The following is a 56,827-nucleotide window of genomic DNA, read 5'->3' on the forward strand; positions in this document are numbered from 1 at the left end:
GGCGAGACCGAGCCCACATCCACCATCACGGGCACGAGGCGATCGACCACCTCGTCGAGATCGACCTCCTCGTCGACCGAGATGGAGAGCATCTCGTGGACCAGGGCGATGGAGGCGATGCGGCGAACCGACTCGCTGAGCGCCTCACGGGCCTCCTCGTTACCCGTGCGGCGCGATTGCATTCTCAGCAGCGCGGCCACCGTCTGCAGGTTGTTCTTCACTCGGTGGTGAATCTCGCGGATCGTCGCATCCTTGCTCATCAGCGCTCGATCGCGGCGCTTGACCTCGGTGACGTCGCGCACCAACACCATCGCGCCGATCGACGAACCACCGGGCCGAAGCGGCACCGTCCGCAGCAGCACGGTCGCCCCGCGGGCATCGCACTCCATCCGATGGCCCCCGATCTCGGTGAGCGCGGCGCGAATGTGGTTGGCAACGTCCTGCGAATCGAAGGGGTCCGTCACCAGACTCCGCGTGATCGAGGCGAGATCGTGATCGGAGAGATCGGTGTTCAACCCCATGCGGTGATACGCGGACACCGCATTGGGGCTGGCGTAGGCCACGATGCCGGAGGTGTCGAGTCGAACGAAGCCGTCGCCGACGCGAGGGCTGGAGTTGACGTCGGTCGCCTCGTCCGGGGACGGGAACGTGCCCTCGGCGATCATCTCCGCCAGCGCGTCGGCGCACTCGCCGTAGGCCAATTCCAGAGCACTGGCCGCGCGCACATCGGTGGAGCCGGTGTCGCGAGTCAACACCGCCACCACATGCTCGCCGACGCGCACGGGCACCGCGTCCCGGCCGACCGTGCCCTCGCGCGCGGGGACGATCCGCTTGGCCCGCAGGCACTCGAGGACATGCGGGTGCTCACCGTCGGAGACGGTGACACCGACCATGTCCACCGGCATCGACGTGGGCGCCGTCGTCGGACGAACCTGGGCCACACACAACACCGGAACGTCCGCGGCGGAATCGATATCGTCGACACCGACCCATAGCAGAAGATCGGCAAAGGAGAGATCGGCGAGCAGTTGCCACTCCCCGACCACTCGCTGCAGATGGTCGACGGCCTCCCCGGGCAGATCGGTGTGCTCGGCGAGCAATTCGCTCAGCGTCGACACGTCTCACCTGCTCTCGAGCACCCGGCTGTGTCGACCACCCAACCACACGTGGGAGACTGTGGCGACGCATCGAAGGAGGAACACCGAACATGGGTAAGCGAGGACGCAAGAAGCGCAGCCGCAAGGGCAACAAGGCGAATCACGGCAAGAGGCCGAACAGCTGAGCCGACCGGCGCAGGATGCTGACGTCTCGAGACGGCGAGGGCCGGACACCGGTGGTGTCCGGCCCTCGCCGTTCGTCGTCTCCGGGAGCATCCCGGTGCGATCACTCCTCGAGGGTGACGATGCTGATCGATGTGCGCAGTTCCACCATCAGGCGTTCGCGCAGACCGTCCGGTGCCTTGTCACCGCCGCACTTACGACTGACCAGCGACTTCACCTTCTCCTCGATGCCGTAGTGCGCCAGGCACGACGAGCAGGAATCGAGGTGGCGTTGCACCCGCGCGCGGGAGGCCTCGTCGCATTCGTTGTCGAGCAACGTCCACACATCGGCGATCACCGCCGAACAGTCGAGGTTCTCGAACGGATCGAGTTCCTGGTCCGACTCGTGCAGATGACCGTCCTCTCGCTCGCGACCACTGTCGTCGGTCACGGCGCCACCTCCTCGTGCATGTGTCCGCTCGTCTCGCCGCGCGCGAAGCCGCGCTCGCGGGCCACTCCCGCCAGCTCCGCGCGCAACTGCTTGCGACCGCGATGCAGACGGGACATGACGGTCCCGATCGGCGTTCCCATGATCTCCGCGATCTCCTTGTAGGGGAAACCCTCGACGTCCGCGTAGTACACGGCCATCCGGAACTCCTCCGGAAGGGCCTGCAGTGCCGCCTTGATGTCGTCGTCGGGCAGCGCGTCCAAAGCCTCGACCTCAGCCGATCGCAGACCTTGCGAGGTGTGCTCGGCGGTGGCTGCGAGCTGCCAGTCGGTGATCTCGTCCGTCGGGTACTGCGCAGGCTGACGCTGCTTCTTCCGGTACGAGTTGATGTAGGTGTTGGTGAGGATGCGGTACAGCCACGCCTTGAGGTTCGTGCCCTCTCGGAAGCTGCGGAAAGCCGAGAAGGCCTTGATGTAGGTCTCCTGGACCAGATCCTCGGCATCGGCCGGGTTGCGCGTCATGCGCAGGGCACCGCCGTAGAGCTGGTCGAGCAACGGTAGGGCGTCGCGCTCGAACCGCTCGGTGAGTTGCTCCGGGGTTTCGGAGTCGGTTTCATGGGTATCCATCAGGGGAAAGATTACCGCTGCCGACGTACGGCCGGATCGCCTCGGTCGTTCCAGCGTGGCGGCGGACATCGGAGTACCCCTCTGCGTGCGGTGGTGGGCTCTGCAGGGCGACCATGCCGGTGGCCCTGACGCTTTTCGTTCGCTTCAACAGCCCACCGGACCGCTGTGTTCCCGACCCCGGGATCCGGTGGTGAGAAGATGAACTCATGAGCCCCTGGACTGCGCCGACCGCGACCGTCCGCCACGACGCGGTTGTCGAACTTCCCGGATCGAAGTCCATCACCAATCGCGCGTTGGTACTGGCCGCGCTCGCCTCGGGTGCGTCCACCATCACCGGGGCCCTGCGAAGCCGCGACACCGACCTGATGATCGGTGCGCTCGAGACCCTCGGTGCAGAACTCGACGTCGACGGCACCACGATCGTCGTCACGCCGGCGCCCCTGCGCGGCGGACGAATCGACTGCGGGCTCGCCGGGACGGTCATGCGGTTCGTTCCGCCCCTCGCCGCACTTGCGACGGGACACTCCGTGTTCGACGGTGACGAGCAGGCTCGAACCCGGCCGCAGACGGTGATCCTCGACGCACTTCGGACGCTGGGAGCGGCGGTGACGGGAACGGCGCTGCCGTTCTCGATCGACGGCACAGGATCACTCGGTGGCGGCACCGTCGAGATCGACGCATCCGGCTCGTCACAGTTCGTCTCCGGCCTGCTGCTGTCCGCGGCCAGGTTCGACGCGGGGGTCACCGTGCGGCACGTCGGTGCACCGGTTCCGTCGATGCCGCACATCGAGATGACCGTCGAGATGCTGCGCGCAGCCGAGGTGGTGGTGGACGACTCGGAGCCGGCGTCGTGGACCGTGCGTCCGGGCCCGATCGCCGCACGGGACGTGGCCGTGGAGCCCGACCTGTCGAACGCGACACCGTTCCTCGCCGCAGCGGCAGTGACGGGCGGGCGAATCACCGTGCCGCACTGGCCGCGTCGGACAACCCAACCGGGCGATGCGATCCGCGGCATCCTCACCGCGATGGGCGCGCGGGTCGAACTCGAAGAGTCGACGTCCGGTGCCTGCGCTCTCACGGTGACCGGCACCGACCGACTGACGGGAATCGAACTCGATCTCCACGACATCGGCGAACTGACCCCGACGGTGGCGGCCCTGGCCGTACTGGCGGATTCGCCCTCACATCTGTTCGGGATCGCGCATCTGCGCGGACACGAAACCGATCGACTGGCCGGCTTGGTGAGCAACATCCGCGCACTCGGTGGCGACGCGACCGAGACCGCCGACGGACTCGAGATACGGCCGTCGACACTGCACGGTGGCGCGTGGTCGGCGTTCGCCGATCACCGCATGGCCACCGCCGGAGCCGTGATCGGTCTGCGGGTCCCCGCCGTCGTGGTCGACGACATCGACACCACCGCCAAGACACTGCCCGGGTTCACCGACCTGTGGGCGAGCGTGCTCGAACCGACGGCGGGCCCACGCTGACCCCGCGCCGATACGACGAGTCCGACGTCCGCATCCGGCCGGGGCGTGGGACGCGCCCGCGCACCAAGACTCGGCCCACGCACGACGACGCCGAGGACGCGATGGTGGTGACCGTGGACCGCGGCCGGTGGGGGTGTGCCCTGGGCGGCGACCCCGATCGCGTGGTGGTGGCGATGCGCGCGAGAGAACTCGGCCGCACACCGATCGTGGTGGGCGATCGTGTCGGCGTGGTCGGCGACCTCTCCGGCACGGTCGACTCCCTCGCGCGCATCGTGCGGGTGGCCGAGCGCACGTCCGTACTGCGCCGGACCGCCGACGACACCGACCCGTACGAGCGGGTGGTCGTCGCCAACGCCGATCTGTTGTTGATCGTGGTGGCGGTGGCCGATCCGCCGCCACGATCGGGATTCGTCGAACGCGCGATGATCGCCGCCTACGTGGGCGGTCTGTCCCCCGTGCTGTGCCTGACCAAGAGCGATCTGGCCGATCCCGGCGACTTCGCCGCGCGATTCGCCGATCTCGACCTCCGCGTGATCGGCGCCGGGCGAGACCAGGTTCTCGATCCGCTGCTCGAGACGATCACCGGCTCGGTCTCGGCGCTGATCGGCCACTCCGGCGTGGGGAAGTCGACTCTGGTCAACCGTATGGTCCCGGGCGCGCAGCGGGCCACGGGTGTGGTCTCGGGGGTGGGTAAGGGACGCCACACATCGACCCAGTCGGTGGCCCTTCCCCTGCCGGCCGGTGGCTGGGTAATCGACACGCCCGGCATACGCTCGTTCGGCCTGGCGCACATCTCCCCGAACGATGTGGTTGCCGCGTTCTCCGACCTCGCGGACGCCGCACAGGATTGCCCCCGCGGCTGCAGTCACCTGGGACCACCCGCAGACCCGGAATGCGAACTGGACGCGCTGACCGGTCGAGCCGGTCAACGCGTCCAGGCCGTGCGTGAGTTGATGGTGGCGTTGACCACCAACGAGAGCTTCTAGTGACGCGAGAACAGACGCGAGAGGCCTCGACGCCGTCGCTGGGCTGCTCGCAGGTCGGTCAGCAGGCCTGTACGTGCGCCGGTCGTCGGGTCCACGGTGGAGGTGGTGTGACCGGCGAATCGACGCTCGGAACTGGTCTCGGGGGCGTCGTCGGACGTGGCCGTCAGGAAACGGTCGGGCAGAGACAGCTTGGCGATGGTCCGCCAGGACTTGGCGTACTGCACGGGGAAGGACCCCGTGGTGTACGGCAGGTCGTACTTCTCACACAGCTCACGCAGGCGCACGGAGATGTCGACCAGACGGTTGCTCGGGAGATCGGGGAACACGTGGTGCTCGATCTGATAGCAGAGGTTGCCGCTCATGAAACGCAGCACCGGGCCCGCCTCGAAGTTGGCACTGCCGAGCATCTGACGCAGGTACCACTGGCCCTGCGTCTCGTTCTCGAGGTCGTCCTTGGTGAACTTCTCCGCGCCGTCGGGGAAGTGGCCGCAGAAGATCACGGCGTTGGTCCACACGTTGCGGATGATGTTCGCGCCGATGTTCGCGGTGACGGTCTTGCGGAAGCTGCCCTGCGGGGACAGCGACGTCACGGCCGGGGTGATCACGTAGTCCTTGGCCATCTGACGTCCGACCTTCTGACCGACGTCCCGAAGCTTCTCGCGGAACTCGGCCTTGTCCGCCTTACCGGCGACAACCTTGCCGAGCTCGAGGTGCTGAACCGCCACGCCGTACTCGAAGAGCAGCATCAGGAGCGTGTTGTAGACGAGGTTGCCGGCATTGAACGGGGTCCAGCGACGATCACGTGTGACGCGGATGAGGCCGTACCCGATGTCGTCGTCCATGCCGAGCACGTTGGTGTACTTGTGGTGAATGTAGTTGTGGGTCTGCTTCCAGTGTTCGGCTGGACCGGTGTTGTCCCACTCCCAGGACGTGGAGTGGATCTCCGGATCGTTCATCCAGTCCCACTGGCCGTGCATGACGTTGTGGCCGATCTCCATGTTCTCGATGATCTTCGACAGCCCGAGCAGGGCGGTGCCCGCCAACCAGGCCGGGCGCTTCTTGCCTGCGAGCAGGATGGTGCGACCGGCGATCTCGAGGGAGCGCTGCAGTCGGATCGTGTTGCGGATGTAGCGCGCATCGCGCTCCCCGCGTGAGCTCTCGATCTCACGTCGGATGGAATCGAGCTCATGGCCGAGAGCCTCGACATCGGCCTCGGTCAGGTGGGCATATTCCTTGACATCGGAAATGGCCATCGTCGCGCTCCTCGGACTGTGGGTCGCCACCATTGACGGTGCCGAGCTTCAGACCAACGATAGCGTAAGTTACGCGGCCGTAGGTTACGTTTCCGTAAGTGTGATCCGCCTAACCGCGCGCAAGGTGCGCACGGCTCTTCGCGGAGTCGTACACGTGACGAGCCTCGAGCCGCGCCTCCCGCAGTGCCGAGCGCAGCCCACGCTTGCGCCCGGTCACCGGGTCGAATCGAAGACGATCCACCATCGCCTGGCCGGCAGAATGGAACCTGCGCTCCGAGCTGGTTTCCGGGGCGTTGTCGGACGTCGACCGCAGGAACCTGTCCGGCAACGAGAGCTTGTAGATGGTGCGCAGCGCCAACCAGTACTGACCGGTGATGTGCCCGGTGGTGTACGGCAGGTCGTACTTGTCGCACAACTCGCGCACGCGGACAGCCACCTCGGCGTAGCGGTTGCTCGGTAGATCGGGGAAGAGGTGGTGCTCGATCTGGAAGCACAGGTTGCCGCTCATGAACGCCATGGCCCGACCGGCGGAGAAGTTCGCACTGCCCAGCATTTGGCGCAGGTACCACTCCTCGTGCGTCTCGTTGTCGAACTGGCCCATGGTGAACTTCTCGGCCCCATCGGGGAAGTGACCGCAGAAGATGACCGCGTAGGCCCACAGATTCCGGATCAGGTTCGCGTTGGCGTTGGCCAGCAGCGCGCGCCCCGCATACGGTCCGGACAGCGCCGGGAAGATCACGAAGTCCTTGGCGACCTGTCGCACGATCTTGCGAACGAACTCGCGGTTGGGACCGGTGGTCAGCGAATAGCGGGGGCCACCCTCGGCATCCTTGGCCGCGGACAGATCGTGCAGCGCGATGCCCCACTCGAAGGTCATCGCCAAGAGCACGTTCGCCAGCGGCTGCAGGGCGTTGATCGGGCGCCACTTCTCGTCGCGAGTCATTCGGAGAATGCCGAAGCCCACGTCGTCGTCCATCCCGACGATGTTGGTGTAGAGGTGGTGCGAATAGTTGTGGGCGCGCTTCCAGTGCGCCGACGGGCCGGTCATGTCCCACTCCCACGTCGTGGAATGGATTTCCGGATCGTTCATCCAGTCCCACTGACCGTGGCTGATGTTGTGGCCGAGTTCCATGTTCTCGACGATCTTGGCAACGGCGAGGACACCGGAGCCGAGTGCGGCCGAACACTTGGACTTCGACCCCAGGATCAGCAGGCGACCCGCAGCCTCGAGAATCCGCTGCGCGGCGATGGTGCGACGGATGTAGCGAGCATCGGACGCTCCACGCGACTCTTCGACATCGCGCCGAATGGCGTCGAGTTCACGGCCGAGGGCCTCGATGTCGGAGTCGGTCAGATGAGCGAATTCCTTGATGTCCGTGATGGCCACGGTGGGTCCCCCGCTAGGTGTTCGGAGCCGAAGTGTACGAGCGAGGTGGTCCGCTCGGACGGCAGGTGCCGTCCTCTGCCGAGGATAGCCGACAACATGCGCGATCGGACATCTCGGACGTCACGTCAGAGATCGAGCGTGCAGTCCCCTGCCGCGGCGGACACACACGTCTGGATCCGATCGCCGGCAGCATGTTCACGCCCCGAGCGCAGATCGCGGACGTGGCCGGCGGTGACCGCCACCACGCAGGTCTGGCAGATACCCATCCGGCATCCGAACGGCATCGCGACGCCGAGCTTCTCCCCCGCTTCGAGCAGGGTGGTGGCGCCGTCGAGCTCGACCGTGCGACCGGAGCGACCGAACGTCACGGTGCCCCCTTCCCCGACCGCACCCGCCCGCGCGATCTCGAACCGCTCGGTGTGCAGCTGGTCGCGGATCTCCGCCGACTCGTACAGCGATTCGATCTCGTCGAGCATCGCCACCGGGCCACACGCCCACGCCTGCCGCTCCCGCCAGTCCGGGAACACCTCGTCGAGCGAGGAGAGGTCGAACTTGCCGTCCGAGCGGGTCAGCTGCACGTGGGAGACGAAACTCGGGTGACGGGCATCGAGCTCGGCGAGTTCGCGCCCGAACATCACCTCCTCGGCAACCGGAGCCGAGTGCACGTGAACCACGTCGGTCATCTCGCCGCGGCGATCGAGGCTGCGCAGCATTCCGATGATCGGAGTGATCCCGCTGCCTGCGGTGATGAACAGCACCTTGGCCGGCGGAGGGTCGGGCAGAGCGAAGTCACCCTTGGGCGCGGCGAGCCGCACGATGGTGCCTTCCGGAATCCCGCCCACCAGGTGACTCGAGAGAAATCCCTCGGGCATCGCCTTCACGGCGATGGAGATCTCCTTGTCGTGCCAGTCCGGCAGCGAGGTCAGCGAGTACGAACGCCAGTGCCATCGGCCATCTATGTGCAGTCCGATACCGATGTACTGGCCGGGTCGGTAGTTGAAGTCGAAGCCCCATCCCGGCTTGATCACGATGGTCGCCGAGGTCTCGGTCTCCTTCTCCACCCGCACCACCCGCCCACGCAACTCGCGTGCGGACCACAGCGGATTGGCCAGGTGCAGATAGTCGTCCGGCAACAGCGGGGTGGTCAGCCGCGTCACGGCACCGCGAATCATGTTCGCCACGGGGCGTTGCGGGGACGAGACGTCGGCCGCCGGTCTGGTCAGCCAGTCCTTGAGACCCATTGCAGTGATACACCTTTCAGAGCGAACCGGACGAGTGCACCGGCCTTCAGAGAAGTTCGAGCAGGAACGGGAGCTCCTGCGGCGCGTACCACGCCAACTGATGATCCTCCGCGTCTCCGACCACGAACTCGGCGTCGGGATCGCCCAGATCTGCAGCATCGACCACCTCGACCGCGGCCTGGACGGCCGGTTCGGCCTCGGCGAGATCGACGTGCACACTGGCCACGTCGGCCATGGTCAGCAGCTGTGGCAACCGTACGACGGCGTCGTCCAGATCGGGACGAAGCGTGACATTGTCGACATCGGCGGCAATCACGGCTCGACGGTACCGAACCACCGGCTCCGCGTCGGAGGCGCCGTCCGCGTCGGAGACCTCGGTGGCCAGCAACCGCAGCGATGCTCGCGCGGCCTCGTTCATCGCCACCTCGGCGAGCTCGTCGTCGTCGCCGGAGGAGTAGGCCTCGCGCAGCGCCGGGGTGACACCGAACGCCGTGCGGCTGACCGGGCTGATCTGTCGATCCTCGACCAACGTGTGCAGTACCGCGATGGTGGCCGGCACGAAGATTCTCATCCGAGACCCCTCACGTCTGCGCGATCGTCCCGACCGCGACCCCCGTCGGGGCGGGGCACGGCGCCCGCGCGGCCGATCACGGTTGACCGTCGCCCACGGCGTCGAGAAGCTCCTCGAGAGCCTCGTGGAGCAGAGCGGTGATGACCTCGACGTCGGGCATGGCCGCCCGATCGGCGTTGACACCGTAGTAGACACTGCCGTCGTAGGAAGTCAGTCCGATGCTCAGTGCCTGATTCTTCAACAGCGGCGGTACCGGGTACATCTCCAGCATGCGCGCACCACCGACGTAGAGCGGGAACTGCGGACCGGGCGCGTTGGTCACCACCAGATTGAACACACGCTGCGAGATGCTGCTCCCCACCCGGGCTCCCACTGCATGCAACGTGGCAGGAGCGAAACCCGACAGCCGCATCAGGGTGCCCGCGGTGACGCCGGCGCGGTGACCGAGCTGAACCTCGAGGGCGTGGGACAGGTGCGACAGGCGCACCACGGCGTTGGGCTCCCCGACGGGCAGGTCCACCACCAACGAGGACACCTCGCTCGACGGCTCACCGCTCACCTGCTCGGCGACCGAGCCGTCGTCGGCCTCGGACTCCTCGTCGGCGACGTAGACCGACATCGGGACCAGCGCACGGACCGTGGTCGACTCCGAGATCGGTTCACCGCGCGAGAGCAGCCAGTTCCGCAGCGCACCCGAGACCACCGCCAGCACCACGTCGTTGATGTTGCCGCCGAACTTCGCGCGCACACGCCGATAGTCGTCGAGATCGGTGCGCGCCACCGAGAAGCGTCGATTGCGCGAGATGGGGACGTTGAGCGGGCTGTCGGAGGTCGACGCCGCGGCGGTCCGGACGACGGCCATGAGGTTGCCCAGGTCGCGCAGCGCTGTGGTGGCCACACTCGCGGCATCCGACACCGCGTGTCGGACCGCCTCGACACCCTCACCGGGCCGAGTGACGGTGTCCGCCAACGCGAGCAGCATCAGTTCCGCACCCGACGGCTCGGGGTTGGGCATCCACAACTCCTCCGCGGCCGGCGGTGGGGTCTTGCTCGCGTCGAGGATCACCTGGCTGATCTCGAGGGCGGACTTGCCGTCGACCAGAGCCGAGTGCGACTTGGTGAAGATGGCGAACCTGTTGCGGCTCAACCCCTCCACGAGATACATCTCCCACAGGGGCCGGGTGCGGTCGAGCGGACGGGAGGTCAGGCGGGCGACGAGATCGTGGAGTTGGTCCTCCGATCCCGGCTTGGGCAGTGCGGAACGGCGAATGTGGTAGGAGATGTCGAAGTCCGTGTCGTCCACCCACACCGGGCGGGCCAGACCACCGGCGACCTCGCGTACCTTCTGCCGATACCGCGGCACGAGAGCCAGACGCGATTCGACCAACGTCAACAGATCCTCGTACCCGAAGCCCGAGCGCGGAACCCGGAACACCGCCAACGAACCGGCGTGCATCGGTGTGGTGCTCGCCTCGAGGAAATAGAACGACGCGTCCTGGGGGGTAAGTCTGGTGACGATCTCGTTCTCCTCCGACCTCGGCCGTAACCCACAGCGTTATCCATCCACAGCGCCATCTGTCCACAGCGCTATCTGTCCACAGTCTGGCACCATCGGGGATTGCGCACCGAATCTTCCGGTGCAATGCTGCTACTCGCCCGCTCTCCTCGGGTCCGTTGCGCACGCGTGAGACAACCGCGCGCACCGCGCACATGCCACCGCGCGCACCGCGCACATGCCACAGTTCCAGGCCCATGCCAGAGGAGAGACCATGGCCCATTCCCGTCCGATCACCGGCTACGTCAGCCGGGCACCGCGCTCGGAGCCGCCGCTCACGGGCTCGGGCGAGGCACATCGGCCGCCGCGTCGACCGAGCGCACCGCGGGTCGGACCCCACTCGGGACGCTCGCGGTCACCGCGCGCGGACTCCGATCGGGCGAACAATGCCGCCCGGCTGCGCCACGCGCAGGCCCTGCGAGCGGCGGAGCTGGGTGTACGCGCGATCCTCGAGGTGATCGACGGCCGACGCGCGGCCAGCCGGTTGGGCCCGATGGTTGCGCCCGGTGTGACGTCGATGGTCGCCTCGCTGACCACCGCCACCATCCCCGGCCGCAGGCTGGGTGTCGCTCGCCCCGGACGTATGCACGTACAGCTCGTGGCCCCGGACGTCGCCGAGGTGGTGTGCACGTACAGCCGCGGTGACCGCGTCTTCGCCTTCGCCGGCCGTCTCGACCGAGGTCGGACCGACGGCCGGTGGACGGTCACCGCGGTGCGACTGTCCTGAGAGCAGTCGACCGTCAGCGCACCCTGTCAGCGACGCTTCTTGGACTTCGGCGGGCGCTTGGTGGTGCGTGCGCCGGCGCGGGCGGCCTCACGGCGTTCCCGCCGCGTTCCCTCCGGCGTCGCGGGGGCGTCACGCCGCACCGTGGGCTCGGCATCCTCGTTCGGCCCCGAGTAGGACATTGCTGCCGGTGCGGGTGTCGGTGCCGCCGCCGCGACGGGAGAGCGCAGACCGGCGCCGACCTGCAGGCCCGCCGACGCGGCCACACTCGGCGCCTCCTGCGGTGCCGCCTCGACCTGAAGGTTGAACAGGAATCCGACGGATTCCTCCTTCATGCCGTCGAGCATGCCGGTGAACATGTCGTAGCCTTCGCGCTGGTACTCGACGAGTGGATCGCGCTGGGCCATCGCCCGCAGGCCGATGCCCTCCTTGAGGTAGTCCATCTCGTACAGGTGCTCGCGCCACTTGCGGTCGAGAACCGACAGCAGGACGCGGCGCTCGAGTTCCCGCATACCGCCCTCACCGGCGATCGCGTCGATCTCCGCCTCCCGGCGCGCGTAGGCCGCGCGGGCGTCCTCGAGCAGCGCCTCGAGCAGGTCGTCGCGCGACAGATCACCCTTCTCGCCGAACTCGTCCTCACCGGTGAGGTCCTTGTGCGAGATCCCGATCGGGTACAGCGTCTTCAGGGCCGTCCACAGCTGATCGAGGTCCCAGTCCTCGACGTACCCCTCCGCGGTCGCGCCGTCCACGTAGGCGGTGAGCACGTCGGTGATCATGGCCTCGATCTGGCCCTCCATGTCCTCCCCGCGCAGGATGCGCCGACGCTCGTCGTAGATGACGGTGCGCTGCTGGTTCATCACCTCGTCGTACTTGAGGACGTTCTTGCGGATCTCGAAGTTCTGCTGCTCGACCTGGGTCTGCGCGCTCTTGATGGCCTTGGAGACCATCTTCGCCTCGATGGGCACGTCGTCGGGCAGGTTCAGGCGCGTCATGATCGACTCGAGCGCCGCGCCGTTGAATCGACGCATCAACTCGTCACCGAGCGAGAGGTAGAACCGCGACTCCCCCGGGTCACCCTGGCGACCCGAGCGGCCACGCAGCTGGTTGTCGATGCGACGCGAATCGTGCCGCTCGGTGCCCAGAACGTAGAGACCACCCGCCTCGCGAACCTTCTCGGCGTCCGCCTTGACCTCGGCCTTGACCTTCTCGAGCGTCGGCTCCCACGCCGCCTCGTAGTCCTCGGGCGTCTCGGTCGGATCCAGACCCTGCTTGCGCAGAACCAGGTCGGCGAGAATGTCGGGGTTGCCGCCGAGCACCACGTCGGTACCGCGACCGGCCATGTTCGTGGCCACGGTGACCGCCCCCGAGCGACCGGCCTCGGCGATGATGGTGGCTTCCTGCTCGTGGAACTTGGCGTTTAGCACGCTGTGCACCACACCGCGCTTGGTGAACTGCTTGGACAGGTATTCCGAGCGCTCGACGCTGGTGGTGCCGATCAGGACCGGCTGACCCTTCTCGTGCCGCTCGACCACATCGTCGACGACCGCGGTGAACTTGGCCTCCTCGGTCTTGTAGATCAGATCACCGTTGTCGGTGCGGATCATGGGCCGATTGGTGGGGATCGGGATGACGCCCAACGAGTAGATCTGGTGCAGCTCGGCTGCCTCGGTCTCGGCCGTACCGGTCATCCCGGACAGCTTGTCGTAGAGGCGGAAGTAGTTCTGCAGCGTGATCGTGGCCAGCGTCTGGTTCTCGGCCTTGATCTCCACCCGCTCCTTGGCCTCGATCGCCTGATGCATGCCCTCGTTGTAGCGGCGGCCGACCAGCACACGACCGGTGAACTCGTCGACGATGATCACCTCGCCGTCACGGACGATGTAATCCTTGTCCCTGGTGTAGAGCTCCTTGGCCTTGATCGCGTTGTTGAGGTAACTCACCAGCGGGGAGTTGGCAGCCTCGTAGAGGTTGTCGATGCCGAGCTGATCCTCGACCAGCTCCACCCCGGCTTCGTGGACGCCGACGGTCCGCTTCTTGATATCCACCTCGTAGTGCACGTCCGGCTTCAGCAGCGGCGCGATGCGCGCGAACTCGGCGTACCACTTGCTCGAGGCGTCGGCAGGGCCCGAGATGATGAGCGGCGTGCGAGCCTCGTCGATCAGAATCGAATCGACCTCGTCGACGATGGCGAAGTTGTGCCCGCGCTGGACCAGCTCCTCGAGGGAATGGGTCATGTTGTCGCGCAGGTAGTCGAAACCGAACTCGTTGTTGGTGCCGTAGGTGATGTCGGCGGCATACGCCTCGCGGCGCTCGGCCGGTGACATGCCCGACAGGATCACGTCGACCGACAGACCGAGGAAGCGGTGCACGCGGCCCATCCACTCGGAGTCGCGCTTGGCGAGGTAGTCGTTGACGGTCACCACGTGCACACCGTCACCGGAGATGGCATTGAGGTACGCGGGAAGAACGCAGGTCAGGGTCTTGCCCTCACCGGTCTTCATTTCGGCGATGTTGCCGAAGTGCAGCGCCGCGCCACCCATCACCTGCACGTCGAAGTGGCGCTGCGAGAGAACCCGCCACGACGCCTCCCTGGCCACTGCGAATGCCTCGGGCAGCAGGTCGTCGAGCGTTTCACCGTCGCTGTACCGAGTCCTGAACTCGTCGGTCTTCGCCCGCAGCTCGGCGTCGCTGAGGGCCTCGACGTCGTCGGAGAGGGTCCCCACATGCTCGGCGATGTGCTTGAGCCGCTTGACCATGCGACCTTCACCGAAACGGAGCAACTTGGAAAAAGACAGTGCAGGCACGGTGGTTACTCGTCCTCAATCCTCGGGTGCACAGTGGCGCGCCGGTGTGCACCAGCGCGCCACCATGGTAGGCGTACCCGTCAGGTGAGTCTGATCAGGCCGTAATCGAAGGCGTGCCGACGGTAGACAACGGACGGCCTGTCGGTGGCGCTGTCATGGAACAGATAGAAGTCGTGGCCGACCAGTTCCATCTCGTACAGGGCGTCGTCGACCGACATCGGGGCCGAGGAATGTGTCTTTGTGCGCACGATGCGGCCGGGCCCGGTCGAGGAGTCGTCGACGCTCCACGGGTCGATCTCGGGTTCGGTCGCTCCGAGCGCCTCGGCGGCCAGCGACGCCGTCGCACGCGCAACGGAGGTGGGCGTCTTCTCCCCGTGGTGCACGCGACGCCGGTCCTTGGCCCGGCGCAGTCGCTCCTCGAGCTTGTCGGTGGCGGACTCGAGTGCGGCGTAGAAGCTGTCGGCGCATGCCTCCGCGCGAACGACGGCGCCCTTGCCACGGACGGTGATCTCGACCTGCTGGCAGTTCTTGGCCTGCCGACGATTGCGTTCGTGGAACAGTTCCACGTCGAAGAGATGAATGGTCGGATCGAACCGTTCGAGCCGAGCAAGTTTCTCGGACACGTAGATTCGGAAATGGTCGGGTATCTCGACGTTGCGGCCCTTGACTACGACCTCGGCGCGCATGCCGGGATTCGCAGGACGGTCGTCGTCGGCGAAAATGGTCTCGGCGGTGACGGATGTCGTGGACTGTGTGGTCATGTGAACCTCCCGATTGTGGCCGCGCCATGGCAGATCGGTTGTCCGCGTGGCATATTGCGGCGAATTGTTCGTACGCACCGGGAAGGGGATCCGCCCGGCGCCAGGATGAGTGAGCACCACCTCCTCCGGTATCGGGTATGCCCGAACCTATACCGTCGCCAACCGCTCTGCCAGCATTCACCGACAATTCACACATACGTCTCAGGGCACCGCAGCCACCACCAGAACCGCATCCACCCGAACGCCGCGGCGCGCCAGAGCGTGGACGCTCTCGGCCGAGGTGGCCCCCGTGGTCACCACATCGTCGACCAGCACCACCGACCGTGCCCGCGGATGTGTCCGAACCGCCACCCGGCCCGCGAGATTGTCCCGACGTGCCCGGGCCGACAACCCCACCGAGTCGCGAGTGCGGCGATCCAGACGCAGGCACCGCGCCACACGCGCACCCTCCGAACCCAGTGCCCGTGCGGCCCCGTCCGCCATGCGCGCCACCGGGTCGCCGCCTCGCGCTCGGGCTGCGCGGGCGCGGGACGGGGCGGGAACCAATACCAGCGAGCGCAGTTGCCAGGGGTCGAGCTCACCCTGCTCGCGCAAGGTGCGCACACCGGCGGCGAGCGCGTACCCGAGATGAGCGCCCAGGTCACGACGCCCGCGCTCCTTGGCCTCGATCACTGCGCGGCGGTGCGGGCCGCTGTAGGGGCCGAGCGCCCACACCGGGACGCCGGCGGCGACCCGCGGGTTCACCCGGACGGGCGGACCCGCCAGCGCACTCCGGCAGGCGTCACAGAAGTCGCTGCCCGGGCGGGCACACCCGCCGCACGATCGGGGCAGGACGAGGTCCATCAGGGTCCACATGTACGCCATCGTGTACCGCGGCACCGACACTGCCGACGCAGCACAACACGCATGCGGAGCGATCAGCCGGGCAGAACCGGCTCGGCGCCGCTGCCGGTCAATCCGGCCACCTCACGCCAGTAGCGGTCGTTGGACGGATCCGCGTTGTCGATCTCGAAGACCGCCCGAGAATCGGCGACGAACACCGTGGTCGCCGTCGCGTCGACCAGAACGACCGGAACGGTCAGATTCCGATTGGGCAGCGCGTCGAGCCTCGACCCGTCCACCACGACGGCGACCACAGGCACATCACTGCCGGCCCGCGCCACCACGATGGTGTCGCCCGTGCTCCAGTCCAGTGAGATCGCCGCCCCGCCGAGGCCGGTGGCCACGGCCGTCGGCGCCTGCAGCGAGAACTTGCCCGACGCGTCCCGGACCACCGTGGAGACGTACACGGCGCCGCTGATGATCAGGGCGGCCCGGGTTCCGTCGCGTGAGAGCCGCAGTTCCGCGATGCGTCCCCCTGCCGAGGACAGGGCCGACGAGTCGACGGACGCGACGGTCACCTGCCCGCTCTGGGGATCGCGCGCTGCTCGGATCACCGACACACCGTCCACGACCGCCCACACCGCGTCGCGGTCCGGACCCCAGGTCGGCCTGGTGATCGACACCCCGTCCGCCACGGGGAAGGCTCCGCCGCCGTAGGTTCCCACCACCAGGGCGTCCGGCAGCGCGGGCGAGGGGCGGCCCGTGGCGGCAACCGCGGCCACCAGCGTGCCGTCCGACGACAGCGCGACCGATCGCAGATTGTCGGCCGTGCCGAAGTACCCCTCCACCGGTTCGACGGAGTTGTTCTCCTGCACGCGAACCAGGTCACCGCTCACCAGCGCGTGCAGGCCCATCGCCGATCCGGCCACGGCGACCGGATCGAACGACGCCAGATCGGCCGTGGAGAAGCCGTTCGGCACCGCCGGATCGAGCGGGGCACCGTCCGCGTTCAGCACGTAGGGGCCGGATATGTCCGCCGACGCCAGCGTCCACACAACCTGGGCTGCCAGTTGGCGGCGAAGGTCCGGGGCCATGTCCGACAACCCGGCGAAGTCGACACGGACGCCGCCTAGTCCGACCCCGACCGCGCCCGGTCTTCCGTCGGCCTTGGTGATCGGACCGCTCAGGTTGACCGAGGCCAGGCGGGAGACCACGGCCGGTGCGAGGCTGGTCCGCGGGCCCGCCAGCAAGGTGCCCATCAGCTCGCCGGTCAGCGAGTCCTGCGACACCGACACCCAGCGCGGATCAGGAACCAGGTTGGTTCCGGTCGGGTCGAGGAAGTACACCGAACGGCGCTGGTAGCTGCCCAGGAACTGAGCGCGGTCCATGATCACTCCCCGCGGTACCGACGCCAGCCGCCATTCCCCGTCGATCTTCGTCAAGGTCACCTGGACCTCGAACGACCCGTCGTCGGTGGCGTACTGGCCACCCTGCTCGAGTCGACCGACCCGGTTGGCACGAATGGTGTACTGCGCGAACTCGTTGTCGCGGGAGTCCTCGAGCACGTCGAGTTTGTCGACGATCGTCGCGCTGGCACCGTCGTTCCACTGCCCGGCCGCGCCGGGGGTGAGGAACTGACGGGCCGCGGCATGACCGCTGGTGGGATCGGTGCTCGCCTTGACGAAATCGCGGACGATCAACTGCGGTTCACGACCCGGCACCGGCACCGGCACCGCGGGCGCCTCCGGTCCGCGGGCCACCGTCCCCAGCGACTGCGGTGACGACGACGTGGGCAGGCTCGCGCAACCGGACAGCAGGGCGCTCAACGCCACCAGCACGATCAGCACACGGCGGGTCGCGGGTGGGCGGATCACGGGTGGGGGTGTCACGGGTGGGGATGTCACGGGCGCACCCCCCGACCGGGGACGAGGGGCAGCGGGCTCTCGGCGAGTTTGCGACCGCGCTTGCGAGGAAGTGTGAGCCGGAAGCTGGCGCCCTTGCCGGGCTCGCCCCACGCGTCGAGTCGACCGTCGTGCAGGAGCGCGTCCTCCACACTGATCGCCAGGCCCAGGCCACTACCGCCGGACCGCCGAACTCGCGACGGATCCGATCGCCAGAACCGGTTGAACACCAGTTTCTCCTCACCCGGGCGCAGTCCGATGCCCTGGTCGCGCACCACGACGGCAACCGCGTCGTCGTCGGCTCGCACCCGCAACAGCACAGGTTTGCCCTCACCGTGATCGATGGCGTTGGCCAGAAGGTTGCGCAGCACCCGCTCGACCCGCCGGGGGTCGACATCGGCCACCACGGGTTCGTCGGGCAGATCGATGATCAGTTCCGTTCCCGTGTCGCGGGCCAGGTGACGCACCGTCGAGACCGCAGCCTTGACGCACAGGCGCACGTCGAGCTGCTCGGAGGCCAGCTCGGCGACACCGGCGTCGTGGCGGGAGATCTCGAGCAGATCACCGAGCAGGCTCTCGAATCGGTCGAGTTCGTTGACGAGCAGTTCCGAGGATCGGCGCATCGACGGGGGCAGGTCGTCACTGCCGTCGTGGATCAGCTCGGCCGCCATCCGCACGGTGGTCAGCGGCGTACGTAGCTCATGGGAGACGTCGGAGGTGAACTGGCGCTGCAGATTGCCGAACTCCTCGAGCTGGGTGATCTGCTTGGACAGACTCTCGGCCATCTCGTTGAAGGACATCGCCAGTCGCGCGATGTCGTCCTCGCCGCGTACGGGCATGCGCTCCTTGAGGCGACCGTCCGCGAACCGAACCGCGATCCGGGACGCAGACCGGATCGGCACCACCACCTGGCGCGTCACCAGCATCGAGATCGCGGCGAGAAGCACCAGCAGCGCCGCGCCGCCGATGAGGAGGGTGCCGCGCACCAGTTGCAGGCTCTGGTCCTCACCGCCGAGCGGGAACACCAGGTACAGCTCGAGGGTCGAGAGGTTCGACGAGGTCGGGGTGCCCACGAGCAGCGCCGGTCCGGTGTAGCCGGAGGGGTCGCGGACGGAGGTGTACTGGTAGCTGATCTGCCCGGCCTGCACGAACGCGCGCAGGGCCTCGGGGATCTGATCGGCCGGACCGGACGACGCCTGCGCTCGCGTGCCGTCGCCTGCGACGATCAGAACCGGGTCGAAGGCGCCTGCGGCACTCGTCGCGGGCCCGGAATCGGTGTCCCGGTTGGTCAGCGAGGACCGCACGGACTGCAGCCGGCTCTGCAGGACGGTGGAGTCGTCCGACCCCGCGAGGAGAGTCTCGACGGTGGTGCGTGAGCGTGCGAGCTCCTTGGTGGCAGCGTCGAGCTTGGTCTCGAGCAGACGGTCGGTGATCTGCCCGGTGAGCACCACACCGAGGATGGTGATGACGATGAGCGAGAGCGTCAGCGTCGAGACGACCACCCGCAGTTGGAGGGACCGACGCCACGTTCTAGCTGCGGATCGTCCGACCGAGCGGAGCCATCGGACAACCGGCGCGAACGTGCCGTTGATGCGCCGCCGCGATCGCCGGAGGATCACGGGCGCCGCTGCAGGGGCGATCCGGTCACGGTGGGCCGGCCTTGTAGCCGACGCCGCGCACGGTGAGCACCACCTCGGGGTTCTCCGGATCTGTTTCGACCTTCGACCGCAGACGCTGCACGTGCACGTTCACCAGCCGGGTATCGGCGGCGTGGCGGTACCCCCACACCTGTTCGAGCAGAACCTCACGGGTGAACACCTGGCGCGGCTTGCGGGCCAGGGCGACCAACAGGTCGAACTCGAGCGGTGTCAGCGAGATCGGCCGTCCCGCGCGGGTGACCTTGTGCGCAGGAACATCGACCTCGACGTCTCCGATGGTCAACAACTCGGCCGGGGCGTCGTCGGTGCGACGCAGGCGGGCACGCACGCGGGCGACGAGTTCCTTGGGCTTGAACGGCTTCATGATGTAGTCGTCGGCACCGGACTCGAGCCCGAGCACCACGTCCACGGTGTCGGTCTTGGCCGTGAGCATCACGATCGGGACGGCGGAGTCGGCTCGCAGAACGCGGCAGACATCGATCCCGTTCATCCCGGGGAGCATCAGATCCAGCAGAACCAGATCGGGACGGTTCTCACGCACAGCGGCCAGAGCCTGCGTTCCGTCCCCGACGACGAACGGCTCGAAACCCTCTCCGCGCAGGACGATGGTGAGCATCTCGGCGAGCGCCGTGTCGTCGTCCACAACCAGAATTCGTGGCTTCATGGCCCCTATGGTGTCATCCCCGACGCCGGTGCGGCGTCATTGAGAAGCAGGTCGGCGAGTTCGTCGACGGCAACGGTGTCGATCGGACTGGCGTCGAGGACGTGCCACGGGCTCACCCAGCCGAGGTCGGCAAGTTCGGCGTAGACCTGCGCGGTGCGTAGTTGTAGGCCCGAATCCCGTTCGTACGCATCCCGCGTGCGGGTGGTGTCGCCCTCCTCGCGTCGACGGGCGCGCTCGCGAGCAACCTCCACCGGTACCCCCAGCAGCAGTTGGATGTTCGGCACCGGCAGCCGAAACCGGTCGAACTCGAGCGCCCGCACCCACTCGACGACGCCGCTGCGCGCACCGACCCCGGTGCGCGCAGCCGAGAAGGCGGCATTGCTGGCCACGTACCGGTCGAGCAGCACCACGTCGGCTGTGGACGTCGCCTCCCGCAACTGCTCGGCAGCTGCAGCACGGTCGAGCGCGAACAGCAGTGCCATCGCGTTGACCGACGACGCCAGGTCACCGTGCGCGCCACCGAGAGCCTCCGAGGCGAGGTCGGCGTGCACCGACACCCCGTACCGCGGGAACGCCACGCGCACCACGGTCAGCCCCCGGGCGGTCCACGACGTTGTCAACGCTTCCGACAGGGTGTTCTTCCCAGCGCCGTCGACACCCTCGATCGCGATGAGCACGGCAGATTCAGTAGCGGTAGTGCTCGGGCTTGTAGGGACCCTCGACGTCCACGCCGATGTACTCGGCCTGCTCCTTGGTGAGCTTGGTGATGGACCCGCCGAGCGCCTCGACGTGGATGCGCGCGACCTTCTCGTCGAGGTGCTTGGGCAGGCGGTAGACCTCGTTGTCGTACTCCGACGGCTTGGTCCACAGCTCGATCTGCGCGATGACCTGGTTGGAGAAACTGTTGCTCATCACGAACGACGGGTGACCGGTGGCGTTGCCCAGGTTCAGCAGGCGTCCCTCGGACAGCACGATGATCGAGTGGCCGTCCTTGAAGACGTACTCGTCGACCTGCGGCTTGATGTTGACGCGGATGACCTCGGGCGACTTCTCGAGCCCGGCCATGTCGATCTCGTTGTCGAAGTGGCCGATGTTGCCCAGGATCGCCTGGTGCTTCATCCGACGCATGTGCTCGAAGGTGATGATCTTGAGGTTGCCGGTCGAGGTGATGATGATGTCGGCCTTGTCGACGAACTCGTCGACCGTCCGCACGTCGTAGCCGTCCATCATCGCCTGGAGCGCGTTGATCGGGTCGGCCTCGGTGACGGTGACGCGCGCGCCCTGACCCTTGAGCGCCTCGGCGCAGCCCTTGCCGACGTCTCCGTAGCCGCAGACCAGCACCGACTTGCCGCCGATGAGTACGTCGGTGCCGCGATTGATGCCGTCGATCAGGGAGTGCCGGGTGCCGTACTTGTTGTCGAACTTGCTCTTGGTCACCGAGTCGTTGACGTTGATCGCCGGGAAGGTCAGCTCACCGGCCGCGGCGAACTGGTAGAGCCGCAGCACACCCGTGGTGGTCTCCTCGGTGACCCCGCGAACGGATGCGGCGATCTCGGTCCACTTGGTCGTGGACGCCTCGAGCGATCGGCGCAGCAGGTTCAGGAACACCTGGTACTCGTCGGAATGCTGGTCCTCGTCGATCGGCGGGACCACCCCGGCCTTCTCGAACTGAGCACCACGGAGCACCAGCATGGTGGCGTCGCCGCCGTCGTCGAGGATCATGTTGACCGGGCGCGGCGTGCCGTCGGGCGCGTCGGGCCAGGTGAGCATCTGCTCGGCCGCCCACCAGTACTCCTCGAGCGACTCCTCCTTCCAGGCGAAGACAGGAGTGCCCTGCGGTGCGTCGGGTGTGCCGTGCGGTCCGACGACGACTGCGGCCGCAGCGTGGTCCTGGGTGGAGAAGATGTTGCAGGACGCCCAGCGAACCTCGGCGCCGAGCGCAACGAGGGTCTCGATCAGCACGGCCGTCTGCACAGTCATGTGCAGCGAACCGGAGATGCGCGCGCCCTTGAGCGGGGCGACGTCGGCGTACTCGCGACGCAGAGCCATCAACCCGGGCATCTCGTGCTCGGCGAGGCGAATCTCCTTGCGACCGAACTCGGCGAGCGAGAGATCGCGCACCTTGAAATCGAGGTTCCCGATGCGGTCGGCCTCGAGGCCGGCTCCCGTTGAGGTGGTCATGACAATGCTCCTGATCTGGTGTTTTCGATATCTAGGGTGTCCGGTGGTGCTGGGATGCGTCGGCCGTGTCGTCGCGCCGGTCGAGATCGGGCTCGAGGTAGATCACGCGCGCCGCGGGCACCGCGGCCCGAACACGTGCCTCGGCGCCGTTGATGGCGTCGGCAACCTCCGCCATCGACGAGCCCGGGCGAACAGCGATCTTTGCGGCGAGCAGAATCTCGTCCGGCCCGAGGTACTGGGTACGCGAATGGATGACGCGCTCGACGGACGTTCCGTCGACGAGAGCGTCCAGGATTGCAGTGTTCTCCGCCTGCGTCGCGCCCTCACCGATGAGCAGGCTGTGCATCTCGATGATCAGAATGATCGCGATCACCGCGAGAAGCACCCCGATGGCCACGGTACCCACGCCGTCCCACACCGGATCACCGGTCAACAGCGTCAACCCGACGCCACCGAGCGCGAACAGCAGGCCGATCAGCGCGCCCGTGTCCTCGAGAAGAACCACCGGTAGTTCGGGGCTGCGCGAGTTACGGATGAACCTCCACCACGACGCCGATCCCTTCAACGGTCGCGACTCGACCATGGCGGTGCGGAAACTGAAGCTCTCGAGGCCGATCGCGATCGCCAGGATCACCACCGCCACGATCGGTGCGGTCAGCGGTTCCGGGTGCATGATCTTGTGCACACCCTCGTAGATGGCGAACAGCGCACCGAGAGTGAACAGAACCAGCGCCACCACGAACGAGTAGAAGTAGCGGTTGCGGCCGTATCCGAACGGGTGCAGCTCGTCCGCGTCGCGCCGTGCGCGCCGTTGCCCGAGCAGCAACAGACCCTGGTTGGCGGTGTCGGCCACCGAGTGCACCGACTCGGCCAGCATCGACGACGACCCCGTGATCAGGTAGCCGACGAACTTCGCCAGCGCGATCCCGGCGTTGGCCGCGAGCGCGGCGAGGATCGCGCGCGTGCCCGAGTGACCGCCCCCATGGGGGGCCACGTTCTCCGACGACGTGCTCTGCGCCGACCCGGCCACGTGTTCTCCTTTCCCGGTCATGTCGTGCCCTCCCCCACCGTGCTGTCCCCCACCCCGACTTCGCCCACCGTGACCACGAAGGCCGTCGCGGACCCGCCCACGGCGGCGACGACCGGATCCGGATCGGCGGCCGGCACCCACAGCGCCGACCCGCGCGGGACACCCAGGCTGCCCCGGGCGCCACGTGCGGTCAGTTCGCCGGATGTCACCAGGACCATCATCGGCCCGGAACCCTGTGCGGTGACGGTGAACTCGGATCCCGGATCGAGGTCGAGACGAGAGATCGCGAACTCCGGCGCGGGTGTCGGGTAGCGCTGTAACGAGCCGGTTTCGCCGCCGGCCTCGATGACCGGTGCGTCCACCGATGAGAAGTCGAGCACCCGCAGCAACTCGGGGACGTCGACGTGCTTCGGGGTCAGACCACCGCGAAGGACGTTGTCGGAGTTGGCCATCACCTCCACCGCAGTGCCGCGCAGGTAGGCGTGCAGGTTGCCGGCGTCGAGGTAGAGCGCCTGGCCGGGTTCGAGGGTTACGCGGTTGAGCAGCAACGCGGCCAACACGCCGCCGTCGCCGGGATACGCCTCGCCCAATTCGAGGGTGGTCTGCAACTCCCGGGTGTGAGCGCTCTCCCCGCCGGCCAGCGCGCCGACACACGCGGTGAGGACGGCGGGAAGAATCTGGTCGAGCGCACTTTGCGGCAGCGTGATCCAGGATGTGAACACTGCCCGCAGACCATCGGAGTCCGCTTGTGCTGCAAGCATATTCGTGTACGGTGCCAATTCGGGGACGTCCAGTGAGCGCAGCAGATCGATCGTGGCGGCAGGGTCGCGGAACCCTGCGAGGGCCTCGAACCGCGTCAACGCCACGACCACCTCGGGCTTGTGGCTGGCATCGCGATAGTTGCGTACAGGCGAGTCCATCGGAACACCGGCGACGTTCTCACGTGCGAAGCCCTCCCTCGCCTGATCGAGAGACGGGTGAGCCTGCAGCGACAGCGGCTCCTCCGCGGCGAGCAGCTTCAGCAGGAAGGGCAACCGCGGACCGAACGCGTCGACGACGGCGGCGCCGAGAGCAGCGACGGGGTCGGCATCGATCACCTCCAGCAGCGACCGCGGACCCTCGGCGGTGTGCACCGTGGACGGATCGCCGGGGTGCGCCCCGAACCACAGCTCCGCCTCGGGATGAGCCGACGGCGTGGGTAGCCCGCGCAGTTCGGCGAGCGCGGTCCGTGATCCCCACGCATACGACCGCGTGGCCCCGTCGATCAGGTGCACTCAGTGCCCGCCCGTCAGTTGCAGATAGGCGGCGGCGATATCCAGGCGCGACGCCACCACCAGGGCTGCGGCCAAGCCCCGCACCGCCGCGGGATCGTTCTCGGTGTCGGCGGAGAGGACGTCGACATCCGGAAGCAGCGCCAGACGCCTGTTCAGCAGCATCCGATCGGGTTCGTTCGTCACCGCGAACACCCGCACGGGGTGAGCCGGCAGCGGCCCGTCGAGGTGCTCGTCGTGGAAGAGCGGGTCCACCACCAGGGTCGAGGGCGAGGATGCGCCGCCGAGGGAACCGAATTCGGCCACTGTGGCGACAGCCTCGGTGAGCTCGGCCGCCGCGGACACCTCGGATCCGGCCCGCAGCAACGCCTCACTGCCGTGCCTGGCCACCTCGGTGGTGACCGCGCTGTCTCCCACCAACACCACGCGTCGACCGTGCACCCGCGAGGCGATGGTCTTGGCCGGGTTGCGGAACACCTCGATCGACGGGTGATCGCGTGCGGCCTCGACGTCGAGAAGATCGGCGAGCGAATCGAGTCCGGTCGGGGCGCCGCCGACGGCGTCGACGACGGCGACGAACACCGCCACGTAGCGGGCGAGAGCGTGACGGTCCATGACGGTCATCCGCGGCGGTAGCGCGGCGGCGCGACCTTCGGCGGCCGAGCGCAACGGACCCTCGTCCGGTGCGGCCACGACCACCTCGGCGCGGCGGCGGACCGCGGCGGCGATCGACTCGGCCAGGGCGGGATCACCGGCGTCGTCACCGGCGACCACGACCACGTCCAACGGGCCCACCCACGGCGGTGTAGCAGGGGTGACCAGCACGGGAACCGAGCTGCGCGGCGCCAGCGAGGCGGCCACCAGATTCGCTGCCCGGCGCGCGCGACCCGCGGCGGCCACCAGGACCACCGAACGCGGCCGCAGTCCGTCGATGGCGCGGAGGGCACCCTCGGACACCGCGGCGGCGGTAGCGCGCACCTGGGCACCGGAGAGTGCAGCGGACTGCAGGGCACCGCGAACGTCGGCGTCCATGATCGACGCGGTGTCGTCGAGGTCGACGACGGTAGATGGCGCGGTCATGGTGTCGTCCCCCTCTCCGTGGCGTTTCGATCGGTTCCTACTCGGGTCCTCAGCCTGTCACACCGAGCGGACACCCGGCGGCTGTCCTGTATTCGACACCGGTCGCCCGCGGGCGTGGTCGGCGGTCAGTCGCCCGCGCGCACGATCGCCAGAATTTCCTCCACCAGGGCAGAGACCTTGGCCGCGTCCGCTGCCTCGACGTTCAGGCGCAGCAACGGCTCGGTGTTGGACGCTCGGAGATTGAACCAGGATCCGTCGGCAAGGCTCACGGTGACCCCGTCGAGGCGATCGACCGAATCGGTGCGGTCGGCGAACGCCTCGATCACGCGGGTGGTGGCACCCGCCGCGTCCGCCACGGTCGAGTTGATCTCACCCGAGGCCGCGTACACCTCGTACTGCGCCATGAGCTCGGAGAGCGGACGGTCCTGCGTGCCCAGCGCGGCCAGCACGTGCAGGGCCGCGATGATGCCGGAGTCGGCGCCCCAGAAGTCCCGGAAGTAGTAGTGCGCGGAGTGCTCGCCACCGAACACTGCACCCGACTCGGCCATCAGGGCCTTGATGAACGAGTGGCCGACGCGGGTTCGGACGGCGGTACCGCCGAGGCGCTCCACCAGTTCGGGCACCGCGCGGGAGGTGATCAGATTGTGGATGATCGTCGCCCCCGGCTCGCGACCGAGCTCCCGTTCGGCGACCAGGGCAGTGATGGCCGACGGGGACACCGGTTCACCTCGCTCGTCGACGACGAAGCAGCGATCGGCGTCTCCGTCGAAGGCCAGGCCGATGTCGGCGCCGGTCTCGGTGACGAACTTCTGCAGATCGACCAGGTTCGCCGGTTCGAGAGGGTTGGCCTCGTGATTGGGGAATGTGCCGTCGAGTTCGAAGTACAGCGGCCGCACGTCCACCGACACCGGCCCCAGCACCGCCGGGACGGTGTGTCCGCCCATCCCGTTGCCGGCGTCGACGGCCACCACCAGGGGCCGAATGGCGGAGGTGTCGACGAGGGTTCGCACGAACTGCGCGTAGTCGGCCAGCACATCGGTCTCGGACACCACGCCTCGGGCCCGGGCGTACACCGGAACCTCGGTGGCGACCTGTTCGCTGATGGTGGCCAGCCCGCTGTCCTGACCCACCGGCTTCGCGCCGGCGCGGCAGAGCTTGATGCCGTTGTACTTGGCGGGATTGTGGCTGGCGGTGAACATCGCGCCCGGGCAGTCGAAGGTGCCGGACGCGAAGTACAGCTGATCGGTGGAGGCGAGCCCGATGTGCACCACGTCCAGACCCTGAGCGGTGACACCGTCGGCGAACGCGGCGGCGAGCGCCGGTGACGAGTCGCGCATGTCGTGACCGATCACCACATTGACCGCTCCCTCCGAGCGCATCAGGGCGGCGAAGGCGGCACCGACGTCCCGTACGAAGTCGGCGTCGATCTGTTCGCCGACGACACCTCGCACGTCGTAGGCCTTGATGACGGCGCGGACGAGTTCGGGTGAACGGGTCACGGATACTCCTGGCGTGAGGGGCGGACAGGCGCGGGCACAGCGAAAGGCCGGTCCGACGCACGAATCGTAGTTGTGAGGAGATCAGTTCGTCGGGTCGGGAAGCACACGCAGATGACCGCGCCGGCCCGTGCGGGCGGGCGGGGATGACGGCAGCGACGCCGTGGTGGGCTCGGCCGCGCGCGAACCGCCCAGCGGGCGCACCGCCGTCTGCGCCTCGCGGACGGCTTCGGCGAGGGCGGTGAGATCGTCGTCGTCGGTGGGTGCGCTGGCGAACCCGCCCTCGTAGCGCACCATCTCCCACCCCTTGGGGGCGGTGATGCGGGAGCCGTGCACCTCGCACAGATCCCACGAGTGCGGCTCGGACACCGTGGCGAGCGGACCGACCACGGCGGTGGAATCGGAGTACACATAGGTGAGCGTGGCGACGGCAGGCCTGCTGCACCCCGGCCGACTGCATCCACGTGTCGCTCTCACACGCCACACAGTAGACCCGGACTCGGGCGCCGCCTACGCAACACGCGGCCCGGCGGATCGCTCGCGTCCGAGCTGATCGACGCCCCTCGGTACAGTTCCCCCATGCCGGACTCCCGAACCCCAGAACCGGGCCGTCGGCGACCGTCCACTGCGCGGTCGATCCAACGTCGCGGACGGGGATTGCGTGGGCGACTGTTCCCCGAGGGGGTCCCCGCGTCGCGGACGCGCGCCGAGAAGTTCGACACCGTGGTTCTCGAGGCGTTCGAGGACATCGATCGGCGGTGGCACGATCGACTGACCAAACTCGACATCGCCGTCGACGACGTACCGAAGATCCGGGCCGTCGATCCGGAGAGCATCACCTGGCCGGCGGAAGTGGTGGCCGAGGGTCCCGTGCCACTTTCGCGTCTGATTCCGGCGGGTGTCGACGCGCGAGGCGCGACCACCCGTGCGCGGGTCGTGCTGTTCCGCAGACCGCTCGAGAAGCGCGCGCACGATCGCCTCGAGCTCACCGACCTCGTGCGCGAGGTTCTGGTGGAGCAGGTGGCCACCTACCTGGGTCTGACCCCGGAGGTCATCGACCCGGACGGTACTCCCGACGACGACTGACGTTCAGTCGGGTCAGACGATGCCGCGCTTGAGGCGCCGGCGCTCCCGCTCGGACAGGCCACCCCAGATGCCGAAACGCTCGTCGTGCTCGAGCGCGTACTCGAGGCACTCGTCCTTGACCTCGCATCCCAGGCAGATGCGCTTGGCCTCGCGAGTGGAACCACCCTTCTCGGGGAAGAACGCCTCGGGGTCGGTCTGCGCGCACAGGGCGCGCTCCTGCCACTGCTCTTGACCCTCGTCCTCGGCGGTGTCGATGAGCATCGGCACCAGGCCCAGCCGGGGCACCACCATCTCGTGCAGCGGGATCTCACGATCACCATGGTCGGGTGCACTCGGCTCTGCACCGACCGAGGCATCGATGTGCGGGCGTGCGTCGGCGTTGTGGTCGAGCATCATCTCCGCCTCCTCTACGTGTGTGCGTGGCGGACGCCGATGGCGCCCGACCACATATGTGCAGTCGTTCCGTGATTCCCCGACCCTGCAAAACCCAAACAGTGCTCCAGCAACAAACAATGCTCCAGCAACAAACAGTGCTCCAGCAAGGAAAAACCCAGTGCTCCAGCAAGAACCCCGACGAGCCGACGGTGCCGCCGCGAACATCGACCGGGATTCTGCAAGCGCCCCGAACGGGTGTTCGAATACTGGCCCGTCTCAAGCGAACTCGGTGTCCGAGACAGGAATAACACTGCTGTGATTACACACGTCCGGTGTGTCGCGGTCAAGCCGATCAGGAATTTTCCAATACCATCCCGCTCCCCGTTTTCTCGCGCACCGCGCGGTCGGTGTCGCGGGCGAGTCGCGTCACCCGATCGCACACTGCCGGGCGAGTCGTACGCGCCCCGTACGACTACCCTGGGCCGTCGTGTGAGTGGAAGCGTGACGGCGACAGCATGAGGGTGACAGCGTGAAGGTGACGGTTCTGGTCGGCGGCGTCGGCGGCGCCCGGTTCCTGCAGGGCCTGCGGGCACTGCTGGGTGAGGGCGACGAGATCACGGCCGTGGTCAACGTCGGTGACGACGTGTGGATGCACGGCCTGCGCATCTGCCCGGACCTCGACACCTGCATGTACACCCTCGGCGACGGGATCGACACCGAGCGCGGGTGGGGTCGCAAGAACGAGAGCTGGAGCGCGAAAGAGGAACTGGCCGCCTACGGCGCCGATCCCACGTGGTTCGGCCTCGGCGATCGCGACATCGCCACCCACCTGATCCGTACCCGCATGCTCAACGCCGGCTACCCGCTCTCGGCTGTCACCGAAGCGCTGTGCGACCGCTGGAAGCCCGGGGTGCGCCTGCTCCCGGTCACCGACGCACGCAGCGAGACCCACGTGGTGGTCAGCGAACCCGAGTCCGGCGAACAGCGCGCAATTCATTTCCAGGAATGGTGGGTTCGGTACCGGGCGAAGATTCCCACGCACAGCTTCGCCTTCATCGGCACGGCCGACGCCACCCCGGCCGACGGTGTGCTGGAGGCGATCTCCGGTGCCGACGCAGTGCTCATCGCGCCGTCGAATCCGGTGGTCAGCGTGGGCGCCATTCTCGAGGTTCCCGGTATCCGCGGTGCACTGCGCACCACCGCCGCGAAGGTGGTGGGCATGTCACCGGTGATCGACGGAAAGCCGTTGCGCGGCATGGCGGACGAGTGTCTGACGGTGATCGGGGTGGACACCACCGCCGAGGCGATCGGCCGGTTGTACGGCGCCCGCTCGGCCACCGGGATCCTCGACGCCTGGCTGATCCACACCGGCGACACCGCCGACGTACCCGGCGTGGACGTGCGCGCGGTCCCGCTCCTGATGACCGACCCCGCCACCACCACCGCCGAGATGGCCAGGGCCGCACTGGCTGCGGCGGGTGTGTCCGTGGACCGACCGTGATCACCGACCACTCCCCCGGCGGATCGCTCGAGATCATCCCCGTGCACGGTCTGCCGGAGTTCCGCCCCGGTGACGATCTGGCGGACACCCTCGCCGCGGCGGCCCCCTGGCTGGCCACCGGCGACGTGCTGGTGGTCACCAGCAAGGTCTTCTCCAAGATCGAAGGACGCCTGGTGCCGGCCCCCGTCGACGCCGAGGAGCGGGATGCACTGCGTCGCAGGCTCGTCGAGCAGGAAGCGGTTCGCGTGGTTGCGCGGCGGGGGCGAACCCTGATCACCGAGAATCGGCTCGGCATCGTTCAGGCCGCGTCGGGAGTGGACGGGTCCAACGTCGAATCCGACGAACTGGCGCTGCTCCCGGTGGACCCCGACAAGTCCGCCGCCACACTGCGTGAGGCCATCCGTGAGCGGCTCGGGGTGGAGGTGGCCGTGGTGGTCACCGACACCATGGGCCGCGCCTGGCGGGTGGGCCAGACCGACGCGGCCATCGGCGCTGCCGGCCTGGCGGTGCTGCATCCGTACGCCGGGGGTGAGGACGGTCAGGGAAATCCGTTGCTGGTCACCGAAATTGCGGTGGCCGACGAGATCGCCGCCGCCGCGGACCTGGTCAAGGGCAAGCTCGGATCGGTCCCGGTGGCCGTGGTGCGGGGTCTGACGCCGGTCGACGACGGGTCCACCGCCGCCGCGCTGGTGCGACCCGGTCAGGATGATCTGTTCTGGTTGGGCACCGAGGAGGCGCTGGCCCGCGGACGTCGCGAGGCGGTGCCCCGTCGCCGCACGGTTCGCCACTTCACCGACGAGGCGGTCGATCCCGCCGATATCCGCGACGCCCTCGCCGACGCCCTCACCGCACCCGCCCCGCATCACACCCGCCCGGTGCGGTTCGTCTGGGTGCGCACACCGGACGTCCGCACACGACTGCTCGATGCGATGGCCCAGCGCTGGCGCGAGGACCTGCGCGGCGACGGACGACCCGAGGCGGAGGTCTCGGCGCGGGTGGCGCGCGGCGAACTGCTCTACACCGCACCGGAAGTGGTCCTCCCCTTCCTGGTGACCGACGGCGCGCACACCTACCCCGACGCCGCCCGCTCCGCTGCGGAGCAGGTGATGTTCACCGTCGCCGGGGGCGCGGCGGTGCAGGCTCTGCTGGTGGCCCTCGCGGCGCGGGATCTCGGTAGCTGCTGGGTCGGGTCCACCATCTTCGCCGCCGACGTCGTGCGAGCCGAGTTGGACCTTCCCGAGACGTGGGCGCCGCTCGGTGCCGTCGCGATCGGACGGCCCGCGCAGTCCCCTGCGCCCCGCGAGGTCCGCGACCTCGGCGACCAGGTGGTTCAGCGATGACGGGCCTACACCGGTCGGCGGTGTCGGCGCTCACCGACTTCCGCGCGTACACCGATGCCGAGGACTCGCTCCGGCACACCATGCTGGCGTTTCTCGACAGTGCGCCGGACGGGTGTCTGCGCGCCAATGTCGCGGGGCACATCACCGCGTCGTCGCTGGTGCTCGATCACGATGGCTGCCACGTGCTGCTGACGCTGCATCCGCGGATCGGGCGGTGGGTGCAACTCGGGGGTCACTGCGAGCCGAGCGACGAGACCGTGGTCGATGCGGCGTTCCGCGAGGCCACCGAGGAATCCGGGATCGACGGGCTGACCATCGACCCGAACCTGCTGACCCTGCACACCCACCCGATCACGTGCTCACTGGGCGTACCCACCCGGCACCTGGACCTGCGCTACCTCGTGCGGGCACCGCGGAACGCGCGCCCGGTGCGCAGCAGCGAATCCACCGACCTGCGGTGGTGGCCCGTCGACGACCTACCACCGGACGCCGACGCCGAGAACGTGCGCGCCATGATCACCGCCGCGAGCCGACGCCTCTGAACGGGTTTGCCCGGCGAGACGCCGGAGAGCGGGCCTCGTCACACGTCGGTGGAGAACCGCACCCCGCCGTCGGGCAGCACGACACCCGGCCACACACGTGCCCCGCGAAGGAGCTCGCAGCGCGCACCGATGTTGGCGCCGTCGCCGATCACCGCGTCGCGCACCAGGGCACGGGGACCGATGCGCGAGCCGAAACCGAGGATCGAGCGCTCCACCACGGCACCGGCCTCCACCACCGCGCCGTCGAACACCACCGCGCCGTCGAGCCGAGCACCGGCGCCCACTTCGGCGCCGCGACCGACCACCGTGCCGCCGACCAGCACCGCACCCGGCGCGACCCCCGCCGAGGGATGCACCAGCGATTCGCCCCGCGTTCCCTCGAGCGCCGGGGAGGGCGCGATGCCACGGACGAGGTCGGCAGAGCCCCGCACGAAGTCCTCGGGGGTACCCATGTCGCGCCAGTAGGCGACGTCGACGTGACCGAAGACGTTGCGCCCCTCGGCAAGTAGTGCCGGGAAGACCTCGCGTTCGACGGAGACGGGCCGCCCCTCGGGGATGCCTTCGATGATCTCGCGGCGGAAGACGTAGCAGCCGGCGTTGATCTGATCGGTCGGCGGGTCCTGGGTCTTCTCGAGGAACGCGGTCACGCGTCCGTCGGCGTCGGTGGGCACGCAGCCGAACGCCCGCGGGTCACCCACGCGCACCAGGTGCAGCGTCACGTCGGCCTCGGTGGTGCGGTGGGTGTCGAGCACCGCACGCAGATCGGTACCCCCGAGCACGTCGCCGTTGAACACCATCACGTTCTCGGCACGCAAGCGCGGCAACACGTTTCGGATTCCGCCGCCCGTACCCAGCGGCTCGGTCTCGGTGACGTACTCGAGCTCGAGGCCGAGATCGGAACCGTCACCGAAGTACTCCTCGAACACCTCCGCCTTGAACGAGGTGCCCAGCACGACGTGGTCGATACCGGCCGACTTGATGCGCGCCAGCAGGTGCGTCAGGAACGGCAGCCCTGCGGTGGGGAGCATCGGCTTGGGCGCCGACAGGGTCAACGGCCGCAGCCGAGTTCCCTTGCCCCCCACAAGAACCACGGCATCAGTGCTCTGTTCGGTCACGCTCGTCCCCCTCGTTCGTCCGGTCCCTGCTCGTCTGTCGCAGTAGTGGTCGATCCCTGGCGTTCACGCACGGCCGAGCCCACCACCAGCCGCGAGCGCAGCGACAATCCGACACGCAACCCCAGTCGCAGCGGCGCCTGCCACCAGCGGTCGTGCCGGTCGGACTGGAAGCGGTAGGCGCTGTCGTGGTGAGCAGGCAGCATCAGTTCCGGGTGCCGCCCGGCAGCATGGCCCTTGTCATGGGTGACGACAGCGCTGGGCACGTACACGTTCTGCCATCCGGCGCGGCCGAGACGATCACCGAGATCGACGTCCTCCATGTACATGAAGTACCGGGAGTCGAATCCACCGATCGAATCGAATGCCTTGCGGCGCAGCAGAAGACACGATCCGGACAGCCAGCCCACCGCACGCTCGACGACCTCCTCGTCGAGCTGTCTGTACGCCGCGGTCCACGGGTTGCCGGGCCAGATGCTGCCGAGCACCGCGTGCCCGAGGCCGTCCGTCAAGCCGGGAACCCGGCGCGCCGACGGGTAGCGAGTGCCGTCTGGCTCGAGGATCGACGGCCCCAGCGATCCGGCGCGCGGCCAGCGCTCGGCGGCGTCCAGAAGGGCGTCGATGGCGCCGGGCGCCCATTCGATGTCCGGATTGACCACCATCACGAACTCGGCGTCGGGGTCCACCTCGGCCACCGCCCGGTTGGCGGCGGCGCCGTAGCCGATGTTGCCGCCCGAGCGCAGCAGACGCGCGAAGGGGTAGCGCTGCTCGGCGGATTCGGGGGCGCCGTCGGTGGAGCCGTTGTCGACCATGATCACCGCCACCTTCCGCCGAGTTGCGTCGGTGATGGTGGACAGGAAGCGGTCGAGGTGCTCACCCGGTGAATAGGTCACCGTCACCACCGCCAAGGTCTCGCTCACGGCGGTCACCCTATCGGGGCCGCCGAGGGTCCCCCCGCGCCGACTCGTGCCAGCGCAGCGGACACCGCCTCCCGCCAGGGCCGCAGCGGCGTCAGACCGGCCTGCTCCCACGCCCGACCCGAGAGCACGGAGTACGGCGGCCGCGGTGCCGGTCGCACGAACTGCGCGCTCGAACACGGGCGCACTCGCTCCGGATCGGCGCCGACACCGGCGAACACCGCGCGGGCGAGGTCGAACCAGGTGGCGGTGCCGGCATTGGTCGCGTGCAGCACCGGGGGCAGCGACCCGGGTTCACGGGCGGCCAGCTCCAGCAGTCCGGCGGCGAGGTCCGCGGCGTACGTCGGGGAGCCGATCTGGTCGTCGACCACATCGATCTGCTCGCGTTCGCGCTCGAGCCGCAGCATCGTGCCCACGAAGTCGGTGGGCCCACCGGAGTACACCCACGCGGTGCGCACAACGGTGGCCGTGGGCAGGTGACGGTGCACCTCGACCTCCCCGGCGAGCTTCGTGCGGCCGTAGGCGGTGGCCGGATCCACCGGGTCCCCCACCTCGTAGGGCTCGGTGGCTGTGCCGGGGAAGACGTAGTCGGTGGAGATGTGGATCAGGTGCGCCCCCACCTGCGCGCAGCGCCGGGCCAGGTTCGCCGGGCCGGTGGCGTTGATCGCGTGCGCGCGGTCGGTGTCGGTCTCGGCAGCGTCGACGGCGGTGTAGGCGGCGCAGTTGATCACCACCGCGTCCGGTCCCACGGCCGCCGCGACCGCCGTCGGGTCGGTGATGTCGAGGTCGGCCGAGGTGGCGGCGACGGTGCTCGCAGGGTCGGCGATCTCGAGCAGCCTCGAGCCCAACTGGCCACCGGCGCCGGTCACGAGCAGGGTTCGCCCCGCGGGCACGGTTGGTCTCACGGCTGCAGAGTCTGGCACGGTGCCAGGCGTGCCTCCACCGGTGGCGAGCGCACCACGGCTAACCTGGCTCGGGTGAGTACCCCGGTGTCGACGCGCGCCTCGGTGGCCTCGTCGGCGCGTCGGCACCCCGGCCGAGTGCTGGTGGCGGTGCTGTCGGTGGCGTCACTGCTGGTCACCGGGACGGCGTGGAAAACCCTCGACACCCTGCGCACCAACGTGGCCACGGTCTCGGACCTGGGGCTGGGCGGGGGCGCCGACGGTGCGGTGGACATCCTGCTCGTCGGCACCGACAGTCGCACGGACGCGCACGGCAGCCCGCTCTCCCAGCAGGAGCTGGATTCGCTGCGCGCCGGGGACGAGGTTGCCTCGAACACCGACACCATCATCCTGGTGCGCATCCCCAACGACCGATCGTCGGCGACCGCCATCTCCATCCCCCGCGACTCCTACGTCGACGTGCCCGGTCTGGGGATGTCGAAGATCAACGCCGCCTACGGCGCCACCAAGGAGGCCACACGGCTGAAGCTGGTGGGCGACGGCGTCTCCGACGCCGATGCCGACGCGCGATCCACCGAGGCCGGGCGGCAGGCGCTGGTGAAGTCGGTCGCCGAGCTCACCGGCATCACCGTCGATCGCTACGCCGAGGTGGGCCTGCTGGGGTTCATCCTGCTCACCAACGCCGTCGGTGGTGTGGACGTGTGCCTCAACGCCCCGGTGAACGAGCCGCTCTCCGGCGCGAATTTCCCCGCAGGACCGCAGACACTGCAGGGATCGGATGCGCTGAGCTTCGTCCGGCAACGGCACGACCTGCCACGCGGCGACCTCGACCGCATCGTGCGGCAACAGGTGTTCATGGCCTCACTGGCCCACAAGGTGCTCTCGGCGCGCACACTGAGCAACCCGTCGACGCTGGCGCAGCTCAGCACGGCGGTACAGCGGTCGGTGACCATCGACGACAGCTGGGACGTGCTCGATTTCGCCACCAAACTCAAGGATCTCGCCGGCGGCAAGGTCAAGTTCGAGACGATCCCCGTCGTCGATCCCAATGGCACCTCACCGGACGGCGAGTCGATCGTGGAGGTCGACCCCGCCGCCGTGCGCAAGTACGTCACCTCCGTGCTCGGTTCCGCAGCGCCGAACACTGCGCCGCCGTCGGCGGACCCGTCCTCGATCACCGTCGACGTGGCCAACGACAGCGGCATCGAGGGTCTGGCCGGCACGGTGTCGGCGATGCTGACCTCGGAGGGCTACCGCGCGGGCACCGTGGGCAACAACGAGGGCCCGTCGGTGTCGACGACGACGGTGATGACCTCCGACACCGGCGGCGCCGCCGCGGCGTCGGTGGCCGCGCGGCTGAACAACGCGACCATCGCCTCGGACCCGGACCTGCCGGAGAACACCGTGCGCGTGGTGCTGGCCGCCGACTACTCGGCCGGTTCCACCACACCCACCGCCGGCGGTGACACCGGATCGAGCACCCCAGAGGCGCCGCCGAGCCCACCCATCGACGCCGGCTCCGCCGGCCCGACCTGCGTGAACTGAGCACCCCGTGACCCCCACGCTCACCGAGTCCCTCATGACCCCGATCCTGGCGCGAGACCCCGCCGGGCCGCGCATCACCTACTACGACGACGGCACCGGCGAGCGCATCGAGCTGTCGGCGATCACCCTGGCCAACTGGGCGGCCAAGACCGCGAACCTGCTTCGTGACGAGGTGGGGCTGATGCCCGGAGCCGTGGTGGCGGTAGGGCTGCCCGCGCACTGGCAGAGCGCGGCGGTGCTGCTGGGGGCCTGGTGGGCGGGGCTCGAGGTGCGCCTCGGGGGCGACAGTGATGCCGACGCCGCCCTGGTCACCGCCGACGGCGTCGACGACGCGGTCGCCCCGGAAGTTGTCGCGCTCTCCCTCGACCCGTTCGGCCGCCCCGTCGCCGACCTGCCGCCCGGGGTTCTCGATTACGCCACCGCCGTCCGGGTGCACGGTGACGCGTTCATCCCCGGTGGTGCGGGCGGCAGCGCGCTCGACGGGCGGTCGGTGGCCGAGGTTCTCGACAGTGCGCGGGCGGTGGCGTCGCAGGACGGTCTGACATCGTCGGACCGGGTACTGAGCTGCCGGGAGTGGGACAGCGCGGCCGATCTCGAGCGCGGACTGCTCGCCGTCCTGGCTGCGGGGGCGTCGTTGGTGCAGGTGCGGGGCCTGGCGGAGTCGGCTCGGGCACGTCGCATCGAGTCGGAGAAGGTCACCCGCGAGTTGTAGATCCGGTGGGGCTGCTCTCCCCTACGGTTCAGTAGCCGCTCGCGGCCGAGACGAGCTGGTCGTCGCGGGTGCAGGTGAATCCCTGCTCGGCGAGGGCGGCCACCACGGCGTCGGCGTCTTCGGGATCGAGGGCCAGGTAGGGCCCGCTGTGCACGCTGTCCTCGGTGCGCCCGAACCGCGACGCGATATCCGCCGGGAACCACTCGAGCATCGATTGCGCGGGCCACTGCGGCCACTCGCCGTCCTCGTAGCCCGGGATGAGATCGAGGCCCCAGGGCTCATCGGCGTCGGGGAGATCGATCTCGGCGTTGGCCAGCGCCTCCACGATCTCCGACCACAGATGGCCGGGAAGGTCCTCCCGCGCTTGCCCCCAGGTTCCGAAATCCGTGCGCAGCAACACCAATTCCTGCGCACTCTCCCGGCTCAGGAACACCAGATCCTCACCTGCCACCCCGTACACCAACTCCGTCGACGTCATGGGGTCCATCGTGGCGGACCACCGCGCGGTGGGGATGCAAAAGTGGAGGATTGTGCCCGGTGAGCGGCCACAATCCTCCACTTCACGGCATATCCCGAAGTGACCGCCGCTTCTGCCCCCGACGCCGTACTGCACCAGCAACTGCGCCAGCCGGGATCCGTCGATGAGTTCGATGCGAGCGTTGATCCGCTCGGCCTCCTCGACTGCGCCGCGGGGAATCGACGAGTGGTGATCAGCAGGACGAGGTCATCCGCGAGCTGTTGATCCGGTGGGGCTCCTACCCCGAGCGCACCGTGGGCCCCAATGCGATGACGGGGTCGCCGTCGGTGCGGTCGAAGAAGTCCGCGCCGGTGTCGTCGATCACCACGAACGCCGGGAAGTCGTGCACTCGGATCCGCCACACGGCCTCCATTCCCAGCTCCGGGTAGTCGATCACCTCGACCTCGCTGATGCATTCGGCGGCGATGCGCGCGGCCGGTCCGCCGATTGTTCCGAGGTAGAAGCCGCCGTGCGCACGACAGCTGGCCGCCACTGCCGACGACCGGTTGCCTTTGGCCAGCATCACCAGTGAGCCTCCGGCGGCCTGGAACTGCTCGACATAGGAGTCCATGCGACCGGCTGTGGTGGGACCGAACGATCCGGAGACCGCACCGGTGGGCGTCTTGGCCGGACCCGCGTAGTACACGGGGTGCTCACGCAGGTAGGGAGGTAGCGGCTCACCGGCGTCGAGCCGCTTCTTCAGCTCCGCGTGCACCAGGTCCCGTGCGACCACCAGGGTGCCGGTGATCGAGAGTCGGGTGCCCACGGGGAGCCCGTGCAGCTGCTCACGCAGGGCCGTCATCCCAGCGTCGAGATCGATGGAGTGCACATCGTCCCCGAGGTCGTCGGCGGTGACGTCGGGCAGGAATCGGCCGGGATCGGTCTCAAGCTGTTCGACGAAGTACCCGTCGGAGGTGATGCGGGTGAGCACCTGGCGATCGGCCGAGCATGAGACGGCGATCGCGATGGGACACGATCCGCCGTGTCGCGGCAGGCGCACCACCCGTACGTCGTGACAGAAGTACTTTCCGCCGAACTGCGCCCCGATACCCAGTTGCCTGGTCATGGTGAGGATCTCGGCCTCGAAGTCGATGTCGCGGAAGCCGTGGCCGCTCGGCGAACCGGCGCGGGGCAACCCGTCGAGCGCGTGCGCGGACGCCAGTTTCGCGGTCTTGAGGGCGAATTCGGCCGAGGTGCCGCCGATCACCACAGCCAGGTGGTACGGCGGGCACGCGGCGGTGCCCAGTGCGGCGATCTTCTCGCGCAGGAACCTCGCCAGCGCGGTCGGCTCGAGAACCGCTCGCGTCTGTTGGAACACGAAGCTCTTGTTCGCGCTGCCGCCGCCCTTGGCCATGAACAACAGTTCGTACGCACTCTCGCCCGCGGCGGCGATTTCGATCTGCGCGGGAAGGTTGGTACCGGTGTTGCGCTCGTCGAACATCGTCAGCGGCGCCAGTTGGGAGTAGCGCAGGTTCAGCTCCCGATACGCGTCGGCGATCCCCGCCGAGATGTGCCGCGCGTCATCACCGTCGGTGAGCATCAGGCGACCGCGTGCTCCGCAAACGATCGCGGTGCCGGTGTCCTGACACATCGGCAGCACCCGCCCGGCTGATATCACGGCGTTGCGCAGCAGATCCAACGCCACGAAGCGATCGTTGTCACTGGCCTCCGGGTCGTCGACGATGGCGCGCAATTGCTCGAGGTGCGCGGTTCGCAACAGGTGCGAGACATCGTCGACGGCGGTGCGGGCGAGGACGCGCAGCGCCTCGCCGGGCACCCGCAACAGGGTGAGGTCACCGCAGGTCATGGGCTCAGGCGACGGCAGCGCGAGCCTCCGGAACCGCGTGGTGTTGTCAGGCTCGACGGGCAACAGGGGGGTGTAGTCGATCTCGGGATAGGCGGGCACTGTCGGTATCCCCGGGTGGGCAGAACTCATCGCTACCTCCGTCTCGCCGGTGCCGGGCCGCCACCGATCGGCTCGATGTGCACGACCGGCCAGCCCATCATGCATACTTCTTCCAGTAATGCATCCTCCGTTGTACCCGATGCCGAGGAGCTAGCGTGACCGACACCACCACGAAGTCCGATGCCATCGTCGACCACTTGCGTCGGTTGATCCTCTCCGGCGACCTCGAGCGCGGTGAGCGTCTACGCCAGGACGAGCTGGCCCGGAGGTTCTCCGCGAGCATCACCCCGGTACGCGAGGCGCTGCGGTTGCTGGTGGCCGAAGGACTGCTGGTGTCCGAGCCTCACCGCGGAGTTCGGGTGGCCGGGGTCGATCTACGTCGGATCAGTGCGGTGTACGTGGTGCGGCGTCTGACCGAGGCTCACGCGATGCGCCGTGCGGTGGACAGGTTGTCGCCGCGGGATCTGCGATCGATCGACGCCATCCTCGACGACCTGGACCGGGCCCAGGCGGCGGGAGATCAGCTGCTGGCGCGAGATCTCAATCGCGCCTTCCACTTCTACTTCTACGATCGGTGCGGGGTGCCGGGCCTGCGTGACGAGATCGCCACCATGTGGCGGGCTTTCCCGTGGGACCTGATGCTCGGTACCGACGAACGCATGGTCGCCTCGGCCGCCGAGCATCGCGCGATCGTCGACGCGGTCCGGGCCGGTGACCCCGATCTGGCAGCCCAGACCACCGAACTGCACATCAGGAACGGGTATCTGCTGCTGGCCGAGCGTGTGCAGGGCCGGCGGCCGGCCGACCCCTTCGACGCCTAAACTCCGGGCTCGACCGCTGGACCGGCTGCCCATTGAGATAATGCATTATTTTTTCTCTTGTGCATTTACCGGAACATGATCCATTCTGGAACCTGCACGTGTGATCTGCGTCATTCAACAAGCGGGCGGAACACCGTCCGATCTCAGGAGAAGCGATGACATCGGTGGACATGACCGGACGAGTGGCTGTCGTCACCGGCGGGGCGAGCGGGATCGGTCGCGCGACGGTGGAGCTGTTGGCGCGCCGCGGAGCCGCGGTGGTGGTGGCCGATATCGACGAGGTGCGAGCGAAGGAGGTCGCCGAGGAAGTGGCCCACGCCGGCGGGCGCGCCGCCGCGCTGGAGGTCGACGTTACCGAGGCCGCATCCGTCGACGCTGCCGTCGAGCGAGCCGTCTCGGAATTCGGTCGGCTCGACGTCGTGGTCGCCAACGCCGGGGTGACTCATGTTCCCACGCCCGCGCTCGAGCTCGACGAGGCGCAGTTCACCCGCACGTTCGACGTCAACGTCAAGGGCGCGTGGCTGTGCGCCCGCGCCGCGGTCCCGGCCATGCGCGCCACCGGCGGCGGATCGATCGTCATCACCGGCTCAGTGATGGGCGAGCGCACACGGCCGGGATTCTCGGCCTACGCGCCGAGCAAGGCAGCGGCCAACCACCTCGCCCGCACCCTGGCCGTGGAGTTGGCTCCGGACATCCGGGTCAATGCTGTTGCGCCGGTGGCCACCGACACCCCGATGCTGCCGAGCTTCCTCGGCGACGGCGATCAGGACGCAGCCCGCGCGCGATTCATCGCCGGAATCCCCCTCGGCCGCCTGGCCACCCCGCTGGACATCGCCGAGGGCATCGTGTTCCTGGCCTCCGACGCCGCGCGCTTCGTCACCGGCACGGTGCTGCCCGTGGACGGGGGTCGCGCGCTGTGACCGCCACCCCCAGCGAGAACGCATCGGCACCTAGGCCACTGGAGGGCCTGCTGGTCGTGTCCTGCGAGCAGGCTGTCGCCGCTCCCCTGGCCACCCGACACCTCGCCGACCTCGGCGCGCGGGTGATCAAGGTCGAGCGACCCGGTGGCGGCGACTTCGCCCGCGCGTACGACGAGACGGTGCACGGGCAGTCCAGTCACTTCGTGTGGCTCAATCGATCCAAGGAGAGCCTGGCCCTGGACCTCAAGCGCGACGACGACCGGCAGGTGCTGCTGCGACTGCTGGCTCGCGCGGATGTCTTCGTCCAGAACTTCGCCCCCGGTGCCGCCGAGCGCCTGGGACTGGGCGCACAGGCCCTGCGCGAACTCAACCCGCGGCTGATCACGTGCTCGATCTCCGGCTATGGGCCCACCGGCCCGTACCGAGACGCCAAGGCCTACGACCTGCTCATCCAGGCCGAAGCCGGACTGGTGTCGGTGACGGGAACCGAGGACCACCCGGCCAAGTCCGGCATTCCCGCCGCGGACATCGGCGCCGGGATGTACGCGTTCTCCGCGATCACGACCGCCCTGTACGACCGCGAGCGCACCGGACGTGCCGCCGCACTCGACATCAGCCTGTTCGACTCGTTGGTCGAGTGGATGGGGTACCCGCTCTACTACACCGAGTACGGCGGCAGCGCACCCGCGCGCACCGGCACCAGCCATGCCGCCATCGCCCCGTACGGAGTGTTCGCCGTCGGTGACGGCACCGAAGTGGTGCTCTCGGTGCAGAACGAGCGGGAGTGGCACGCCTTCTGCCGCCACGTGCTGCGCAACGCAGAACTGGCCGTTGACCCCCGCTTCGCCACCGGCAGTCTGCGGGTGGCCAACCGCAAGGCCCTCGTGGAGGAGATCGACGCGGTGCTCGATGCACTCACCGTCGACGAGGCCGAGCAGCGCCTGAGCGAGGGCAACATTGCCCACGCGCGGTTGCGCCCGGTGTCGGAGGTGCTCCGCCACCCGCAACTGCTCGCGCGCGATCGGCTGCGCGCAGTGACCACCCCGGCCGGATCCGTCGTGGCCACCGAACCGGTGATCGGCTTCGACGGCTTGCGTGCGCGCATGGACCCCGTCCCCGGCGTCGGCGAACACAACGCCGCGATCCTCGCGTGGCTCGACGACCAGGACAGCACCGAACAGGAGAGCTCTCGATGACAACCTCGCACCTCGACACCGACTTCGCCATGACCGGCGCGTCGAGCGCGGTGACCGAATGCCACATCGGGGGTCGCTCCGTGGCCGCAGCACACACCTTCGACAACCTCGACCCCGCCACCGGACAGGTTCTCGGCGCAGTGGCCGCCGGTGGGGAACGCGAGGTCTCGATGGCCGTCGACGCTGCCCGACGCACGCACACACCGTGGCGGCGAACCGCGCCCGCTCGACGCGCCGATCTGCTCACCGCGATTGCCGACGGCATCTGCGCGAATGCCGACACGCTGGCGGTGCTAGAGAGTGAGGACACCGGAAAGCCCATCTCGCAGGCCCGCACCGACGCGCTCGTGGCGGCGCGGTACTTCCGCTTCTACGGCCATGCCGTCGACACCTACTACGGCGAGAGCATTCCGCTGAACTCAGACACCCTGACCTACACGCGGCGCGAACCGTTTGGCGTCACGGGCCACATCCTGGCGTGGAACTATCCGATGCAGTTGCTGGCCCGCGCGGTGGCCCCCGCGATCGCTGTGGGCAATTGCGCGGTGGTCAAGCCCGCAGACGAGACCCCGCGCACGGCGGTGGCCGTCGCCCGGATCGCCCAGCGCGCGGGTCTACCCGATGGAGTGATCAACGTGGTCACCGGCACGGGCGAGCAGGCCGGGGCCGCGCTGGCCTCACATCCGGGCGTCGACCACATCGGGTTCGTCGGCTCCACCGAGGTGGGGTCACTGGTGGCCCGGGCGGCGGCAGATCGGGTGGTGCCGGCCATTCTCGAACTGGGCGGCAAGTCCCCCCAGATCGTCTTCCCCGACGCCGATCTCGGTGCCGCCGCGGTCACGGTGGCGCGGGCGATCATTCAGAATGCCGGCCAGACGTGCTCGGCGGGGTCGCGGCTGCTGGTGCATCGAGACATCCGGTCCGAACTCGTCGACGCAGTGGTGGGGCGCCTGCAGCAGGTCCGCCTGGGACGCGGGGTGGACGACCCCGATCTGGGTCCGCTGATCTCCCGCACTCAGCAGCACCGCGTCCGCTCGATGGTCGAGTCGCTCAGCACCGGTGACGTGGTGCTCGGCGGCGCACCACCCACCGATCCGGCACTGACCGACGGCGCGTACTTCTGCCCGACGGTGATCGTGGACGTCGATCCGCGCGCGTCGATCGCCCGCGAGGAGATCTTCGGGCCGGTGCTCACGGTGAACTCCTTCGACGACGAGGACGAGGCGCTCGCCCTGGCCAACGGGACCGACTACGGACTGCTCGCCGCCGTCTGGACTCGCGACCTCTCCCGCGCGCACCGCATGGCGGCCGATCTGGTGGCCGGCCAGGTGTACGTGAACTCCTACGGCGCAGGCGGCGGAGTCGAGTTGCCGTTCGGCGGCTTCCGCAAGTCCGGCTACGGCCGCGAGAAGGGCTACGAGGCGCTCGATCAGTACTGCGCCACCAAGACGGTGGTGGTCGCGTTGTGAACACAACCGTCGTCTCTCCACCACACCGACACCCCAGTTCACCGACACCCCCAGTTCACCGACACCCCCAGTTCACCGACGAGGAGAACGCCATGACCACTCTCACACCAGCCCCGACCGTCTCCGCCCCCACCGGACCCGGCACCACAGTGGACTTCTCAGGCCCCTATCGCCTCACCATCGACGGTGAGCTCGTGCCGGCCGCCGAGACGTTCGACGTACCCAACCCGGCCACCGGCGAAGTAGTGGCAGCGGCACCCGACGCCGACGCGGCCGATCTCGATGCTGCGGTGGCCGCCGCGAAGAGGGCGTTCGCCTCGTGGTCGTCGCTGACGTGGGCCGAGCGGCGGGAGTACCTGAGTCGATACGCCGACGCGCTCGACGAGCACCGTGAGGAACTCACCCGACTGCTGACCACCGAGCAGGGCAAGCCGCTGCGCACAATGGCCGCGAGCGAGGTCGACGCCGCCATCAGTTGGGTGCGCGGAGTGGCCGAGCGGGAGCTGCCGGTGGAGGTGGTCGAGGACACCGATGATCACCGCGTGGAGATCCACCGCGTCCCGCTCGGCGTGGTCGGTGCCATCACGCCGTGGAACTTCCCCGTCCTGCTGGGCCTGTGGAAGGTGGCGCCGGCGTTGATCACCGGGAACACCATGGTGCTCAAGCCCTCTCCGTACACCCCGCTGTGCACCCTGCGTTTCGGTGAGATCGCAGCGCATGTGCTCCCGCCCGGTGTGCTCAACGTTGTCTCCGGGGGCAACGACATCGGGCAGCAGCTCTGTGAGCATCCGGACGTAACCAAGCTCAGCTTCACGGGCTCCACCGCAACGGGCCGGAAGGTGATGGCCACCGGGGCCGCGAACATCAAGCGCGTCACGCTCGAGCTCGGCGGGAACGACGCGGCGATCGTGCTGGCCGACGCGGACTGGAAGTCGCTGATCCCCACCCTGTTCGACGCGGCGTTCGGCAACTCCGGGCAGTGGTGCATCGCGATCAAGCGCTTGTACGTGCACAGCTCCATCCACGCCGACTTCGTTCGAGAGTTCACGGCGTACTGCTCCACCAAGGTGGTGGGCGACGGAATGGATCCTGCGACGGACCTGGGTCCGATTCAGAACACGATGCAGTACGCCAAGCTGGTGAACCTGTTCGACGATATTCGGGCGCAGGGCTACCGGGTGACCCTGGGCGGGGTGATCGACACCGACCGTCCGGGCAACTTCGTACCGATCACCGTCGTCGACAACCCGCCGGACAGCAGCCGGATCGTGCGCGAGGAACCCTTCGGTCCCGTGCTGCCCATTCTGTCCTTCGACACCGAGGACGAGGTGGTGGCCCGCGCCAACGACACCGACTTCGGCCTGGGCGGATCGGTGTGGGGCGACCCCGAGCAAGCCGCACGGATCGCGCACCGGCTGCAGACGGGCACGGTGTGGGTCAACGAAATCCACATTCACGGCGTCGACATCCCCTTCGGCGGGCACAAGTGCTCGGGTCTGGGAGTGGAGAACGGCGCAGAGGGACTGGCCGCCTTCACCAACACCAAGACCCTGATGTTCCACAAGTGAACGCCGGACACGACAGAGGAGGACGACAGTGCGAATGACGGGTGCGGTGGTTGCCGGGAGCGGTGAACCCTTCGAGTTGATGGATCTGGATCTGACCGATCCGCGCGCGGGAGAGCTGAGGGTCCGCATGATCGCGTGCGGGGTGTGCCACACCGACGCGGTCATCCGGGATCAGTTGGTTCCCATGCCCCTGCCGGCGGTGCTCGGCCACGAGGGTGCAGGGATAGTCGAGGCCGTGGGTTCGGGGGTCAGCGGCATCGCCCCTGGCGACCGAGTTGTTCTGTCGTTCAACTCTTGTGGCGCCTGCATCTCCTGCAACTCGGGCGCGCCGGGGTATTGCACGGAGTTCGGTGCCTACAACTTCGGCGGGGGCCGTCCCGACGGGTCGACGTGTCTGACCCGAAACGGCGAGCGGGTCTCGTCGCACTTCTTCGGCCAGTCGTCCTTTGCCACCTATGCCAACGTTGCGGCCCGATCGGTGGTGCGGATCGACGACGAGGACGTGCCCCTGGAACTGCTGGGTCCGCTGGGGTGCGGCATACAGACCGGCGCCGGCGCGGTGCTCAATTCCCTCTCCCCCGAGGCGGGTTCGTCCATCGCCATCTTCGGCGCGGGGGCCGTGGGTGACGCGGCGCTGCTGGCCGCGCGGGTGGCCGGGTGCACCACGATCATCGCCGTGGACCGGATGGCATCGCGATTGAGCTACGCCACCGAACTCGGGGCCACACACACGGTGAACGTGACCGACGGCGACCCGGTGGCCGCGATCATGGACATCACCGACGGCCGGGGGGTGAACTACGCCCTCGAGACCACCGGGGTGCCGATGGTGCTGCGCCAGGCGGTCGATTCACTCGCCGTGCGCGGTGTGGCGGGGCTGCTGGGCCAGGCACCCATCGGATCTGAGGTGCCGTTCGAGACCGGCGCATCACTGCTGCGCGGGTGGTCGCTGAAGACCATCATCGAGGGCGACTCGGTACCGCAGGTGTTCATCCCGCAACTGATCCGGCTCTACCGGGCCGGCATGTTCCCCTTCGACAAGCTGATTCGCACCTACCCGTTCGAAAAGATCTGCGAGGCATTCGAGGACTCCGAACGGGGCGAGGTGGTGAAGCCGGTTCTGGTGATGTGAGGCATGGCCTGCTGGCACGCTGTCATGGGATGAAAGTGGAGGATTGTGCCCGGTGAGCGGGCACAATCCTCCACTTCATGGCACGTCCCGAAGTGACCGCCGCTTCTGCAGCCACCCGATGGTCATGAAGAAGGCTGCCGCCGCGCTGAAGAAATTGATGGGCGAGAGAACAGCCGAGCCCAGCGAGCTGCCGAGCATGACCTGGAACGCCGTCCAGCCCACGATGACCGCGAGCACAGCGACGATCGGCCAGCCGGTGTCGAATTCGTATTTCACGCGAACTCCTCCCAACCACGAGGCGCCACCGCCTCACTGAGCATGACCCTTATTACTGTGTAACTCGAAACCCACCGGTTGTCATCCTTGCGGCGCGGCGTTGCAGAAGGCTCGACGCGAATCCACCCTCACACCCTCCGATACCCGCCGTCCTCGAGCCCGGCCTCGATTTCGAAGCGGTTGCCCGCACCGGGATGTCGCAGTTCCTCGGCCAGGTAGCGCACGGCGAAGCTCACCCCGTACCGCGCCCACTGGTCGGCGTGCACGGCCTCGTGCCGCAGCAACCGCGGACCGGGTGTGCCCCCGGTGAGGAACGCCCCGCCCACACATGTTCCGCCGCGGGCGAACCCGCCGCGCATGCGCTCGCACACGAACAGGTTCACGGTCGGCTCGAATCGGATGTGCGCCCGCCACAGTCGCGCCCAGCCCAACGCCAGCACCGTGACCACCGCCGCCTGCTCACTCCCGCGCGCGGCACGGCCCATCGGGCCGCCCGCCCAGTTCCGCGTGTTCGGCGACCCGGTCACAGCAGATACACCAGCGCCAGCCCGGCCCCGCACGCACCGACCGAAACACCGGCGGAGAGAACGGCATTGAGCATCGCCACGCGGTGCTCGCCCCTCTGGATCAGACGCACGGTCTCCACGCTCGCGGTCGAGAAGGTGGTGAAGCCGCCGCAGAAGCCCGTGCCCACCACCGTCTGCCACGACGACGGCACCTCGTGGAAGATCACCAGACCCGCCAGCACGCCCAGGAGAAGGGACCCGCTCACATTGATCACGAACGTGCCCAGCGGGAACGGTTGCGCCACACGAGATTTGATCTCCGAATCCAACACGAACCGCGCCACCGCGCCCAGGGCGCCGGCCAACGCCACGAGCGCGATCATGCGCGCACCCGCGCTGCGGCAATCATGCGCGAACCCGCGCACCGGCGCTGATGCCCGCCCAGGCCGCAGCGGTGCCCACCACCACCGTCACCACCACGTACGCGGCAGCGGTCACGGCGGAACCGTCCCGGATCAACTCCGAGGACTCCAGGGCGAAGGTGGAGTAGGTGGTGAAGGCACCGCAGAAGCCCGTGCCCAGCAGCAGGCGCGCGCCGCGCCGCCAGTCGGTGTCGTCACCGAGCCGCACCAGGGCCTCGAGGAGCAGACCGAGCACGAACGCGCCGACGATGTTGATCGCGAACGTCGCCCAGGGCCACCCTGAGCCGTGATGCGGATACGCGCTCTCCCCGCCGTAGCGGGCGAGGGTGCCCAGAACCCCGCCCACGAACACCAGGGCGAGGGCGCCGGGGCTGCGGTGCAGCGGGCGGGTCGATTCGGAGCTGTCCGGGTCGACGGGACGATCACTCACACCAGCGCTCAGCCCAGCAGCGAACGGCGCAATGCGTCGTCCTTCTCGAGCACCAACGCCTCCAGGGAGGCCAGGTAGTCCACCATGCGGGCCCGCACCGTCTCGTCTGACGAGCCGATGATGCGAGCGGCCAGCAGACCCGCGTTCTTGGCACCGCCGATCGAGACGGTCGCCACCGGGATACCGCCCGGCATCTGCACGATCGAGAGCAGCGAATCCATGCCGTCGAGATACTTCAGCGGTACCGGCACCCCGATCACCGGCAGCGGCGTGGCCGCGGCCACCATGCCGGGCAGGTGCGCAGCGCCGCCCGCCCCGGCGATGATCACCTCGATGCCCCGCTCGGCGGCGGTGCGGGCGTAATCGAGCATGCGCTGCGGGGTGCGGTGCGCGGAGACCACACCCACCTCGAAGGTGATCTCGAACTCCGCGAGCGCCTCGGCAGCGGCCTGCATCACCGGCCAGTCCGAATCGCTGCCCATGATGACGCCCACGCGCGGGCCGCGTGAAGTGCTCTGCTGATCAGTGGCCATGGGGATCCCATCCGTCGGTCCATTCGGCGTGCGAGAGCCAGTGCGCGGCGCGCTCGGCGCGCTCTCGGATCGCAGCCACGTGGGCCGGATCCTCGGGCGAACCATCGGCAGCGCCCACGATGTTCACATGACCGATCTTGCGGTCCTTGCGCTCACCCTTGCCGTAGAGATGCACCTTGGCGTCGGGCATCCGGGCGAACAGGTGGTGCACCCGCTCGTCCATCGACATCGTCGGTGCGGTCTCGGCGCCGAGCACGTTCGCCATCACTGTCACCGGGGCGATCGTGGAGGTATCGCCCAGCGGGTAGTCCAGCACCGCTCGCAGGTGCTGCTCGAACTGCGAGGTGCGCGCACCGTCCATGCTCCAGTGCCCGGAATTGTGTGGGCGCATGGCCAATTCGTTGATCACCAGCTCACCGGCCGGTGTCTGGAACAGCTCGACAGCCATCACCCCCACCACGTCCAGCTCGGCGGCGATGCCCAGTGCCAGGCTCTCGGCGGCCTCGGCGGTGTCCTCCGGCAGGTTCGGTGCCGGGGCGATGGCGACGGCGCACTGACCGTTTCTCTGCACCGTCTCCACCACCGGCCAGGTGGCGCCCTGCCCGAACGGTGAGCGCGCCACCATCGCCGACAGCTCCCGAGCCATCTCCACCTTCTGCTCGACCAGGAGCGGAACACCCGCCGCCAACTGATCGGCGACGATGCTCGCCGCCTCGGTGGCGTCGTCGAGCATCCACACCCCGCGCCCGTCGTACCCACCCCGGGTGGCCTTGAGCACCACCGGCCACCCGTGCTCGTCACCGAAGTCGAGCACCTCGGCAACCGACCCGACGGGGGCGAAGGGCGGCACCGGCAGTCCGAGCTCGGACAACCGTCGCCGCATCACCAGCTTGTCCTGCGCATGGATCAGCGCCGACGGCCGGGGCCGAACGTTGACCCCTTCCGCGACGAGCACCTCGAGATGCTCGGTGGGAACCCCCTCGTGGTCGAAGGTCAGCGCATCGCAGCCGCGGGCGGCCGCGCGCAGGGCATCGAGGTCGGTGTGCTCGCCGATCACCACGTCGGGACTCACCCGCGCCGCGGGCTCGTCGTCCCGAGCTGCGAGAATCCGCAGGCTCTGGCCCAGGGCGACGGCCGCCTGGTGCGTCATCCGCGCGAGCTGACCGCCCCCGATCATGGTCACCGTGGGCACGGCGGACGCGCTCAATTCGCGTGGCGGCGACGGGCGGGCCGGGGGGTCGGTGGGTACGGGCTGGGCAGCGAGGTCGGAGGGAATACCGGTCACGCAGCACATGGTGTCACGAGGCGATTAGTGTTGTGCGCTCACCATTCGTAGAATCAGCCCTCGTGACCTTCGTCGACGATGTGATCGCGCACATCCCCCGCCGCTTTCGCGATCTCGCGCGTCGACACCACGAATTGGTCAAGTTCGCCATCGTGGGTGGCACGACCATGGTGTTCGACCTGGTGATCTTCTACGCACTGTCCTTGACCGTGCTCGAGCCCAAGCCCGTGATCGCCAAGGTGATCTCCGGCGTCGCGGCGACCATTCTGAGCTACTACCTCAACCGCGAATGGTCGTTCAAGCACCGCGGTGGCCGCGAGCGCCACCACGAAGCCCTGCTCTTCTTCTCCATCAGCGGCATCGGTGTGCTGATTGCTGCGGCACCGCTGTGGATCGCCAACAACATCCTCGACATCCGCGAGACCGGCGACGGCGTCGGCATGCGCGTGGTCATCGACTTCGTGCTGAACTACATCATCGGCAACATCTTGCAGATGGCCTTCCGATTCTGGGCCCTGCGCCGGTTCGCCTTCCCGCACGAGACTCCCCGCGAAGCCGCGCCCACCGCCGCCGACGACATCTGATCGAGCCTGCCTGATCCAGCCGGGCCTGCGTCAGCGCGGCTCCGCCGCACTCCCCACCGGGACCGGAGCGGCGACCGCGGGCAGGAACACCGCGAACAGAGCCGGGGTTCGACGCTGCAGTTCCAGGCGCCCCCCGTCGGCCTCGACCAATGCTCGCGCGAGCGCCAGACCCACGCCCGACGACCCGCGCCCGGAGAACCCCCGGGTGAAGATGTGCGGGGCCAGATCTGCGCTGACGCCCGCACCCTCGTCGGAGACCTCCACGCACACGGTGGCGTCGCCGCGTGTGGACGGCACCGAACGCACCGCCACCGTGGTGGTGCCGGCACCGTGCTCGAGGGCGTTCTGGATCAGAACCGACATCGCCTCGCGCAGCCGCGAACCCGTCACCGCAGCCGATATGGAGCGGTCACCGCGCACCTCGAGCGTGCGACCGGCATCGGCATAGGTGGGCTTCCACTCCTGCACGATCCCGTCCAGCTCGTCCATCACCGACAACGCTCTCGCCCGCGCGGCGCCGTCGATGCGCGACGATCTGACCAGCTCGTCGATGGCCACCGTGAGTCGATCCACCTGCGCCATGGCCTGATCGGCCTCCTCGACCACGTCCGGATCGGGGTGCGCGGACAACTCGTCCAGGCGGAGGCGAACAGCGGTGAGCCGACTGCGCAGCTGATGGCTGACATCGGCCACCAACGCCCGCTCGCGTTGGAGGCGATCGACCACCTCGAGGGCAGCCGAGTCCAGCACGTCCGAGACGCGATCGAGTTCGGCGATCTCGTGCCGCACCGGATCGGTGCGGAAGTCACCCTTGGCCAACCGCGCAGCTCGCTCGGCCACGTACTCGAGTGGATCCGACAGCCGGCGCGCCGTCCCCACCGCCACCACCGTTCCCGCCGCGATGGACGCCGCGACCACCAGGATCACCGCCCCGAGGGCCTGGAACTGCAGGGTGCGCATCCGATGGGAGGGAACCTCGAGACGCAACGATCCCGACGTGCCCATCGCGTAGGACTCCACCAGGGGTGCGTCGACCTCTCCGGGCCCGATGTCCACGCGCGAGGCGGCGTCGGTGGGCGTCGGGTAAATGACCGTGAGGCGGCCACCGTCGGGAATGAGCACTCGCAGTGAACTCGTGTCGAGAACGCCCACCACTTGGCCGTCGCTGCCCTCCTGCTCGACGATCTCCGCTGCCATCCGACCGAGCCGGTTCTGCAGATCGGTGCGGGTGATGTCCTCCACCCACAACCACGCCGTGTAGGTCAGCGGCACCCCGAGCACCAGTCCCGAGAGCACCACCACCGCGAGGATGGAGAGCAGGATTCGCCGCCGCACCGCGCCGACCTAGTCGGCGTCGATGCGAAAGCCCACGCCGCGGACCGTGGCGATGCGGCGCTCGGCGACCGGGCCCTCGTCGCCGATCTTGCGGCGCAACCACGACATGTGCATGTCGAGGGTCTTCGATCCTCGCAGCTCCACGTCACCCCAGACGTCCTCGAGGATCGCCTCCCGCGAGACCACCTGGCCGGCGTTCTCGAGCAGGATGCGCAGCAGCTCGTACTCCTTGTTCGCCAGCACCACGTCCGCGCCGTCGACCTGCACCCGTCGCGCAGCCGGATCGAGCCTGATGCCGTGGGCCTCGATGACACCGTCCTCCGCCACCGACGAACGACGACGCAGCAGGGCCCGCACGCGCGCCATCAACTCGGCCAGACGGAACGGCTTACCCACGTAGTCGTCCGCACCGGCATCGAGACCCACCACGAAGTCCACCTCGTCGGTGCGTGCGGTGAGCATGAGAACCGGTACGTCCGAGCCGTGCGCGCGGACCTGGCGGCACACCTCGAGCCCGTCCATTCCCGGCAGGCCCAGATCGAGGATGAGCAACTCGAACTGACCCGCCAGGGCGCTGGCCAGCGCATCCGGGCCGGTCGATTCCACGGTCACGCTGTAGCCCTCACGGCCGAGCGCACGTGAGAGCGGTGAGGCGATGGCCTCGTCGTCCTCGGCCAGGAGAACCTCGATCACGGCCACCACCTCCGGGCCCTCACGATCGCCTCCTCATGAGTGGGGCCGCTCGTCACGGTCGCGAGAGAGGTCCATCGCGTCGAACACCTGGTGGTAGAGCAGCGAGTGCACTCGCTCGACCTGCGGGACGTCGTCGAACTCGAGGGGATCGTCGGACGATGCCACGATGATCAGCGTGCCGGTTCGCAGGATTCGGTCGATCGGCCCGTGCCGGAACTGGACGTTGCTGATCCGACCCATCGGGATGTCGATGCCCGACTGTGTGAGGATGCCCTGCCGGATCAGCACCCGCCGGTCGGTGACGAGGAAATGCGTGGTCTTCCAGCGGAGGAAGGGGATCAGCGACTGCCAGATCACCAGAGCCGCCCACAGCACACCGATCACCACCAGAAGGACGGTCTGCGTGGTGGAGTCGGTGTGTCGAACCACCAGGCCGAGCAGGAACCCGGCCACCGCCGTCGCCGCGACGAACACGATGGCAGGGACGACCAGCATCTTCCAGTGCGGATGCCGATGGAGCAGCAGTTCCTCGTCGGCAGCGAGCATGTCCCGGGGGTTGGCCATGCGGCGATCCTATTCGGCAACTCGTCGCAGGTGGGTGACATCGCCCGCCGACACAGCCTGCGAGTCCCCGCCGTCCGCCGGGGCCACCACCACGCGACCGTGCCGATCAATGTCCACCGCGGTGCCCACCAGATCGGCACGTCCGGCCATCTCGACCCTCACCTCGCGGCCGAGGGTGTCGCACCGGGCGCGGTAGAGCTGGAGAAGACCGTCGGTGGACCAGTCCTCGTCGCGCCAGGCGTCGACCGCCGATCCCAGCGCCCGCAGCAGAGCACGAGCCAAGGTGTCCCGATCGATGACACTCGCGCCGGCGAGGGCCAGCGAGGTCGCCGTGGGGACGGGTAGCTCGTCGGCGGTCATGCTCACGTTCAGCCCCACCCCGATCACCACGGACGGATCGCGGTGACCGTGGGCGACCTCGGACAGAATCCCGGCCACCTTGCGGCCGTCGACGAGGACATCGTTGGGCCACTTGAGGGTTGCGTCCACCTCGGCCACCCGACGCAGCACGTCCACCACCACCGTGCCCGTCAGCAGCGAACACCACCCGAGCAACGACGGGTCGATGCCGGGGAACCGGATCAGCGCCGACACGGCCAGCTGTGCGCCCGCCGGCGCGCTCCACGGCCGGTGGTGCCGACCTCGGGCACCGGACTGGAAGTCGGCGATCAACGCCGTGCGGTCGGGCATCGTGGCCGCGGCGTCGAGCAGATCGGCGTTGGTGGAACCGGTCTCGGACACCACGTCGACCCGGGCCCAGCTGCCGCGGGGGCCGTCGACCAGGGCCCTACTCAACGAGGAGGCCACCAGCGGAGGACGATCGAGGTTCTCCCACATCGGTCCGACAGTACCGTCGCCCGTGCCGGTGATCGCGACCTCGGTATGTGTGATCGGACGTCCAACCATTAGGGTCGTCGCCATGACGAGTGTTCAGGATCCCGCCGCACGGGCCGGTGCCCCCGACATCCACACCACCGCAGGCAAGCTGGCCGAGCTGGCCGCCCGCCGCGCAGCCTCCGAGGCGCCTTCCGGAGAGGAGGCGATCGACCGGGTGCATGCCAGGGGCAAGCTCACTGCCCGCGAGCGCATCACCGCACTGCTCGACGAGGGCTCGTTCGTCGAGATGGACGCGCTGGCGCGGCACCGATCGGTGAACTTCGGTCTGGCCGAGAACCGCCCCTACGGCGACGGCGTGGTGACCGGCTACGGCACCATCGACGGCCGCGACGTGTGCGTGTTCTCCCAGGACGCCACCGTGTTCGGCGGCTCGCTCGGCGAGATCTACGGCGAGAAGATCGTCAAGGTCATGGACCTCGCCCTCAAGAGCGGCCGGCCGCTGATCGGGATCAACGAGGGCGCCGGCGCCCGCATTCAGGAGGGCGTGGTCTCCCTCGGCCTCTACGGCGAGATCTTCCACCGCAACGTCCGGATGTCCGGCGTGGTACCGCAGATCTCCCTGGTCATGGGCCCCGCCGCCGGTGGGCACGTGTACTCCCCCGCGCTCACCGACTTCGTGGTGATGGTGGACAAGACCTCCCAGATGTTCGTCACCGGTCCCGACGTGATCAAGACCGTCACCGGTGAGGAGGTCAGCATGGAGGAACTCGGCGGCGCCACCACCCACATGGAGAAGTCCGGTGTCGCGCACTACGTGGCCTCCGGTGAGCAGGATGCCCTCGACTACGTGCGCGAGCTGCTGTCCTACCTGCCCTCGAACAACCAGTCGGCAGCCCCGCGCCTGGCACCCACGGCGAGCGCGGGCGGGTCCATCGAGGACAACCTCACCGAGGAGGACCTCGAACTCGACACCCTCATCCCGGACTCCCCGAACACCCCGTACGACATGCACGAGGTGATCACCCGCATCGTCGACGACGGGGAGTTCCTCGAGGTTCAGGCGGCCCGCGCGCGCAACATCATCGTCGGCTTCGCCCACATCGACGGGCGCAGCGTGGGCATCGTGGCCAACCAGCCGATGGCCTTCGCCGGCACGCTCGACATCGACGCCAGCGAGAAGGCGGCGCGCTTCGTACGCACCTGCGACTGCTTCAACATCCCCGTCATCACGCTCGTCGACGTTCCGGGCTTCCTGCCGGGTACCGGGCAGGAGTTCAACGGCATCATTCGTCGCGGCGCGAAGCTGCTGTACGCGTACGGCGAGGCCACGGTCGGCAAGATCACGGTGATCACCCGCAAGGCCTACGGCGGCGCGTACGACGTGATGGGCTCCAAGCACATGGGTGCCGACCTCAACCTCGCCTGGCCCACCGCGCAGATCGCGGTGATGGGTGCCTCCGGTGCCGTCGGGTTCGTCTACCGCAAGCGCCTCCTCGATGCCGAGGCGGCCGGCGAGAACGTCGAGGCCCTGCGCATCGAACTGCAGAACGAGTACGAGGACACCTTGGTGAACCCGTACGTCGCTGCCGAGCGCGGCTACGTCGACGCCGTCATCCCGCCCAGCCACACGCGCGGCCAGATCGTCGCGGCGCTGCGTCTGCTCGAGCGCAAGATGGTCACCCTGCCGCCGAAGAAGCACGGCAACATTCCGCTCTGACGCGCAGTCACCACCCGCCGGGCCGGCGCAGTCACCACCCGCCGGGCCGGCGCAGTCACCACCGCCGGTACGGCAGGTTCCAGCGGGAGAACTCGGCGTCGATGTGCGCGCGCAGTTCGTCGATGTCGCCGAACCGGTCGGGGTGCATGCCGAAGAACGAGACGGTGATCTTGTCGTCGTACTCGGTGGTCCAGGCCGCGAGGCCGGGGCCCTGCTTGGCGCGGGACTCGGCGGGCCGTCCGATGGTGACGGCACGGATGGTCACCGCGCTCGCCCGGATCCCGTCGATCACCATGATGTCCTCCGGGACCAGGCCGAGGTTCGACGCGGTGAGGTCGGGCCCCGGGATCGAGCGCATCATCTTCGCCAGCACCGGTCGCGGCAGCAGCCGGGCGATGGGCTGAATGCTGTCGGTCAGGGTCGTGTCGGCCTGTGCGTAGTCCACCAGCGCCTTCTTGCTGAGGGCGCGGATCTCGGCGAGCCCGGTGGCGGGCCCGACGTCGCCGCGCAACCGGATCCACACCCCGCCGGAGGCGTTGGCCCGATCGTCGTTCTCCCCGCGGCGACTGACTGCCATACACACCCGCATGCCGTCGTGGTGGGCCGGAATTCCGGCACGTCGACCTATGCCGGCGAGAAGCGCCGCGAACAGGGAGTTGACGGTTCCCCCGTGCTGTGCCGCCACGTCGCGCCATGTGGCGCGGTCGACGTCGATGATGTCGAAGATCTGCTCCCGGTCGGACCGGGCGATCAGTTCGGCCTTCTCCTCCTCCGTCATCGCGGGTGCGTCGCCGGCGGAGTCCCTGTTGCCGCGCCACTGCGTCCACAGCGCGGGGACCACGACTGCGAGCGAGCGTCCCGCGGCGCCGAGTTGTCCGA

56 protein-coding genes and 1 pseudogene (2 of these 57 cut by a window edge) are annotated in these 56,827 nt (G+C 68.5%); 18 read left to right on the forward strand and 39 right to left on the reverse strand.

The annotated features are described in order from the left end of the window. A protein-coding gene (locus ACY48E_RS09835) for a sensor histidine kinase (RefSeq protein ID WP_462871969.1) crosses the window boundary here: on the reverse strand, positions 1-1,118 show its 5' portion. Its footprint begins 358 nt before the window's first position; only the first 1,118 of its 1,476 coding nucleotides appear in the window; its start codon is at positions 1,116-1,118; the stop codon falls past the left edge of the window. Positions 1,119-1,207: 89 nt separating this feature from the next. On the opposite strand from ACY48E_RS09835, the gene ACY48E_RS09840 reads away from it, so the two are divergent. Beyond that, the gene (locus tag ACY48E_RS09840) at positions 1,208-1,282 is read left to right on the forward strand and encodes a 50S ribosomal protein bL37 (RefSeq protein ID WP_115967926.1); all 75 of its coding nucleotides are present in this window, start codon (positions 1,208-1,210) and stop codon (positions 1,280-1,282) included. 101 nt (positions 1,283-1,383) lie between these two features. Here the strand turns inward: ACY48E_RS09840 and rsrA are convergent, their stop codons facing one another. After that, the gene (gene rsrA, locus ACY48E_RS09845) at positions 1,384-1,710 is read right to left on the reverse strand and encodes a mycothiol system anti-sigma-R factor (RefSeq protein WP_462871970.1); all 327 of its coding nucleotides are present in this window, start codon (positions 1,708-1,710) and stop codon (positions 1,384-1,386) included. Then, positions 1,707-2,333, reverse strand: a complete 627-nt coding sequence (locus ACY48E_RS09850; RefSeq protein WP_462871971.1) for a sigma-70 family RNA polymerase sigma factor — start codon at positions 2,331-2,333, stop codon at positions 1,707-1,709. The genes rsrA and ACY48E_RS09850 overlap by 4 nt, the downstream gene beginning before the upstream one ends. A 206-nt stretch (positions 2,334-2,539) precedes the next feature. Here ACY48E_RS09850 and aroA point away from each other — a divergent pair, with 206 nt between their 5' ends. Both aroA and rsgA read left to right on the forward strand, forming a co-directional pair. Next, the gene (gene aroA / locus ACY48E_RS09855) at positions 2,540-3,823 is read left to right on the forward strand and encodes a 3-phosphoshikimate 1-carboxyvinyltransferase (protein WP_462871972.1); all 1,284 of its coding nucleotides are present in this window, start codon (positions 2,540-2,542) and stop codon (positions 3,821-3,823) included. Further along, on the forward strand, positions 3,784-4,809 hold the full coding sequence (gene rsgA, locus ACY48E_RS09860) for a ribosome small subunit-dependent GTPase A (RefSeq protein WP_462871974.1): 1,026 nt from the start codon (positions 3,784-3,786) through the stop codon (positions 4,807-4,809). The genes aroA and rsgA overlap by 40 nt, the downstream gene beginning before the upstream one ends. On the opposite strand, the gene ACY48E_RS09865 is transcribed toward rsgA, so the two are convergent. The 5 genes from ACY48E_RS09865 to ACY48E_RS09885 all read right to left on the reverse strand — a co-directional run bounded on the left by ACY48E_RS09865 (position 4,806) and on the right by ACY48E_RS09885 (position 10,780). Beyond that, positions 4,806-6,062 (reverse strand): fatty acid desaturase family protein, encoded by a 1,257-nt coding sequence (locus ACY48E_RS09865; protein ID WP_462871975.1) that lies wholly within the window; start codon positions 6,060-6,062, stop codon positions 4,806-4,808. The genes rsgA and ACY48E_RS09865 overlap by 4 nt on opposite strands. Positions 6,063-6,171: 109 nt before the next feature. Continuing rightward, on the reverse strand, positions 6,172-7,449 hold the full coding sequence (locus tag ACY48E_RS09870; RefSeq protein WP_462871977.1) for a fatty acid desaturase family protein: 1,278 nt from the start codon (positions 7,447-7,449) through the stop codon (positions 6,172-6,174). Between the two features lie 125 nt (positions 7,450-7,574). Continuing rightward, on the reverse strand, positions 7,575-8,690 hold the full coding sequence (locus ACY48E_RS09875; RefSeq protein ID WP_462871978.1) for a ferredoxin reductase: 1,116 nt from the start codon (positions 8,688-8,690) through the stop codon (positions 7,575-7,577). Positions 8,691-8,736: 46 nt separating this feature from the next. Further along, a complete protein-coding gene (locus ACY48E_RS09880; RefSeq protein ID WP_462871979.1) occupies positions 8,737-9,261 on the reverse strand; it encodes a DUF6912 family protein in 525 nt (174 codons plus the stop codon). A 76-nt stretch (positions 9,262-9,337) separates the two neighbouring features. Then, the gene (locus tag ACY48E_RS09885; RefSeq protein WP_462872067.1) at positions 9,338-10,780 is read right to left on the reverse strand and encodes a WS/DGAT/MGAT family O-acyltransferase; all 1,443 of its coding nucleotides are present in this window, start codon (positions 10,778-10,780) and stop codon (positions 9,338-9,340) included. Positions 10,781-11,030: 250 nt separating this feature from the next. Between ACY48E_RS09885 and ACY48E_RS09890 the strand changes: the two genes are divergently transcribed. Continuing rightward, positions 11,031-11,543, forward strand: a complete 513-nt coding sequence (locus ACY48E_RS09890; RefSeq protein WP_462871980.1) for an Rv3235 family protein — start codon at positions 11,031-11,033, stop codon at positions 11,541-11,543. A 26-nt stretch (positions 11,544-11,569) separates the two neighbouring features. Here the strand turns inward: ACY48E_RS09890 and secA are convergent, their stop codons facing one another. From secA to ACY48E_RS09955, 13 genes are all read right to left on the reverse strand, one after another. Further along, on the reverse strand, positions 11,570-14,341 hold the full coding sequence (gene secA / locus ACY48E_RS09895) for a preprotein translocase subunit SecA (protein ID WP_462871981.1): 2,772 nt from the start codon (positions 14,339-14,341) through the stop codon (positions 11,570-11,572). An 80-nt stretch (positions 14,342-14,421) separates the two neighbouring features. Continuing rightward, positions 14,422-15,102 carry a ribosome hibernation-promoting factor, HPF/YfiA family gene (gene hpf / locus ACY48E_RS09900; protein ID WP_462871982.1) on the reverse strand — a complete coding sequence of 227 codons (681 nt, stop codon included), beginning with the start codon at positions 15,100-15,102 and terminating at the stop codon, positions 14,422-14,424. A gap of 201 nt (positions 15,103-15,303) precedes the next feature. Then, the gene (locus tag ACY48E_RS09905) at positions 15,304-15,957 is read right to left on the reverse strand and encodes a ComF family protein (RefSeq protein WP_462872068.1); all 654 of its coding nucleotides are present in this window, start codon (positions 15,955-15,957) and stop codon (positions 15,304-15,306) included. Positions 15,958-16,019: 62 nt separating this feature from the next. After that, positions 16,020-17,798: an MtrAB system accessory lipoprotein LpqB gene (lpqB, locus tag ACY48E_RS09910; protein WP_462872069.1), complete on the reverse strand. Its 1,779-nt coding sequence runs from the start codon at positions 17,796-17,798 to the stop codon at positions 16,020-16,022. Positions 17,799-17,824: 26 nt separating this feature from the next. After that, positions 17,825-19,444, reverse strand: a complete 1,620-nt coding sequence (gene mtrB / locus ACY48E_RS09915; RefSeq protein WP_462871983.1) for an MtrAB system histidine kinase MtrB — start codon at positions 19,442-19,444, stop codon at positions 17,825-17,827. Between the two features lie 25 nt (positions 19,445-19,469). Further along, positions 19,470-20,147 carry an MtrAB system response regulator MtrA gene (gene mtrA, locus ACY48E_RS09920; protein WP_462871984.1) on the reverse strand — a complete coding sequence of 226 codons (678 nt, stop codon included), beginning with the start codon at positions 20,145-20,147 and terminating at the stop codon, positions 19,470-19,472. 5 nt (positions 20,148-20,152) lie between these two features. Further along, the gene (locus ACY48E_RS09925; RefSeq protein WP_462871985.1) at positions 20,153-20,824 is read right to left on the reverse strand and encodes a dTMP kinase; all 672 of its coding nucleotides are present in this window, start codon (positions 20,822-20,824) and stop codon (positions 20,153-20,155) included. A 7-nt stretch (positions 20,825-20,831) separates the two neighbouring features. Beyond that, positions 20,832-22,328, reverse strand: coding sequence for an adenosylhomocysteinase (gene ahcY, locus ACY48E_RS09930; protein ID WP_462871986.1), 1,497 nt, complete (start codon positions 22,326-22,328; stop codon positions 20,832-20,834). 31 nt (positions 22,329-22,359) lie between these two features. Further along, positions 22,360-23,379, reverse strand: a complete 1,020-nt coding sequence (locus ACY48E_RS09935; RefSeq protein WP_462871987.1) for a cation diffusion facilitator family transporter — start codon at positions 23,377-23,379, stop codon at positions 22,360-22,362. Further along, positions 23,376-24,632, reverse strand: a complete 1,257-nt coding sequence (manA, locus tag ACY48E_RS09940) for a mannose-6-phosphate isomerase, class I (RefSeq protein WP_462871988.1) — start codon at positions 24,630-24,632, stop codon at positions 23,376-23,378. Before manA ends, ACY48E_RS09935 begins: the two co-directional genes overlap by 4 nt. Then, positions 24,633-25,709, reverse strand: a complete 1,077-nt coding sequence (locus ACY48E_RS09945; protein WP_462871989.1) for a tobH protein — start codon at positions 25,707-25,709, stop codon at positions 24,633-24,635. A 125-nt stretch (positions 25,710-25,834) separates the two neighbouring features. Continuing rightward, on the reverse strand, positions 25,835-27,208 hold the full coding sequence (locus ACY48E_RS09950) for a phosphomannomutase/phosphoglucomutase (protein WP_462871990.1): 1,374 nt from the start codon (positions 27,206-27,208) through the stop codon (positions 25,835-25,837). Positions 27,209-27,289: 81 nt separating this feature from the next. Then, positions 27,290-27,682 (reverse strand): DUF3499 domain-containing protein, encoded by a 393-nt coding sequence (locus tag ACY48E_RS09955; RefSeq protein WP_462871991.1) that lies wholly within the window; start codon positions 27,680-27,682, stop codon positions 27,290-27,292. A gap of 102 nt (positions 27,683-27,784) precedes the next feature. On the opposite strand from ACY48E_RS09955, the gene ACY48E_RS09960 reads away from it, so the two are divergent. Then, positions 27,785-28,291 carry a metallopeptidase family protein gene (locus ACY48E_RS09960; RefSeq protein WP_462871992.1) on the forward strand — a complete coding sequence of 169 codons (507 nt, stop codon included), beginning with the start codon at positions 27,785-27,787 and terminating at the stop codon, positions 28,289-28,291. A 12-nt stretch (positions 28,292-28,303) separates the two neighbouring features. On the opposite strand, the gene ACY48E_RS09965 is transcribed toward ACY48E_RS09960, so the two are convergent. Then, complete coding sequence (locus ACY48E_RS09965; protein ID WP_462872070.1) at positions 28,304-28,552, reverse strand: WhiB family transcriptional regulator; 249 nt, start codon at positions 28,550-28,552, stop codon at positions 28,304-28,306. A 643-nt stretch (positions 28,553-29,195) separates the two neighbouring features. Here ACY48E_RS09965 and cofD point away from each other — a divergent pair. The 3 genes from cofD to ACY48E_RS09980 are packed head-to-tail and all read left to right on the forward strand — an operon-like array spanning position 29,196 to position 32,049. After that, positions 29,196-30,167, forward strand: a complete 972-nt coding sequence (cofD, locus tag ACY48E_RS09970; RefSeq protein WP_462871993.1) for a 2-phospho-L-lactate transferase — start codon at positions 29,196-29,198, stop codon at positions 30,165-30,167. Continuing rightward, entirely contained in the window at positions 30,164-31,507 is a 1,344-nt protein-coding gene (locus ACY48E_RS09975) for a coenzyme F420-0:L-glutamate ligase (RefSeq protein WP_462871994.1), read from the forward strand. Before cofD ends, ACY48E_RS09975 begins: the two co-directional genes overlap by 4 nt. Next, entirely contained in the window at positions 31,504-32,049 is a 546-nt protein-coding gene (locus ACY48E_RS09980) for an NUDIX hydrolase (RefSeq protein WP_462871995.1), read from the forward strand. Before ACY48E_RS09975 ends, ACY48E_RS09980 begins: the two co-directional genes overlap by 4 nt. A gap of 38 nt (positions 32,050-32,087) precedes the next feature. Here the strand turns inward: ACY48E_RS09980 and manB are convergent, their stop codons facing one another. Genes manB through rfbD form a run of 3 tightly spaced genes read right to left on the reverse strand, consistent with a single transcriptional unit; the run spans position 32,088 to position 34,983 of the window. Then, positions 32,088-33,164: a mannose-1-phosphate guanylyltransferase gene (gene manB, locus ACY48E_RS09985; RefSeq protein ID WP_462871996.1), complete on the reverse strand. Its 1,077-nt coding sequence runs from the start codon at positions 33,162-33,164 to the stop codon at positions 32,088-32,090. Continuing rightward, entirely contained in the window at positions 33,161-34,081 is a 921-nt protein-coding gene (locus tag ACY48E_RS09990; RefSeq protein WP_462871997.1) for a glycosyltransferase family 2 protein, read from the reverse strand. The genes manB and ACY48E_RS09990 overlap by 4 nt, the downstream gene beginning before the upstream one ends. Before the next feature lie 5 nt (positions 34,082-34,086). Beyond that, the gene (gene rfbD, locus ACY48E_RS09995) at positions 34,087-34,983 is read right to left on the reverse strand and encodes a dTDP-4-dehydrorhamnose reductase (RefSeq protein WP_462871998.1); all 897 of its coding nucleotides are present in this window, start codon (positions 34,981-34,983) and stop codon (positions 34,087-34,089) included. A gap of 72 nt (positions 34,984-35,055) precedes the next feature. Here rfbD and ACY48E_RS10000 point away from each other — a divergent pair, with 72 nt between their 5' ends. Together ACY48E_RS10000 and ACY48E_RS10005 are read left to right on the forward strand one after the other, a co-directional pair. Beyond that, positions 35,056-36,525, forward strand: coding sequence for an LCP family protein (locus ACY48E_RS10000; protein WP_462871999.1), 1,470 nt, complete (start codon positions 35,056-35,058; stop codon positions 36,523-36,525). 34 nt (positions 36,526-36,559) lie between these two features. Continuing rightward, on the forward strand, positions 36,560-37,237 hold the full coding sequence (locus ACY48E_RS10005) for a TIGR03089 family protein (protein WP_462872071.1): 678 nt from the start codon (positions 36,560-36,562) through the stop codon (positions 37,235-37,237). A 28-nt stretch (positions 37,238-37,265) separates the two neighbouring features. Here the strand turns inward: ACY48E_RS10005 and ACY48E_RS10010 are convergent, their stop codons facing one another. The 3 genes and pseudogenes from ACY48E_RS10010 to ACY48E_RS10020 all read right to left on the reverse strand — a co-directional run bounded on the left by ACY48E_RS10010 (position 37,266) and on the right by ACY48E_RS10020 (position 39,690). After that, the gene (locus tag ACY48E_RS10010; protein WP_462872000.1) at positions 37,266-37,715 is read right to left on the reverse strand and encodes a hypothetical protein; all 450 of its coding nucleotides are present in this window, start codon (positions 37,713-37,715) and stop codon (positions 37,266-37,268) included. 117 nt (positions 37,716-37,832) lie between these two features. Then, positions 37,833-37,940, reverse strand: a pseudogene (locus tag ACY48E_RS10015) (restriction endonuclease); the annotation flags it as partial. A 52-nt stretch (positions 37,941-37,992) separates the two neighbouring features. Continuing rightward, positions 37,993-39,690 (reverse strand): FumA C-terminus/TtdB family hydratase beta subunit, encoded by a 1,698-nt coding sequence (locus tag ACY48E_RS10020; RefSeq protein ID WP_462872001.1) that lies wholly within the window; start codon positions 39,688-39,690, stop codon positions 37,993-37,995. A gap of 125 nt (positions 39,691-39,815) precedes the next feature. Here ACY48E_RS10020 and ACY48E_RS10025 point away from each other — a divergent pair, with 125 nt between their 5' ends. The 6 genes from ACY48E_RS10025 (at position 39,816) to ACY48E_RS10050 (ending at position 46,766) form a co-directional block, all read left to right on the forward strand. Beyond that, positions 39,816-40,481: a GntR family transcriptional regulator gene (locus ACY48E_RS10025; RefSeq protein ID WP_462872002.1), complete on the forward strand. Its 666-nt coding sequence runs from the start codon at positions 39,816-39,818 to the stop codon at positions 40,479-40,481. 155 nt (positions 40,482-40,636) lie between these two features. Beyond that, on the forward strand, positions 40,637-41,401 hold the full coding sequence (locus ACY48E_RS10030) for an SDR family NAD(P)-dependent oxidoreductase (protein WP_462872003.1): 765 nt from the start codon (positions 40,637-40,639) through the stop codon (positions 41,399-41,401). Further along, entirely contained in the window at positions 41,398-42,597 is a 1,200-nt protein-coding gene (locus ACY48E_RS10035; protein ID WP_462872004.1) for a CaiB/BaiF CoA transferase family protein, read from the forward strand. The genes ACY48E_RS10030 and ACY48E_RS10035 overlap by 4 nt, the downstream gene beginning before the upstream one ends. Then, positions 42,594-44,066: an aldehyde dehydrogenase family protein gene (locus tag ACY48E_RS10040; protein ID WP_462872005.1), complete on the forward strand. Its 1,473-nt coding sequence runs from the start codon at positions 42,594-42,596 to the stop codon at positions 44,064-44,066. The genes ACY48E_RS10035 and ACY48E_RS10040 overlap by 4 nt, the downstream gene beginning before the upstream one ends. Positions 44,067-44,158: 92 nt before the next feature. Beyond that, entirely contained in the window at positions 44,159-45,634 is a 1,476-nt protein-coding gene (locus ACY48E_RS10045; protein ID WP_462872006.1) for an aldehyde dehydrogenase family protein, read from the forward strand. Positions 45,635-45,662: 28 nt separating this feature from the next. Further along, complete coding sequence (locus ACY48E_RS10050) at positions 45,663-46,766, forward strand: NAD(P)-dependent alcohol dehydrogenase (RefSeq protein WP_462872007.1); 1,104 nt, start codon at positions 45,663-45,665, stop codon at positions 46,764-46,766. A 75-nt stretch (positions 46,767-46,841) separates the two neighbouring features. Here the strand turns inward: ACY48E_RS10050 and ACY48E_RS10055 are convergent, their stop codons facing one another. The 6 genes from ACY48E_RS10055 to ACY48E_RS10080 all read right to left on the reverse strand — a co-directional run bounded on the left by ACY48E_RS10055 (position 46,842) and on the right by ACY48E_RS10080 (position 50,218). Continuing rightward, positions 46,842-47,042, reverse strand: coding sequence for a hypothetical protein (locus ACY48E_RS10055; protein WP_462872008.1), 201 nt, complete (start codon positions 47,040-47,042; stop codon positions 46,842-46,844). A 128-nt stretch (positions 47,043-47,170) separates the two neighbouring features. Continuing rightward, positions 47,171-47,527: a hypothetical protein gene (locus ACY48E_RS10060; protein WP_462872072.1), complete on the reverse strand. Its 357-nt coding sequence runs from the start codon at positions 47,525-47,527 to the stop codon at positions 47,171-47,173. Positions 47,528-47,565: 38 nt separating this feature from the next. After that, entirely contained in the window at positions 47,566-47,931 is a 366-nt protein-coding gene (gene crcB, locus ACY48E_RS10065) for a fluoride efflux transporter CrcB (protein WP_462872009.1), read from the reverse strand. A gap of 22 nt (positions 47,932-47,953) precedes the next feature. Continuing rightward, entirely contained in the window at positions 47,954-48,400 is a 447-nt protein-coding gene (crcB, locus tag ACY48E_RS10070; RefSeq protein ID WP_462872010.1) for a fluoride efflux transporter CrcB, read from the reverse strand. 8 nt (positions 48,401-48,408) lie between these two features. After that, positions 48,409-48,933, reverse strand: a complete 525-nt coding sequence (gene purE / locus ACY48E_RS10075; protein ID WP_462872011.1) for a 5-(carboxyamino)imidazole ribonucleotide mutase — start codon at positions 48,931-48,933, stop codon at positions 48,409-48,411. Next, on the reverse strand, positions 48,923-50,218 hold the full coding sequence (locus ACY48E_RS10080) for a 5-(carboxyamino)imidazole ribonucleotide synthase (RefSeq protein ID WP_462872012.1): 1,296 nt from the start codon (positions 50,216-50,218) through the stop codon (positions 48,923-48,925). Before ACY48E_RS10080 ends, purE begins: the two co-directional genes overlap by 11 nt. A 62-nt stretch (positions 50,219-50,280) precedes the next feature. On the opposite strand from ACY48E_RS10080, the gene ACY48E_RS10085 reads away from it, so the two are divergent. Next, the gene (locus tag ACY48E_RS10085; RefSeq protein ID WP_462872013.1) at positions 50,281-50,802 is read left to right on the forward strand and encodes a GtrA family protein; all 522 of its coding nucleotides are present in this window, start codon (positions 50,281-50,283) and stop codon (positions 50,800-50,802) included. Between the two features lie 30 nt (positions 50,803-50,832). Here ACY48E_RS10085 and ACY48E_RS10090 read toward each other — a convergent pair whose 3' ends face one another. From ACY48E_RS10090 to ACY48E_RS10105, 4 genes are read right to left on the reverse strand one after another with little or no spacing between them, the layout of a single operon-like run. Next, positions 50,833-52,137, reverse strand: a complete 1,305-nt coding sequence (locus ACY48E_RS10090) for a sensor histidine kinase (RefSeq protein WP_462872014.1) — start codon at positions 52,135-52,137, stop codon at positions 50,833-50,835. A gap of 9 nt (positions 52,138-52,146) precedes the next feature. Continuing rightward, on the reverse strand, positions 52,147-52,830 hold the full coding sequence (locus ACY48E_RS10095) for a response regulator transcription factor (RefSeq protein WP_462872015.1): 684 nt from the start codon (positions 52,828-52,830) through the stop codon (positions 52,147-52,149). 33 nt (positions 52,831-52,863) lie between these two features. Further along, positions 52,864-53,394, reverse strand: coding sequence for a PH domain-containing protein (locus ACY48E_RS10100; protein ID WP_462872016.1), 531 nt, complete (start codon positions 53,392-53,394; stop codon positions 52,864-52,866). A 9-nt stretch (positions 53,395-53,403) separates the two neighbouring features. Continuing rightward, entirely contained in the window at positions 53,404-54,231 is an 828-nt protein-coding gene (locus tag ACY48E_RS10105; RefSeq protein ID WP_462872017.1) for a biotin--[acetyl-CoA-carboxylase] ligase, read from the reverse strand. Positions 54,232-54,313: 82 nt separating this feature from the next. On the opposite strand from ACY48E_RS10105, the gene ACY48E_RS10110 reads away from it, so the two are divergent. Then, positions 54,314-55,948, forward strand: a complete 1,635-nt coding sequence (locus ACY48E_RS10110; protein ID WP_462872018.1) for an acyl-CoA carboxylase subunit beta — start codon at positions 54,314-54,316, stop codon at positions 55,946-55,948. A gap of 55 nt (positions 55,949-56,003) precedes the next feature. On the opposite strand, the gene ACY48E_RS10115 is transcribed toward ACY48E_RS10110, so the two are convergent. After that, positions 56,004-56,827: the 3' portion of a hypothetical protein gene (locus ACY48E_RS10115; protein WP_462872019.1), read on the reverse strand. Its footprint extends 535 nt past the window's final position; only the last 824 of its 1,359 coding nucleotides appear in the window; the start codon falls outside the window, past its right edge; it ends in the stop codon at positions 56,004-56,006.

This window comes from Rhodococcus sp. AZ1 (assembly GCF_054979605.1).

What these genes read in the sequence shown, in the direction of transcription:
- ACY48E_RS09945 (WP_462871989.1), bottom strand. Translation starts at nt 25,709, where the DNA reads ATGACCGCGCCATCTACCGTCGTCGACCTCGACGACACCGCGTCGATC.
- ACY48E_RS10020 (WP_462872001.1), bottom strand. Translation starts at nt 39,690, where the DNA reads ATGAGTTCTGCCCACCCGGGGATACCGACAGTGCCCGCCTATCCCGAG.
- ahcY (WP_462871986.1), bottom strand. Translation starts at nt 22,328, where the DNA reads ATGACCACCTCAACGGGAGCCGGCCTCGAGGCCGACCGCATCGGGAAC.
- ACY48E_RS09850 (WP_462871971.1), bottom strand. Translation starts at nt 2,333, where the DNA reads ATGGATACCCATGAAACCGACTCCGAAACCCCGGAGCAACTCACCGAG.
- ACY48E_RS09890 (WP_462871980.1), top strand. Translation starts at nt 11,031, where the DNA reads ATGGCCCATTCCCGTCCGATCACCGGCTACGTCAGCCGGGCACCGCGC.
- ACY48E_RS10010 (WP_462872000.1), bottom strand. Translation starts at nt 37,715, where the DNA reads ATGACGTCGACGGAGTTGGTGTACGGGGTGGCAGGTGAGGATCTGGTG.
- ACY48E_RS09980 (WP_462871995.1), top strand. Translation starts at nt 31,504, where the DNA reads ATGACGGGCCTACACCGGTCGGCGGTGTCGGCGCTCACCGACTTCCGC.
- ACY48E_RS10100 (WP_462872016.1), bottom strand. Translation starts at nt 53,394, where the DNA reads ATGGCCAACCCCCGGGACATGCTCGCTGCCGACGAGGAACTGCTGCTC.
- ACY48E_RS10040 (WP_462872005.1), top strand. Translation starts at nt 42,594, where the DNA reads ATGACAACCTCGCACCTCGACACCGACTTCGCCATGACCGGCGCGTCG.
- ACY48E_RS09935 (WP_462871987.1), bottom strand. Translation starts at nt 23,379, where the DNA reads ATGACCGGGAAAGGAGAACACGTGGCCGGGTCGGCGCAGAGCACGTCG.
- mtrA (WP_462871984.1), bottom strand. Translation starts at nt 20,147, where the DNA reads ATGAAGCCACGAATTCTGGTTGTGGACGACGACACGGCGCTCGCCGAG.
- ACY48E_RS09865 (WP_462871975.1), bottom strand. Translation starts at nt 6,062, where the DNA reads ATGGCCATTTCCGATGTCAAGGAATATGCCCACCTGACCGAGGCCGAT.
- ACY48E_RS10110 (WP_462872018.1), top strand. Translation starts at nt 54,314, where the DNA reads ATGACGAGTGTTCAGGATCCCGCCGCACGGGCCGGTGCCCCCGACATC.
- ACY48E_RS10005 (WP_462872071.1), top strand. Translation starts at nt 36,560, where the DNA reads ATGACCCCGATCCTGGCGCGAGACCCCGCCGGGCCGCGCATCACCTAC.
- hpf (WP_462871982.1), bottom strand. Translation starts at nt 15,102, where the DNA reads ATGACCACACAGTCCACGACATCCGTCACCGCCGAGACCATTTTCGCC.
- ACY48E_RS09880 (WP_462871979.1), bottom strand. Translation starts at nt 9,261, where the DNA reads ATGAGAATCTTCGTGCCGGCCACCATCGCGGTACTGCACACGTTGGTC.
- ACY48E_RS10045 (WP_462872006.1), top strand. Translation starts at nt 44,159, where the DNA reads ATGACCACTCTCACACCAGCCCCGACCGTCTCCGCCCCCACCGGACCC.
- ACY48E_RS09965 (WP_462872070.1), bottom strand. Translation starts at nt 28,552, where the DNA reads ATGCTCATCGACACCGCCGAGGACGAGGGTCAAGAGCAGTGGCAGGAG.
- ACY48E_RS10060 (WP_462872072.1), bottom strand. Translation starts at nt 47,527, where the DNA reads ATGGGCCGTGCCGCGCGCGGGAGTGAGCAGGCGGCGGTGGTCACGGTG.
- ACY48E_RS10105 (WP_462872017.1), bottom strand. Translation starts at nt 54,231, where the DNA reads ATGTGGGAGAACCTCGATCGTCCTCCGCTGGTGGCCTCCTCGTTGAGT.
- purE (WP_462872011.1), bottom strand. Translation starts at nt 48,933, where the DNA reads ATGGCCACTGATCAGCAGAGCACTTCACGCGGCCCGCGCGTGGGCGTC.
- crcB (WP_462872009.1), bottom strand. Translation starts at nt 47,931, where the DNA reads ATGATCGCGCTCGTGGCGTTGGCCGGCGCCCTGGGCGCGGTGGCGCGG.
- ACY48E_RS09960 (WP_462871992.1), top strand. Translation starts at nt 27,785, where the DNA reads ATGCCGGACTCCCGAACCCCAGAACCGGGCCGTCGGCGACCGTCCACT.
- aroA (WP_462871972.1), top strand. Translation starts at nt 2,540, where the DNA reads ATGAGCCCCTGGACTGCGCCGACCGCGACCGTCCGCCACGACGCGGTT.
- ACY48E_RS09875 (WP_462871978.1), bottom strand. Translation starts at nt 8,690, where the DNA reads ATGGGTCTCAAGGACTGGCTGACCAGACCGGCGGCCGACGTCTCGTCC.
- ACY48E_RS10030 (WP_462872003.1), top strand. Translation starts at nt 40,637, where the DNA reads ATGACATCGGTGGACATGACCGGACGAGTGGCTGTCGTCACCGGCGGG.
- ACY48E_RS09905 (WP_462872068.1), bottom strand. Translation starts at nt 15,957, where the DNA reads ATGTGGACCCTGATGGACCTCGTCCTGCCCCGATCGTGCGGCGGGTGT.